Genomic DNA, 56,200 nt, shown 5'->3' with positions numbered 1-56,200 from the left:
GACCCCATGGTGGACAGCTGGGCGAAGAAGCCGGGGTTGCTGTCGGCCCAGGCGCGCAACATGCGGGTGGGCCGTTCCATCACCGCCGCGCTGTAGGCCTTGGCGATCGCGATGCCCGGAGTCAGCGGCCGGGCCCCGTCCGACCGCTTGACCACCAGCACGAAGCCTCCGGCGTCGACCACCGCCACGCTGAACGCCTTGCCGAGGCCCTGTCCGCCGGTCAGCGCGGCGGCGACGATCTCCTCAGCCTCCGCCAGGGTGAGCTTCATGCCAGGTCCTCCCTGATGCGGATGATCGCGTCGTTGAACAGTTCGGGCGCCTCCCAGTACATGGAGTGCGGGGCGCCCGGGACCAGCTCCAGGCGGGAGCCGGGCAACAGCTCGTGCGCGCGCCGCACGGTCGCGGCGCTCAGCACGGCGTCGTTCTCCCCCGCCAGGAAGCACACGGGGACCCCCGAGGAGACGACCTCCTCGATGCCCGGCCCGCCGGTGTTCAGGTTGCGCAGGTCGGCCATCTTGGCCACGTTGAAGGTGCCCATCTGCTGGAACAGGAACGTCAGAGCGGGCTGCTTGTCCTGGAAGTCCTTGCTGAGCAGGCGGTCGAGCACGGGCAGCTTGACGGCCCGCGCCCGGTCCGCGGCCACCAGCCGGGCCAGCTCGGGATGGTCGATGCCGCCCAGCGAGTGGGCCAGCACGACCCCGCCGACCCGCCCGGGGCGCATGAGCGCGGCCCGCAGCGCGGCCACGGCCCCGATGGACTGGCCCACCAGCAGCGCGCCGGTGAGGTCCTCCTGGTTCAGCACGGCGACGACGTCGCCGGGGAAGTCCCGGCCGTCGAACTCACGCATCGAGGAGTCGGAGTTGCCGAAACCGCGCAGGTCCACGGTGACGACGGTGTAGCGGTCGCGCAGCGGCGCGACCTGCTGCCACCAGGCCGCGTGGTGCCCGCCGGAGCCGTGCACGAACACCACGGCGGGGCCCCGGCCGTGACGTTCGTAGTAGATGGAGGTGCCGCTGGAGTCGGCGACGCCCATGTGGTCCTCCTCAGGCGGGGCGCTTGCCGTGGTAGACGAGCTCGATCATGGTGTGGTCGGGGTCGTGGATGTAGCAGAACTTCGACTGGTTCTCGGGCCGCTCGATGGGCCTGGTGTGCCGGATGCCCAGCTCCTTGAGGTGGGCCAGGAAGCCCTCCCAGTCCTCCACCTCGATCGCGAAGTGGTAGGGCGCCATCCGGTCCATCTCCTCGACCGGGGTGAAGTGCAGGTCGAAGTTGCCGCGCGTCATGAGCAGGACCCGGGTGTTGCTCTTGGCCGGGATGTGCTTGAGGCCGAAGACCCTGGCGTACCACTCCTTGGTGCGCTCGACGTCGGTGGTGGGGAAGTTCACGTGGTGGATGTAGCGGGGTTGGTTGCTCACGCCCCCTGCCTTTCTTCTGCGTGTACGGGGTTCGACAGGACGCCGATCCCGCTGATCTCGATGTCGACGACGTCGCCCGGCTCCAGCTGGCAGGTGCCGTCGGCGCCCATCCACAACACGTCGCCGGGGTGCATCGTGATGTGCCTGGTGGTCTCGACGATGAACTCGTACGGATCGAAGATCATCGCGCCGGTCGGGAAGGCGGCGCGCACGTCCCCGTTGACCCGCATGGTGGTGCTCTGGGTCAGCGGATCGACGTCGGTCTCGATCCACGGGCCCATGGGCTTGAAGGTGTCGCTGTTCTTGCTGCGCCAGAACGTGCGGTCCCGGTGTTGCCAGGCGCGGGCGCTGACGTCGTTGCCGATGGTCCAGCCGAAGATCGACTCCTGGGCCTCGGCGTGGCTCGCCCGCCGCAGGGTGCGGCCGATGACGGCGACGACCTCGCCCTCGGCCTCGAAGCGGCCTTTCACCCCGGCGGGCTTGACGATGGCCGCGCCGTGGCCGATGAGGGCGCTGTTGGCGCGGTAGCCGACCTCGGGCCGGTCGGGCACCGCGGCGGCGTTTCCGGCGGCCAGCGCGTGCTCGGCGTGCCGCTTGTAGTTGAGGCCGACGGCGTAGAAGACCGGCGGGATGACGGGCGGCAGGAGCCGGGCCCGCGCCAGGGGGACGGCCCTGCCGGTGTCGGCGGGCCGGCCTTCGAGCGGGGATCCGCGCAGCAGGCGGACGACATCGCCGTCCACGCGGCCCCAGGCCGGGCGGTCGTCGATGGCGAGACGGCAGTACCGCATGGTCACTCTCCGAGCAGGTGGGAGACGCGTTTGGTGACGAGGTAGGCATCCAGCCCTTCCGGGCCGCCCTCGCGCCCGTACCCGCTGGACTTCACGCCGCCCGAGGGCGCCTCGTGCACCGAGCCGCCGCAGTGGTTGATGGACAGGATGCCCGCCTCCAGGCCCCGTACCAGCCGTTCGGCGGTGGCGGCCGACTCGGTGAACGCGTAGGCGGCCAGCCCGTACGGCAGCGCGTTGGCCACCTCCAGCGCCTCGTCCAGGTCGGTGAAGGGCACGATGGGCGCGATCGGGCCGAACGGCTCCTCCCGCATCACCCTCGACTCCGGGGGCACGCCGGTGAGCACGGTGGGCGGGAAGAAGTACCCGGGCCCGTCCAGGCGTTCCCCGCCGCGCAGCACCTTGGCCCCGCGGGCGGCGGCGTCGGCCACGAGTTCCCGCATCGCCGCCAGCCGGCGCTCGTTGGCCAGCGGGCCCATCGTCACCCCCTCGCGCCGCCCGTCGCCGGTCACGACGGCGTCGGCCGCCTCGGTGAAGGCGGTGGTGAAGTCCTCGTACCGGCTCTCGTGCACCAGGAAGCGGCTGGGCGAGGTGCAGACCTGGCCGGCGTTGACGAACTTGGCGGCGGCGGCGCGGCGGGCCGCGGTGACCGGGTCGGCGTCGGCGCAGACGATCACCGGGGCGTGCCCGCCCAGCTCCATCAGGCAGGGCTTCATCTGCGCGCCCGCCGCGGCGGCGAGTTGCCTGCCGACGGGAATCGAGCCGGTGAAGGCGACCAGCCGCGTGTGCGGGGAGGCGATCAGGCGCGCGGAGACCTCGGCGGGCTCGCCGAAGACCAGGTTGAGCACGCCGGCGGGCACCCCGGCCTCCTCGAAGCAGCGCACCAGCTCGCACGCCGTGCCCGGGGTCTCCTCCGATGCCTTGATGACGATCGAGCAACCGGCCGACAGCGCGGCGGCGATCTTGCGCATGGGCGAGCCGGCCGGGAAGTTCCACGGGGTGAAGGCGGCGACGGGGCCGATGGGCTCGCGGCGTACCGACAGCAGGGTGCCGGGGGCGGAGGGGATGACGCGGCCGTAGGCGCGGCGGGCGTCGTCGGCGTCCCAGCGCAGCGCGCCGGCCACGCGCAGCACCTCGCCGTGCGCCTCGGCCAGGGGCTTGCCCTGCTCCAGGGTCATGACGGCGGCGACGCGGTCACTCCTGGCGGTCAGCAGGCCGGCGGCGTCGTGCAGGATCGCGGTGCGGCGCGCGATCGGCACGGCCCGCCACGCCGCGAAGCCGCCGGCGGCGGCCTCGGCGGCGCGGTCGAGGTCGGCCGCGGTGGCCAGCGGCACGTGCCCGATCACCTCCTCGGTGGCCGGGTTCAGCACCGGGGCGGTCCGCCCCGTCTCCGCCGGGCGCCACTCGCCGGCGATGTGCAGCTGGATGAGGGGGTAGTCCGCGTCAGTCATGGTCGCCATCTCGTGAGGTGCGCAGGGTCCAGATGTGGTGCGGCGGGGTGGTCTCGTGGACGCGGGTGCCGTACGAGGCGTCCACGCGGTCCATGTCGGCGGCGTACTCGACGCGCCCGCCGCAGGGCGCGTGCACGAACCGGAAGACGTTGGACCCGACGGTGTGCCGCCCGAGCCGCCTGGCCTCCCGCCAGCCCCGGCCGACCATGTGGTTGCCGCCCTCGATGACGTCGTCGAAGCCGGGCACCTCGAAGGAGACGTGGTTGGCCCCGGCCCGGTCGGGGCGGTGGCACAGCAGCAGGTTGTGCTGGTCGTCGTCGCCTTCGCACTGCATGAAGACGCCCATCGGCTTGACGATGTCGGTCGGGGTGAAGCGCAGGCGGTCGACGTAGAAGGCGACCGCCGCCTCGCGTCCCTCCTTACGGATGTTGAGCGCGACGTGGCACATGCGCAGCGGCCGGACCCGTCCGACGGAGGTCACGCCCCTGTTCCAGCGGGTGACGTGGCCCGTCGTGTTGCCGGCGCGCGGCTCGGGCGGCGGCGGCCCGGCGGGCGCGGCCAGGGTGAGCCCGAGCCCGAAGCCGGACTCGTCCATGGTGTGGTACGTGCCGTCGTCCGTGCGCCGCACGGGCCGGTCGGCCCCCACCCTGGCGACGAGCGCCCGCAGTTCGTCGTCGGTGTCCACGCCCCAGACGACCTCCCGGATGGTCGGCACGGGCTCGACGGGCGGCGGCAGGTCCCGGTCGGACTCCACCTCCAGGCGCAGGGTCTGCCCGGCGAGCGTCTCGAACACGGCTCTGACGTCGTCGCGCGCCACCAGCCTCAGCCCGAGATCGTCGAAGAAGCGGACGCATTCGGGCAGGTCGGTGACGCTGTAGGTCACCGACTCGATGCGCTGAATTCCCATGGCCTCATCCCGTGAACGCCGGAATCGGATTGTCGGAGAACCAGGTCGTCAGAAAGTCCAGGAAGACCTTCACCTTGCGCGGGGTGTTCTGCGCCGGGCCGTAGATCGCGTACAGGGACCTGTCGGGCACGGCCAGTTCGGGCAGCAGGACCCGCAGCGCGCCGCTCACGAGGTCGTCGTACGCGGGGCGGTGCGGGATGAGCGCGATGCCCCGCCCGTGCACGGCCGCCTTCTGCAGCGCGATGTAGGAGTTCGACTGGAACACCACGTTGCGGATCTTGTGCAGCGTGCTCGCGTGGCCGTGGCCGATGCGCCACACCGGGTCGTTCACGTGCACCAGGCAGTCGCGGCCCGCCAGGTCGTTGGGCGAGGCCAGGGCGCCGTGCTCCTTGATGTAGGACTCCGCGGCGCACAACACGAACGGCAGCGAGGCGATCTTCTTCAGCCGTACGCTGGAGTCGCGCAGGTCGCGGGTGTGGAAGGCGACGTCGAAGCCGCTGTCGAGGAAGTCGTACGTGCGGTCCGACATGCCGCCCAGCTCGAACCGCACGGTGATCCTCGGGTGCGCGACGGAGAACGCGGCGATGGCGTCGCCGAGGTCGAGGCTGCCGATCCACTTGGGGCAGATGATCGACAGCGGCCCTTCGGGGCGGTCGTGCAGTTCGGCGATGTTGGCGTCCTCGTGGTCGATCTCGTCGAGGATGCGCTGCGCGAACTGGCTGTAGCGCAGGCCGGGCTCGGTCAGGCTGACCGACCGGGCGGTGCGGTTGACCAGCCGCACGCCGACCTGCTTCTCCAGGTCGGCCACATGGCGGGAGATGAGCGATCCCGAGGTCCCCAGCGCCTTGGCGGCGCCGCTGAAGCTGCCGACCTTGGCGACCGTGACGAAGCTGCGCATGACGAGAAGACGATCCATGGCTCCTCCGGCCCGACAAACCTCAAACCGAATTTGATTCTGTCCGTATGTTCGGCACAGTACCCGGCCAGGCCGCCGAGCAGTAGATCATCTTTTCCGCCCGAAACCGTGGACGTCGGGAAACGGCGGCGTGCGGTCGGCCTGGAGATCCACCTGGAAGGCGTTCAGGCACATGCCGAGCATGCTGAAGTTGCCCAGCGAACCGACCGCGTCCACCAGCCCCTGCGCCCCGAAGTGCTTCTCGGCGGCCCTGAACGTCTCGTCGCCGACGAAGTGCTCTTCGAGCAGTTCGTGGCAGAACCGGTAGAGGGCGGCGTCCTCCTCCCGCTCGAACACCGGCTCGCGGCGCTCGGCGATGGCCCGCACGGCCTCGGCGTCGAGCCCGGCCTCGACGGCCTTGTCCACGTGGGCGTTCCAGGAGTACTGCGCGTCCCAGTGGCGCGCGGCCATCAGCAGCGTCAGCTCGCGCAGCCGCGGCGGCAGGCTCGACTCGAACCGCACGTACGCCCCCAGCGCCTCGACCCGGTCGCACAACTCGGGGCTGTGCAGCCACACCCGGAAGGGCCCGCGCACCGCACCCCGGCGGCCGGCGATGCGCGCGCCGACCTCCGCCTGCCGCTCGTTCATCTCGTCCGGGCCGATGCTGGGAAGTCTCATGAGCAACAAGCCTTTGCCTCGCAGGGGGATTTCGGCTGACGCTACAGCCGTCGCCCCGCGCCTCACAGGCCACCAGGTGCAAGGTAAAGCTGCACGTCCCGTGGCTTCGGCGGGCTTAGCCTCGAACGACCCGGACGAGAGGAACATCCCGTGACCGTGATCATCAAGGCCGCCGAGGTCCCCCCGCTGGACCGTGGCGGCGCGATCACCACGACCCCGCTGGTGACGACGTCCGTGGCGGGCGGCGAGAACCGGATCACCACCGGCATGAGCGTCTATCCCGTGGGCACCGGGGCGCCGATGCACTCGCACAACTGCGACGAGCACGTGACGATCCTGGAGGGCGAGGCCGAGGTCCTGGTGAACGGCGAGGTGACCCGCCTGACGCGGTTCGACACCACCTACATCCCCTCGCCGGTCCCCCACCTGTTCCGCAACGTGGGCACGACGCCGCTGCGGATCCTGTGGGTCTACACCTCGGGGCACGTGACCCGCACCTTCACCGACACGGGCGTGACCGTGGAGCATCTCTCCCCCGCTGACAAGATGAGCTCACAGTAGTTATTTGACTACTCTTTGTGATCTACTTGGTGGTGTCTTTATGAAAGGAGCACCACCGCACATGGCACGTCACGCAATCGCCCTCGCCGGAGCGGCCGCCGCCCTCACCCTGCTGGGCACCACCCTCCCCGCCCAGGCCGCCACCGGCCAGGTCGTCGTCTTCTCCACCGAGTTCGAGCCGCTGACCACCTATGACAACCCCACCGGCTGCACCAAGCTCCCCATCTCCGCGCATGTCGTGAACAATCAGACCGACAGCAAGATCCAGACCTACAGCGACCCACTCTGCATGTTCCCGGCCCTGACCATCCCGCCGAACCACGGCGCGCACATCATGCCGGGCACCGCGAGCTTCAGCGCCTGACCCAGGTGCTCCCCGATGTCCGGGGCATCGGGGAGCATGGGGTGCAACCTTTCGTCCGGCCGATGGCGTTGGGAACGGGCGAGAGGAGATCACATTGGATCGTCACGACGGGTTCCGGGAGTTCGTGCTCGCCCGCCAGCAAGCGCTGATGCGGACCGCGTACCTGCTCACCGGGGACGCCCATCTCGCCGAGGACCTGCTGCAGAGCGTCCTGGCCAAGATCGTGGGGCAGTGGGAGAAGCTGTCCAGGGGCGGCAACCCCGAGGCGTACACGCGCAAGGCGCTGGTCAACCAGTACATCTCGTGGCGGCGCAGGCCGCGTCCCGAGTTGCCGAGCGCCGAGGTGCCCGAGCGGGGCACCTCCTATGACGAGGCCGCGCTGGACCGCATCGTGCTGCGTCAGGCGCTGGCCAAGCTCACCCCGAAGCAGCGCGCGGTGATCGTGCTGCGCTTCTGGGAGGACCTGACCGAGGCGCAGGCGGCCGAGGCGCTGGGCTGCTCGGTCGGCAACGTCAAGAGCCAGACCCACCACGCGCTGACCCGCCTGCGCACGATCGCGCCCGAGCTGGCGCACCTGCTGAACACCCCGGAGATCGAGGAGGTGGCTCGATGACGCGGCTGCGTGAGGCGCTGGGCGACATCGCCGCGGAGGCGCCGCTGGTGAACCTGGCCGAAGCGGCCATCGCCGGGCATCGGCGACGTCGGCGGGCCACGGTGGCGCTCGCCGCCGTCACGACGGCCGTGGTGGTGGGCGTGACCGGCCTGGCGGTGACGCTGCCGGAGCGGTTGCGGGCCGGGCAGGCGACCGTGCCGGCGAGCGGCGCCGAGGTGCCCGACCTGCCCGAGGGAGGTGTGGGGAAGCTCAGCCACGCCTACCAGACTCCGTGCGAGTGGGATCCCGCGACGAAGCAATGCACTGAGGCGGAGTGGCGGGTGGTGACCGCCGCCGGCAGGACGTACCGGCTCCCGCGGGCGACCGTCGCCACCAGAGACCCCAGAGTGCCCGTCGCGATCAGCCGGGACGGGCGCATGCTGGCCTACCACAGCGCCGAGGCGCAGGCGCACATCGTGCGTGACATGGTGACCGGGACCGAGGTGACCTCGCCGGTCACGGTGCGGGAGGAGGACATCCAGGGCGGCTCCATGCTGGTCATCTCCGACGACGGCCGTTACCTGGTCTTCGACCCGAAGGAGGGCAGCAAGTACCCCGGCGTGCTGATCGACACGCGGACCGGCAAGCGGACGACGATCAACGGCAAGTACGAGGCGGTCGCCATCAAGGACGGGATCGTCGAGCTGGTCCGCTACGTCAAGACCGACCTGTGGCTGATGCCGGTCAAGGGCGGCGGCAAGCCGGTGCGCTTCGACGGCACGTTCATCATGTTCAGCGAGGTCGCGCCGGACGGCCGCACGGTGGTCGCGTGGGAGCATCCGGGTCGCAAGAAGGTCAGGAGGCCGGAGCTCACCGTGCTCGACGCCAAGACGGGCAGGACCGTGCGGAAGGTGGCGATCCGCGGCCTGCCCGCCGCACGGCAGTCGCTCGACAACACCGGCGTGTGGCGCAGCGCGAGGGAGGTCACCGTCAAGGTCGGCGGCAAGATGGGCGCTGCGACGTACGGGGTCGACATCGCCACGGGCAAGGCCCGGTTGCTGGCCGAGTACGACGACGACATTGGCCCCATGACCCTGACCCTTCCCGGGAACGCGGGCGGCGTCTACTGAGACGTGCCCCGGCGGCGGACACCGCCGGGGCGCGCGCTCAGGTCGCCTGGTCGCGCAGCAGCTCGGTCACGGTGGTGGCGCGCATCATGTGGGGGTCCAGCAGTTCGGCCCGCCGCTTGGGGATGCCGCCGGCCAGGGCCGCGGCACTGAGTGCGGCCCGCAGCCACTGCACGTCCACCGGGTGGCCGTCGGGCCGCCTGATCAGCGGCTCCCCGGCGGTCCGCGCGGCCGACAACACCCGCAGCAGCGGGCGGGCCGACATCGGCACCGGGAAGGCGACCAGGTCGCCGCGGCCGTCGTGCATGGTCACGATGGCGGGCTCGCCGCCCGTGACGGCCCGCAGATCCTGCACGGTCAGCCCGGCCAGGGCGTCCACGGGCGCGCCGGTGGCCTCCAGCAGCGCGACGGCGGCGGCCTCGGCGGGCCTGCCGTCGGCGGCCAGCTTGGCGATGCCCCTGCGCAGCAGCAGCCGGTCCTCGCGGGTCGGCGTCCAGGTGTCGCGGGCGGCGGGCGGGCGTGAGACGGGGGTGCGGTCGTGCCGTACGACGCCGCTGCTCCAGGCGAAGGTGTAGAACGACGACAACATGGCGCGTTTCCTGGTCACGGTCGCCCTCGCGAGGGGCTTGCCGGGGTTGCGCACGCCGGTGGTGAGCTCACCGGCCAGCGCCGCCTCGCAGTAGGCCTCGAGGTGGGCGCCGGTGACGGCGAGCGGTTCGAGCTCCGGCTCGACGGTGCGCAGCCAGCGCAGGAAGGAGGCCAGGACCTGCAGCCTGGCCTGCCGGGTGGCCGGCGTCTGCTTGTCCAGCAGCCAGGCGGCCACCGTGCGGCGGGTGTGCGGGGCCAGCGCGTCCACCAGGTCAACGTCCTGGCCCGGCACCTCGCCGCCGTCGCCGGGGCGGCGGCGCGGGCGCAATCCGCCGATCCGCCCGACGCTGAGCGCATGTGGCCCTCTGCCTTCGGGCGAGTCCTGGCTCTGCCCCTCCCCGGCCGTCAGCACGGCTGCCCGCAGGCGCGCGGTGGAGGACGGTGCGGGGGCGTCGTCGGTCTCGGGCATGCTCAGCACTCGACCGTCCCCGCCCCCACGGCGGCGGCCGGGCGGCGCGCGGGGCCGGTCAGCCCTCGCCGCGCCATGGACGTCACGGAGGTGTCGGGGGAAGTCGCTCGGGCGGAAGTGCCCTGGCGAACCGAGCCAGGCAGTCCAATCATGAACTCGATCTTCTCACGGCGCGGGCCCCCGCGACATCCCAAGCCGGACCATGACAACCGTTGTCGGCCTTCAGTGGCCACCCAGGTCGGCGACCTCCGGCCGGTCCGGCCGGAGGTCGCCCCGCCCCCTAGCCCAGCGTCTGGAGGATCTTGTACTGGCGGAGTATCTCCGTGAGGCTCGCGTCCGGGTCCTGGCGCACGGCCTCGGCCCGGGCCATGACCGCCGGGTCAGGGTTGATCGAGCCGTGCGCGAAGTCCAGCCAGGCGGCCAGCAGCGGCGCGTCGAGCAGGTGCCTGCCGAGGGTCAGCGTCTCGAACGCCTGCTGCCGGGTCATCGGCCCGTCGAAGACCTCGCTCTTGTGCTGGACGATGTCCAGGTAGCAGGCCAGCGTCTCGGCGGGCAGGTCGAGCGGGGTGCGCGGGCCGGGCCGGTACTGCGTGATCCAGCCGGCGGTGTGCAGCCGGTGCCGGGCGTCGCCGGTGATCAGCACCGTCTCGGTGTCCGCCGCGCTCCCGCCGTCGTCGTCGGTGGCGGTGAGCTTGACGGTGTAGCGGCAGGGCTTGGCCCACGTGTGCCGCCTGGTGTCGGTGACGTCGCGCGGCTGCACGGTCGGGCTGGCCTCCGGGTCCTGGGCCGGCGGGTTGACCAGGTGTGTGGTGCCGGTCGTGGTGCCGTCCGCCCAGTCCCAGGTGAGGGTCAGGTCGTCGCTGCCGGGGTCGGCCGCGCGCCCGCTGAGGTCGAGCGGGACGTTCTTGCGTCCCGTCGTGGCCGCCTGGATGGTCGCCGACGGCGCGACGTTCTCGACCGCGACCTTCGTGGTGGCCGTGGTGCTGAGCCGGCTGGTGTCGGTCACGGTGACGGAGGCGGTGTACTCGCCGTCGTCGCCGTAGGTGTGGGTCCGCGCGGGGTCCCAGGCGTAGGTCAGTTTCGAGGAGTCGCCGTCGGGGTCGGTGGCCGTCGCCTCGAAGGTCACCGCCGTGCCCTCCTTGGTGCCGTACGGCCCGCCGATCGTCACCTGGGGCGCCAGGGCCTCGTCCACGTGCTCGTGCACGGGCTCGGCCAGCTCCGGCGGGGTCGGGTGGTGCATGCCGTCGTCGTACTCGGCGTCGTCGCGGAAGTTGTAGTCCAGGTTCTCCCAGTCGTCGTGCCCGGTGAGCGTCTGCTCAGGCGAGGCGCCGCAGTCGAAGATGCCGAGGTTGTTGATGTCCACCTTGACCTTCTCGGTGTCCTCGGCCTTGTCCTCGTCCCAGTCCAGCCAGCCGTCGCCACGCCCGGTCGCCCACGGGCTGCCGCCGGTGGCGCTCCAGAAGGTGAAGTCGGTGCCGTCCTTGATGCCGTCCTTCTCGACGAGTTCCTTCTCGTGCAGCGGGTCCAGCTTCTCCTTGGAGTAGTCGAGCCGCCTGCCGCCGCCGGCCTCGGGGATCAGCGAGGTCTGCAGGGAGTAGTTCATCACGCTCACGTAGTTGGGCTTGCAGTTGACGTCGGTGTCGCCGCCGTGCAGGAGGCCGAGGTTGTGGCCGAGCTCGTGCATGAGCGTGCCGGCCTGCTCGGACCTGGAGCCCACGTGGTGCGTCCCGGCCGCGTTCTGCGCCCAGACGTTACCGCCCAGCGTGACCAGCACGTCGTTGCCGCCGATCTCGGCGCGGCCGGAGGAGGTGTCGCTGTCACGCTGGTGCGCCATCAGCACGTAGTGGTACACCTGCTTCTTCGCCTGGAGCTTGGCCGGCACGGTCCGCTCGGCTGCGGTGCCGAAGTTCGCCTTCTTGATGGTGTCGTAGCCGGTCCAGGTGGAGATGTCGTCCTGGTGGGTGACCTCCTCGTCCTCCTGGACGTGCAGGGTGATGCCGGTGCTGCCGTCGTTGTTGGCGACGGGGGCCCTGGCGAAGGCGTCGATGACGTCCTGCTTCGCCTCGGGCATCAGCTTGTGGTCCGTCATGTGGTCGACTTCGAGGAAGATGTCTCTGCGGCGGTGGTTGGTCTTGAGCTCCAGGTCGATCTCGCCGTCCTTGTCGACGTCCATGCCCAGGCGTTCCCAGACGTCGAGCAGCGCGTCGCCGTCCTTGTCGGCCAGCGGCGGGATGATGGACAGGGTCGTCGTGCACGAGCCGATGACCGCCGTGCCCGTGGCCGTGCTGGTGATGTCGATGGTCACGTCGACCTCGTCCCAGCCGGTCAGGCCCTGCGTGCCCAGGTGGGAGTGCACGCTCTGCCCGACGCCGCCGGGCAGCGTCCTGGTCAGGTAGGTGTGCTGGGGGCCGTACAGGACGTTCGCCCGCATGGTCGCGGTGAAGGTGACGTCGCCGGCGTCGGTGTTGGTGAAGGTGAAGCTGAGCGGGATCGTGGTGCCGGCCTCGACCACGAACGGGCCGCCGGGGCCGCAGCCGGCGGTGACGGCGGCGGCTGCCGTTCCGGGGAAGACCGCCACTGCTGCGCATAACATGACCACGATCGCGGCGATCCGCGTCCAGGCTGCTCTCATGCCGCACATGGTGCGGCTCCGGGGCGGCCGGCGCCTGAGTACCCCCTACTCACACGCCCATGCGGACGGGTGCGCGCCCACGCGCATGTGGCCAGGCTGGACCGGCATACGGCTCCCATCGTCCGAAGGCAGGGTGAACGATAGGGCGGCGAACTAGGGTGATCAAATGGATTTCGGTCTCATGTGCGTGCACGCCCACCCGGACGACGAGGCGATCTGGACCGGCGGAACCCTGGCCAGGTACGCCGACCAGGGCGCCAGAACGGCGGTGGTGACCTGCACCTGGGCGAAGGGCACGCACCGCGCGGGCGAGCTGGAGCGGTCCCTGGACATCCTCGGCGCGGGCGAGCCGAGGCTGCTCGGTTACGCCGACGGACGCAACCCGGACTCCGCGCCCGGCGCGCCGCGTTTCGTGGACGTGCCGCTGGAGGAGGCGGTGGGACGGCTGGTCGAGCAGATCAGGGACGTCAGGCCGGACGTCGTGCTCACCTACGACGGGTACGGCGGCTACGGCCACCGCGACCACGTGCACGTCGGCAGGGTGACGCTGGCCGCGGTCGAGGCGGCCGGCTACGACCAGCTCTATCCCGAGGCGGGCGACCCGTGGTGGCCGCGTGCCGTCTACCTGGCCACGTTCCCGCGCGAGCTGGTCGCCGAGCAGTGGGAGGCCGTCTTCGGGGCCCCGCCGGAGCCGGGACAGACGCTGATGGGCGTGCCCGGCGACCGGATCGCCGTGCACCTGGACGTGGCGGCGTGGGCGGAACGCAAGTGGGCGGCCATGCACGCGCACGAGTCGGAGGTCGGGCGGGGCGCGTCGATGACGCTGCTGACCTCGTTGCCCGAGCCCGCGCGTACGCGGCTGATGAGCAACGAGTGGTACCGCCGGGTGTCCTTCGCCGACCAGCGGCGGGTCACGGCGCTGGAGGGCTGACCGCCTCGATCTCCGCCACCGGGTAGGGCGTCTTCCTGCTCTCGTTCTGGAACCTGTGGTAGAAGTCCAGCATGACCTCGGCCAGCGGGCTGTAGCGGGTCAGCATCGCGGCGATCCCCTCGGGGACCCCGGCCGGCCGCTCGCCCCCGGCCCAGGACCGGATCAGCCGGACGCGCTCCTCCTGGTTGCGGGCTCCGTACAGGGCCGTGCTCAGCCACATCATCAGGTACGTGAACGCGTGGTCGCGGTCGTAGGTCCGGTGCGGGCGCAGGAAGTCCCGCTCCTCCCTGGACAGGGCGAAGCGGGGCGAGGTGGACAGCCCGAAGTCCGAGAAGTACAGGCGCCGCCCGTCGGTCAGGATATTGCCGAAGTGCACGTCGAAGTGCAGCAGGTCGCGCGAGTTCATGAACGACACCCCGTCGAGCAGGTCCCGCTCCACCATCGCGCAGGCCCGTTCCGCGGTCTCTCCCCCGGCGGCGACCTGCTCGGTCAGCCAGTCGTGCAGGTTGTGCGGGAAGTGCTCCAGGAACAGCGTGACGCTCGCCGAGGCGTCGCGCAGCGCCTCCAGGTACCGCCGGATCTCCACCCCGCCGCCCCAGTAGGCGACCACCTTGTCCACGTCGGCCAGCTCATCGGGCAGGGCGGAGGCCGGCTGCGGGAGCACGCGCCAGTGGTACATGAGCGGGAAGCCCGGATGCCGGCCGGCCAGCGTCCAGTTCGTGGCCATCGTGTGGCCGGCCAGCTCGCGCCAGGCGCCCCAGCCGGGCGAGCCGATCAGGCCGATGCCGTACTGGCAGTAGGGCGGCATGCCGAACAGGTTCGCCGTGGAGTGCGTGTTGCCGGGCAGCCGTTCCAGGTCGGTCAGGGTGAGGTGTTTGACGAAGACCGGCGTGCCCTCGACCTCCAGCCGCGCCGACGTGCCGCCGATGCTCGTGCCGAGCGGCACGGCCGTCTCCAGCAGTCCGGTCAGCTCGCGGTCGCCGAGCAGCGCCAGCGACGTGGAGACGGTCCCGTACGCGGCCAGCCGCGCCTCACGCTCATACACCCTGTTTCCCCCGATTGGTCAGTTGGCCTGCCGGGCCGCGACGCCGTCCAGCACGCACGCCAGCCCGTCCTCGAACTCCTCATCGCGCGCCCGGCCCGCGTCCCGGTCGCGCCGGGCGGCGTACAGGACGCGCAGCCGCGGATGGTCGCGCACCGCCGCCTCCGCGGCGGGCCACAGGGCCCGCGCCCACTCCTGCTCGCCGCGCCCGCTGCGGGCCAGCGTGGTCAGCCAGGCGGCCTCGCTGGTGGAGATCCCGATCACGTACGCCGTCACCGTGTTCAGCGCGCGGTCGGCCGCCTCCAGCTCGAACCCGGCCTCCTCCAGCACCGCCAGCACCCGCTCCCACAGGCGCAGCACGTTGGGCCCCAGGTAGGCCACGCCCACCTCGCCCTGTACCGAGGCGATCCACGGGTGGCGCAGCAGGGTCGCGCGCATGCTCCTGGCGCATCCCGCGACGGCCTCCCGCCAGCCTCCCGCCTCGGCGGCGGAGGGCACCTCGACCTCGCCGTACACCTCGTCCACGACCAGCTCGATCAGCTCGTCCTTGTTGGCCACGTGGGTGTACATCGAGGTGGCGCCCGCGTTCAGCACCGCGCCGAGCCTGCGCATGCTGAGCGCGCCGACGCCCTCCTCGTCCAGCAGCCGCAGCGCCGCCGAGACGATCTGCGCGCGGCTCAGCGCGGGCTGCTCCCTGCGCTCGCGCCGGGGCCGCGCCCACACCGTGGGCAACGGCTGACTGTCGGCCGGCATGCGGACTCCTCGCCTTTCCACCCCTGACCCGAACAGTGTACGGCGCAATCGCACACCGTACGCCCGTCCCGTCAGTGGCAGGTGAGGGCCACCAGCGTCAGGATCGCGCTCATCAGCACCACCATGGCCAGCACGGCGGCCACCTCCCAGCGGCTGACGTGCGCGGCGAAGCGTTGCGGGCCCTCCTGCGCGGCCTTGGCGTTGAACTCCTCGATCCGGCCGGCCAGGCGTGCCGAGTTGTCGCGCAGCTCGACCTCGATCGCCGCCAGGATGAGCCGCTCCTGCGGTGACAGGCCCTCCATGGCTCTCACTCCGTCTCCGTCGAGCGGCCCACATGCGGATAGTGCAGGTCGAAGGCGGGCCGTTCCGAGCGGATGCGGGGCATGAAGGTGAAGTTGTGCCGGGGCGGCGGGCAGGAGGTGGCCCACTCCAGCGAGTTGCCGAATCCCCAGGGGTCGTCCACGGTGACCCTCCTGCCCTTGCGCGCGGTGTACCAGACGTTGAACAGGAACGGCAGCGTCGAGGCGCCCAGCAGGAACGCCCCGATGGAGGAGATCAGGTGCAGGTCGGTGAAGCCGTCGGCGGCGCTGTAGTCGGCGTAGCGGCGCGGCATTCCGGCCACACCGAGCCAGTGCTGGATGAGGAACGTGGTGTGGAAGCCGATGAACAACATCCAGAACTGCACCTTGCCCAGGCCCTCGTGCAACATCCGCCCGGTCATCTTCGGCCACCAGAAGTAGAACCCGGCGAACATGGCGAACACGACGGTGCCGAAGACCACGTAGTGGAAGTGGGCCACGACGAAGTAGGTGTCGGTGATGTGGAAGTCCAGCGGCGGCGAGCCCAGGATGACCCCGGTCAGCCCGCCGAGCAGGAACGTGATGAGGAACCCGATCGAGAACAACATCGGCGTCTCGAAGCTCAGGTGCCCGCGCCAGATCGTGCCGGTCCAGTTGAAGAACTTCACGCCGGTCGGCACGGCGATGAGGAAGGTGAAGAAGGAGAAGAACGGCAGCAGCACCTGCCCGGTCGGGAACATGTGGTGCGCCCAGACGGTCATCGACAGCCCGGCGATGGCGATGGTGGCGGCGACCAGGCCGATGTAGCCGAAGACGGGCTTGCGGCTGAACACGGGCAGGACCTCGGTGATGATGCCGAAGAACGGCAGCGCGATGATGTAGACCTCGGGGTGGCCGAAGAACCAGAACAGGTGCTGCCAGAGCATGGCGCCGCCGTTGGACGGGGCGAACAGCTGGGTGCCGAGCGCGCGGTCGGCCTCGAGGCCGAGCAGGGCGGCGGCCAGCACGGGGAAGGCCATCAGCACGAGCATGCTGGTCAGCAGCACGTTCCAGGTGAAGATCGGCATCCGGAACATGGTCATGCCGGGCGCCCGCATGCAGATGATCGTGGTGATGAAGTTGACCGCGCCGAGAATCGTGCCGACGCCCGCCAGGCTCAGCCCCATGATCCACAGGCTGCCGCCCGGACTGGGCGAGAAGACCGCGTCCGACAGCGGCGTGTAGGCGAACCAGCCGAAGCTGGCCGCGCCCGAGGGGGTCAGGAAGCCGCTGATCGTGATGAGCCCGCCGAACAGGAACAACCAGAAGCTGACCGCGTTCAGCCGGGGAAAGGCCACGTCAGGCGAGCCGATCTGCAGCGGCATGATGACGTTGGCGAACCCGGCGAACAGCGGGGTGGCGAACAGCAGCATCATGACCGTGCCGTGCATGGTGAAGAGCTGGTTGTACTGCTCGTTGGTGACGAGTTGCAGGCCGGGATGCATGAGCTCGCCCCGGATGAGCAGCGCCATGACGCCCGCCAGCGCGAAGAACACGAAGGAGGCGATCAGGTACATGTAGCCGATGACCTTGTGGTCCGTGCTCGACAGCCACTTCGCGATGATGCGGCCCTTGCGCGTGTGCTCCACCGGCGCCACGACGGACGCCAACGGTTCGCCAGTTCTCGGTTCGTCAATGGTCACCGGAGATCCCCCATTTGCCCCGTGGTGCTCGCGGCGCTCTCCATTGACGATGTTTTCGCAGGTCAGCGCCTTACGACCGACTTACCCCCTGTACGGGCTCCTATGCTCTGCGTGATGCCCGGCCGCTCTCCGGGCTCGCCGAGCTCTCGGATACGCTCCTGAACGTCCAGTTTGGGAGGGAATGGGTTGTCGGGGGTTGTCGCGGCTTTCGCCGCTCTGGTGTCGGTCGCCGTGCTCGGCTACGTCATCGGCGTCATCGGGCTGCTGCGGGCCAGCGACGAGCTGGTGCTGTCGCGGCTGGCGTTCTTCGTGGCGACGCCGGCACTGATGTTCGCCACCGTGTCGCGGGCCGACCTGGCGGCGCTGCTCTCGCCGGTGCTACTGACGGAGGTCGTCGCGGTGGCCTTCACCCAGCTCGTGTTCGTGCTGGTGGCGAAGCTGGCCTGGCGACGCGACACGCGGCAGGCCACGATCGGCGTGCTGGCCGCCTCCTACGTCAACGCCGGCAACCTGGGCGTGCCCATATCCCTGTACGTGCTCGGCGACGCCGCCCTCGTCGCGCCCATCCTGCTCTTCCAGCTCCTGGTGCTGACCCCCGTTTCCTTCCTGATCCTCGACAAGGGCTCCCGCTCGCCGAGGGCGGCACTGCTGCTGCCGCTGCGCAACCCGCTCACGGTCATGTCGCTGCTCGGCCTGGCCTTCGCACTGAGCGGGATCTCGCTGCCGGACACGGTCATGCGCCCGATCGATCTGCTGGGCGGCGCGGCCGTGCCGGTCGGGCTGCTGGCCTACGGCCTGAGCCTGTACGGCTCGCGCCAGGCGGCCGCCGCCCCCGCCGAGGAGGGTGTGGGCAAGGACATCTTCCTGGCGGTGACGCTCAAGGCGTTCGTCCAGCCCGCGCTCGCGTACGTGGTCGCCCGCTTCCCCCTGGGCCTGGACGGCACCCAGCTCCTGGCCGCGACCCTCTTCGCGGCCCTGCCCACCGCGCAGAACATCTACGTGTACGCCGTCACCTACGACACCGGCAGGCGCATGGCCAGGACCACGATCCTGGTGACCACGGGCCTGTCCATCCCGATCATGACCGCGATCGGTGCCGTACTCGGCTGAATCTTTTCGTCGTCCTTGTCGATTCGCCCCGAGCCCGTCCGACGCGTTGGTGACACACGACGACGAAGGGACCTGTCATGCGGAAGATCACCACGTTCCTGTGGTTCGACGACCGGGCCGAAGAGGCCGCCGGCTTCTACACCTCGCTCTTCGCCGACTCCCGGATCATCGACGTCCAGCGCCAGGGCGAGGGCGGGGCGGTCATGACGGTGGAGTTCGAGCTGGCCGGCCAGCGGCTCGTGGCCTTCAACGGCGGCCCGCAGTTCAAGCTCAACGAGGCCACCTCCCTCTACGTGAGCTGCGAGTCGCAGGAGGAGGTGGACGAGCTGTGGGCCAAGCTGACCGAGGGCGGCGAGGAGTCGCAGTGCGGCTGGCTCAAGGACCGGTACGGCCTGTCCTGGCAGATCATCCCCACGGAGTTGCCCGAACTCCTCTCCCACCCCGACCCCGCCACGGCGCAGCAGGCGGCGAAGGCCATGCTGACCATGCAGAAGATCGACATCGCCGAGTTGCGGGCCGCCGTCGGCCGCTGACGCGCTTCGCACGGTGGACGCTCTTCGCATAATGTCCACCGTGTGAGTCAAGATCGGGCCTCGGTGGCCCACGCCGCCGGGGCCGCGACGAACGTCTGGACCCGCCCCCAGTTATGGTGGCGGGTCGCGCTGGTCACCGCGGGCGTGGCGGGCATGCTCACCGGCAACCACCGCATCCACTTCTTCACCACCCAGAGCAACCTCATCCTGCTGGGCTACTACGCCGGTGTCCTGTACTGGATGGTGCGCCGCCGTACCACGGACCCGGCCGCGCCCCGCCTGCGCGGCGCGGTCACGTTGTGGGTCATGATCACCTGCCTGGTCTCGCACTTCGTGACCAACCACGGCGAGAACCCGCTGCCCGGCCTGGTGGACGGCGACGCGGCCACGCTGCTGGCCAACCGGTCGATCTTCCTGCTGCACTATGTCGTGCCGCTGATGGCGCTGGCCGACTGGCTGCTCTTCGGCCCGCACCGCGTCGTGCCGTGGCGGGACCTGCCGCTGTGGCTGCTGTTCCCCCTCGGTTACGCGGTGACGTCGGTGTTGCGGGCGGTGTTGTTCCCGACGGCGCCCAACCGGTATCCGTACTTCTTCCTTGACCCGTCCGAGAACGGGTACGGCTGGGTCCTGCTCTGGCAGGTCATGCTGGGGGTGGGCATCGCCGGGCTCGGGGCGGTGCTCCTGGCGCTGGACCGGCTGGCGTCCCGGCCCGCCGCCGCCGTGCCGGTCGCGGAGCCGGAGAAGGTGGTCACCTGACGGCGGCCTTCCTGAACGCGTCCAGGGTACGCTCCACCATCTCCGCGACGCCCCGCGAGCCGAGCATTTGGAGCGGGGCCACCTTCGCCGGGCCGAGCCCCTTCCACCTGACCCGGGGCAGTACGCGAGGACGACTTGATCTCAACATTGGTTGAGGTTCTACCGTGGTGCATCACACCTACGGAGGAGAACCACGATGCTTCTGAGCACCGGCCTGCCCACCGACGACAGGGGCGTGCCCGACGTGACCAGGGCCCGCCACCTTGAGCAACTCGGCTACGACGCCGTCGGCATGGCGGATGTGATCATCGGGGACGGCAGCCCCGGCCCGGACCCCGCCCTCGTCCTGGCCGCCGCCGCGACCGCCACCGAACGGATCGGGCTGGAGTTCGGCGTGCTCAGCCTGCCGCTGCGGCCGGTGGCCTGGGTGGCGGCGCAGGTGCAGACGCTGCAGCACCTGTCGGGCGGCCGGGTGCGGCTCGGTGTGGGGATCGGCGGCTTCCCCGGCTCGCCGTTCTGGCGCGCGGTCGGCGCGCCGACCGTCGGCCGTGGCGCGTGGACCGACGCCGCGCTGCGCGTGCTGCCGGACCTCATCGGCGGCCAACCCGCCAGGGTGGGTGAGGACGAACTCACCCTCGGCCCGGCCGCCGCCGTGCCGCCGATCCTGGTCGGCGGCAACTCGGAGGCGGCCATGCGCCGCGCGATCCGGTACGGCAACGGCTGGGCCCCCTCCCTCATCACCCCGGCCGGCCTGGCGGCCAAGATGACGCGGCTGCGGGAACTGGCCGACGAGCTGGGCCGGCCGGTGCCGTCGGTGTCGGTGGGCGGTCACGCCATGCTGAGCGGCGACCGGGCCGCCCTGGACTCCTTCATCGGCTCCCTGACCGGGGTGCACGGCATGCCGGAGGAGGAGGCGCGGCAACTCCCGGTCACCGGTGGCGTGGCGGAGGTCGCCGAGCGGCTGGCGGCGTACGCGGAGGCGGGGGCCGACGGGGTCGGGCTGGGGCTGGACGGCGGGGACTGGATGCGGCAGGCCGAGACCCTCGCGCAGGCGCGGGAGCTCGTGGCCGGTCAGGGGCGGTGAGGCGGCTCGGTCGCGCGCAGGGCCTCCTCGTACTGACGGCGGGCGAAGACGAACGGCCCGAGGGCGGACAAGCCCCAGTCCCTGTGGTTGTTACGGAATCCCGACCAGCGGACCTCCGTCTCCGTGATCTCGATCCTGGCCAGCAGCGCCCAGCACTCCGCGATGCCGCATGTGCATCCGAGCAGCCGGCGACCGATCAGGTGTCAGTCGCAGACGCGCAGGCCACCACCCGCCGGTTCCCTGAAGGACCTCCTGGTGATCTGGCCCGCCGAGTTGATCCACGCGTACTCGACCTGGTAGGTGACCCACATCCCGCCCACCACGGGGCACTCGACGAACGGTCCGTGGCCCTCGTCTGTTTCCGGCCAGAATCCGCCCCAGCCGTCGGCGTCGAGCCGGCCATCGACGGACACGATGGACACCGAGTAATCCGCCCCACCGGCGGTGTCCCTGACCGTTGCCCAGGCGCGGAGCCGCCTGTTGCCGGCGTCGTAGTTCAACCACATGTGGAGCCTGACCGCCGACCCATGCCAAGCTTCGTGCACGGTGACGGCGGCGTCGGCTCGGCCCGCGTTCACGGCCAGCATGGAGATGATGAGCACGCCGAGCATGAGAACTCGCTGAAGGACGAGAGCCGATTTACTCGGAAGCTGCCAGATCGTCTGGTATCTCACGACCCCTCCTCGGTGAGGTCCTGATCTTTGATGGCTGCGCTCTTCTGCGACCAGTTGAACACCGGGCAAGCGGCCCGTACAGAGCGCTAGGTGAGCGTGCTCAGGAATTCCTGTACGGCGGCGGCGAAGGCCGGCGGGTCGTCGTCGTGCGCCCAGTGGCCGCAGCCCGGCAACTCCCGCAGCACGGTGCCGGGTCTCTCCGAGGCCATCCGCCTGGCCATGCTCGTGGGCAGGATGAAGCTGTCCAGCCCGTGCACGAGCAGGGCCGGGCAGTCGGAGCCGAGCCAGTCCGCCCACCAGTCGCCGACGAGTGCCCGCTGCGAGGCCACCATGTCGTCGTAGTCGAACAACAGCTCCCAGCCGCCGGCACGCTCGACGGCGCTCTCCAGGAAGTAGGTAGCGTCGGGGATGCCCTGCGCCTCGATGGCCCGGCGCAACCCGTCCAGCGTGGCGGAGCGGCGGGGCCAGCCGCGTACGTCGAGGACGGGGTGCTCGATCTCGGGCGGCCGGTTGAGCGCGCCGCCCTCCTCGACGATCAGCGCGCTTACCAGGTCGGGGTGGCGTGCGGCGAGGCGGAAGGCGACCACGCCGCCCATCGAATGCCCCAGCACGACGACCGGCCCCAGGCCGAGCCCGCGCAGGAACGCGGCGGCGTCGGCCACGTAGGCGTCGGGGCCGAAGTCACCGTCGCCGCGCTCGCTGCGGCCGTGACCGCGCTGCTCCAGGGCGATCACGCGGTGGCGGGGGGCAAGGGCGCGGGCCAGCGGCGCAAAGGCACTGGCCCGGCCGAAGTGACCATGCAACGCCAACACCGTCACCCCTTCGCCACCTCCCTCCGCCGGCTCGCCATCGGCCCCCACCCTCTGGCCGCTTCGCTCCGAGTCCTCTCGCCCCAGCCGGTCGCCGAGTGCCTCTGCTCGCCCGGCGGGCCAGGAGTCGAGCCATGCCAGCCGCAGACCTCGCACGGTCGCGTATTTCTCCGTCATCATCGGTCAATCCGTCCTTTCGGAATCGTCAGGTTCATGCAGGAGAAGGGCGGTCAGCACCGCGCTGCCGGCCGCCAGGCACGCAGTGACGAGGGCGGCCGTACCGAAAGCGTCGGTGAAGGCGGTGGTGGCCACGGCGGCCAGCCGGTCGCCCTCCGGCCCGCCCAGGTTCCGGGCCGCGTCCAGCACTCCGGAGATGGAGCGCGGGACGGCGGTTCCGGGATCGAGGAGGGTGGCGAGCCGGCCGCCGGCCAGGCCGCCGAGCACGGCCACGCCGAGACTGCCGCCGAGTTTGAACGCGGTCTCGTTTACCCCGCCCGCCGATCCCGACCGGGCCGCAGGGGCCGAGGCCATCATGGCAGTGCCGGCCGCGTTCACCGCGACGGCGTTGCCCGCCGCCAGCACGGCCAGCCCGCCGATCAGCAGGACGAGCTCACCGGTACGGATCCCGCCCGCCATCGACGCCGCCCCCGCCGCCAGCACCGCCAGCCCGGCCGCCGCCGTGCGCCGCGTGCCGTACCGGGCGATCGCCCTGACCACCAGCGGCGCCATGCCGAGCTGGGCGGCGGCCACCGGCAGCAGGAGCAGGGCCGCCTCGGACGGGGAGTGGCCGCGCACGTCCTGGAGGTACTGGGTGAGCAGGAACAGCACGCCCATCAGCGCGAAGAATCCGGTCCCTGCGGCGAGCGCGGCGGGCCAGAAGGACCGCCTGGCGACCATGCGCAGGTCAAGCAGAGGAACAACACCCCGCCGCCCGCCCTCATCGGCATCGCGCCGGCGGTCCTCGGCAGCGCCCCGGGCGGTGGCTTCTGTTTGCGCGACCCGCCACTGCCGCACGGCGAACCCCGCCAGCAGTAGTGCCGCCACCCCCGCCTCTCCCAGAGTGACAGGGCTGGCCCACCCCCGGTACGGGCCCTCGATCACCGCGTGCACCATCGCCACGAAGCCCCCCGACACCAGCAGCACCCCGAGCACGTCGAACCGCCCCTCCACACGGCCGCCGGCCGGTACCCCCGGCGGACCAGGCGCAGCGGGCGAGCCGGGAGCAGCAGGCGGACCAGGGGCGGCTGGTACGACCCGGACGATGGCCACCCAGGCGCCCGCCAGCACGACCACGTTGGCCACGAACAACGATCGCCAGCCGAAGTGCTCCACGAGCAGCCCGCCCGACAGCGGCCCGAGCACCACGCCCAGGCTCGCCACGACACCCCACGCCGCCAGCGCTTTGGGCAGTTCGGAGCGGGGGAAGACCGTTCGCAGGATCGCCAGCGTGGCCGGCGTGATCATCGCGTTCCCCGCCCCCTGCACGACCCGGGCGGCGATGAGCTGCTCAGGCGTACGCGAGAGCACCGCCAGGATCGAGGCCAGCGCGAACACGCCGAGCCCGGCCATGAGCACGCGCCGCCCGCCGGCCCGGTCGGTCAGCGCCCCCATCGCGATCAGCAGGGACGCCAGGGCCAGCACGGCGGCCTCGGTGATCCATTGAAGCTGTGCGGTGGTGGCGCGCAGGTCCAGGGCGATCGACGGCAGCGCGATCGTCACCGCCATCACGCTCACGCTCATGACGAGCAGCGCGGCGCACAACGCGGCCAGGATCGCGCGCCGCCGGGGATGACCTTCCCCGGGAAACCGGGCGGTGGCCACGTGCGGGCTCATGAGAAACAACCTCCAGGGCGACGGGTCCGCAAGCATAACGACCGTCATGTTAATTATGCAAAACACTCGTCATGCAAATAGGCTGGACGTTCCCAGGAGGACGGCCCGGCGCACGGGACGTCCCACTTGGAGCCGTCGTCCCACCTGGAAAGGAAGCACCGTGGCCAGGCCCCGCGATCCGCAGCGCCGTACCGAGCTTCTCGACGCGATCGTCGACTACCTGGCCGAGAACGGCATCTCCCACCTCTCCCTGCGCCCGCTGGCCAAGGCGCTGGGCCACAGCACGTACGTGCTGACCCACCACTTCTCCGGCAAGGACGAGCTCATCAGCGCGGTGCTCGCCCACCTCTTCCAGCGCCAGCAGGGCCGGCTGGCCGCACTCCCCGGCCCAGCCGAGGACGGCGGCAGCCTCGGCGACGTCGTACGGGCCTCGTGGGCCTGGCACATGAGCGAGGACCTGCCCATGGTCCGGCTGCTGCTCGAGATCGAGGGCCTGTCCGCCGCGGGCCGCCTCACCGGTCCGTACGTGCCCAGGATGCTCGGCGACCGGGCCGGATTCGTGGCCGACGTGCTGCGCGCCCACGGCGTGCCCGAGGAGGCGGCGCTGCGCAACGCCACCCTGCTCAACGCCGCGTACGCGGGGTTGCAGGTCGACTACCTGACCACCGGCGACAAGGACCGCGTCGAAGCGGCACTGAACGAACTCGCCGACACCGCCGACACGTGGACCCGCTTGTAGGGTGCGACGTATGAGCCAGCGGCACTGGATGAACGCCGGCCACGCAGACTCCACCACGCGGGACGGCGAGCACACGGTCTCCAGCACATGGGATGTCGGCCGCAAGAACCCCACCACGTGGGACGCCGGTCACGCTGACTCTCTCAGGTGGGATGCCGCCGCCGCGGTGCTGTGTGTGCTGGTGTTCTGGCTGCCGACGCTTCCCCACCGCTCCCCCTGGCCGGCGGCGGGCCTGATCGCGCTGCTGGTCGCGGGTCTGCTGGTGCGGTCGCGGTGGCCGGCGGCCGCGTTCGCCGCCGTCACCGCCGCGACCCTGGCGGGTGCCGCGCTGGGCATGACGCATGATCCGTTCGTCGCCTCGGCTTGGGTCCTCTATCGCCTGGCGCTCACCCACGGCAGCGACCGCTCGCTCAAGGCCGTCGCGGGAACGGGCGGAGTGACGATCGCGACCGTCGTGTTCCTCGGCACCGCCGACGCCGAAGGCACCGTTCGCTACACGCTCCTGAGCCTGCTCGCCCTGGCGGGCGCGTGGGTGCTCGGCAGCACGACGCGCCGTGCCGCGCTCCAGGCCGAGCAGGCGATGCTCGCGGAACGGCAGGCGGCGGTGACGGCCGAACGGCTGCGCGTCGCACGCGAGGTCCACGACATCGTCTCCCACTCGCTCGGCACCATCGCCGTCACGTCAGGCGTCGCCGCCCGTACGGACGACCCCGGCCGCATGCGTGACCGGCTCGGCCGGATCGAGACGGTCAGCAGGCAGGCCCTGGACGACTTACGCACCACGCTCGGCGCGGTCCGCGACAGCGGCGAAGGCGCCGAACGCCACCCTCAGCCGGGCATCCCGGACCTGTCCGCCCTGGTGGACCGCGTGCGGGACAGCGGCGTCGCGGCCACGCTGACGGTGCGGGACCTCGGAGTGGTTCCCGCCGCCATCGGACTGGCCGTCTACCGCGTCGCACAGGAAGGACTGACGAACGCCGCCCGCCACGCCCCCGGCACCCGCTGCACGGTGACCTTGCACGGTACGCCCGGCGCCCTGCACATATCGATCACCGACGACGGCCCGGCCTCTGCACCCTCACACCCCACCACCAGCCCGGCGTCCGCGCCCCCTCGTTCCGCTGTCGGCCCGGGTTACGGGCTCGTCGGGTTGCGGGAGCGGGTCGAGTTGCTCGGTGGCCGTCTCACCGCGAGTCCCCGTCCCGGGCGAGGGTTCGAGCTGCACGCGGTCATCCCCCTTCCGGAGGCAGGACGTGCCTGATCAGAACGGCGACGGCAACAAGATCTCGGTTCTGGTGGCCGAGGACCAGGACCTGCTGCGTTCCTCACTGCTGGAGCTCATCGCCACCGACCCCCGCCTGGACCCCACCGGCGAGGCCCGCGACGGCCGGGAGGCGGTCGCGGCGGCCTCCCGCCTGCGCCCCGACGTGGTCCTGATGGACATCCGCATGCCGATCATGGACGGGCTCGACGCGACACATGCCATCTGCGCCGCCCTCCCCCGCACCAAGGTCGTCATCCTGACCACGTTCGACCTCGACGAGTACGTCTACGAGGCGTTGCGGGCCGGCGCCACCGGCTTCCTGCTGAAGAACGCCGGAACCGAGGAGATCCTGCGCGCCGTGCACATCGCCCACGAGGGCAACGCCATGCTCGCCCCCGAGGTGACCAGGCGCATGATCGCCGGCCTGGCCGCAGGAAAGGCGCGTCCCCGGCCGGAGCGCCTGGCAGGGCTGAGTGAGCGGGAGCGGGACGTGGTGGCGGCGATCGTACGGGGCCTGTCCAACGACGAGATCGCCGCCGCGCTCTTCCTCAGCCGCGCCACTGTCAAGACCTATCTGAGCAGGCTGTTCCTCAAGCTCGGCGTACGCGACCGCACCCAGCTCGTCATCCTCGCCTACGAGTCCGGCTTCGTCGACGCCCAGCGGAAGGCGAACAATGCGCCAGTCGCCCAGCAGCGGGCGAACGATGCGCCACCCGCCCAGCGGCCGAACGGCCGATGAGCCACTCGCCGATCGGCCGAACGACCAATGGGCCGATTGCCCACCGCCCGGGCGACCTGATGGCCGGTCAGGTGCTGAGGGGTGATCCCACGCGGTGCAGGGTGCCTTCGGGGTCGACGTAGGCGAACTCGCGCAGGCCGTAGTCGGTGTCGGTGGGTTCCCCGAGCCGGCCTTCGACGCCGGCCGCCACCCACTGGGCGTGCAGGGCGTCCGCGTCCGAGACGTACAGGTAGACGGCCCCGCCGGTCCGGAGCGGATCGTGCTCGTCCCATTCGGTCAGGTGCAGCGACACGCTTCCCCGCTCGGCGAAGGCGTAACGATCGCCGCCTTCGTAGGCCCGGACGCTGAAGCCGAGCCGGCGATACCGCTCCATCGAGGCATCCAGGTCCCGCACCGGCAGCACCGGGGCCACTTCCTCGAAGTCCACCTCATCGGTCATCGGGAACCCCCCTCGTCGTGGTGTCCGTTCCGATCATATGGGTGCGCCGGGAACGTTCGGCCGGGAGCGCGCCGGTAGGTGTCAACCTTTGGCCGACGCGCCGGTACGGCCCTGCCTGACACGCTGAAAACCATGATCGAAATCGTCGGCCTCACCAAATACCACGGCGGGAAAGCCGCCATCCAGGACGTCTCCTTCGCCGTCCGCCCCGGCCGCGTCACCGGCTTCCTCGGCCCGAACGGCGCGGGCAAATCCTCCACGTTGCGCATCCTGCTCGGGCTCGACCGCGCCGACGCGGGCAGCGCGCTCATCGGCGGCCGGCCGTACCGCAAGCTGCGCAATCCGCTGCGCACGGTCGGTTCGCTGCTCGAAGGCAGCGGCGCGCACCGCTCCCGCACCGCCCGCGCGCACCTGACCTGGGTGGCCCGCACGAACGGCATCCCCACCGATCGGGTGGAGGAGGTCATCGAACAGGTCGGGCTGGCGCACGCGGCGCGCAAGCGGGTCGGCGCGTACTCCCTCGGCATGGGGCAGCGCCTGGGCATGGCGGCCGCGCTGCTCGGCGAGCCGGACGTGCTCGTGCTCGACGAACCCGTCAACGAAGCCTTTGAGCCACGTGCTCCTTCGCCGGGCGAAACCTCTGAGCTACGTGCTCCTTCGCCGGGCAGGCGGAAGGTCCGAGTCGCCCCTCTCCTCCGTCCGGCCAGGTGCCTGGGGGTCTGCTCACCGTCCCGGGCCCGGGGAGCCGATGAGGTGGGCCAGGCGTCGGGCCTCCAGGACCAGGCGGCTCGATCCCTTGCGGGCGGCGACCGCCGCCACCTGCGGCAGGTGCGCGCGTACGCCGGCGATCCTGGCCGCCCGCGCCCCCGCCGCCAGCAGGTCCGCCACCCCGGCGCGCGGCCGCTCGCCCTCCTTCGGCAGCAGCCCTTCCAGCACGTGCGCGATCACCGCCCACACCGCCTCGTACGCCCCGGCCTGGGTGGCGTCGTCGAGGGCCGACACCACGCGGTTCAGCTTGACGAGGTCGGCCGTGACCAGGGCCGTGATCGCCTCCGCCAGCTCGCGCGCCGGCACCTCACCCCGCGCCGCCAGGGTGAGCAGGGCGTCGGTGGCGGCGGCCCGTTCCGCGGCTCTGGCTCGGCCCATGCCGCTGACCAGGGCGTGGGCCATGGCGGGGCCGGGCGGGCCGTCGCCGTGGGCCAGGACCGCCAGCACCTGCGTCTGCTGGTCGCTCGCTTCCATGGAGGTCACCAGGTGGCCGATCAGGTGGGCGGCGGCGAACTCGCGGTTGGCGGGCAGGACGAGTGACCACCAGGTCAGCGCGTAGGTGTGGCCGTCCCGCAGCTCGAACAGGTCACGTACCTGCTCGGGCAGGCCGGGGGCGGGCGGGGTGAGTTCGACTGATAAGTCCTGCCACTGCCAGCTGTGCACGGCAGGGCGTACGGACACGCTGACCCCAGGGTCGGCCAGCCCGCCGTCCCGCATCCACGCCGCGCACCTGCGGCCCGCCTCCGACGTCAGCCGGGCCGCGCGCTCCACGTCGGACGGCGAGCAGCGGCGCGGCAGCCGCAGCAGGGCCTGGGCCAGGTCGGCGGGCAGGGCCCGCACTCCTTCAGCCTCCAGCAGTTCGAGTCGGTCGAGCAGCGCGGAAGGGTCGAGGCCGCCGGTGCCGGCCGTGGGCGTGGCCAGCAGGACCGGGTAGCCGGTGCCCTCCTCGAAGGGGGTCACCAGCTCCAGGGCGCGGCGATGGTAGAGCCGCTCGGGCGCGCCGGGCATCCACGGGTTCCGCCGCCTGGGCGCCGCACCCGTCAACTCCTTGCTGTCCTGCGGGGAGGCGAAAGCGAGGAATGCCCGGTACACCGCGTGCCGGACATTGTCGTAGACCTCGTCGGCGTAGTAGCCGTACGCGGACGGCTCGAACGGCTGGCACCAAGGTCGCAGGGCCGCGCGCAGCCGTTCGGGGTCCCGGTGCGACCATTCGGCCAGGCCCGCGAGGAGGCGTTCGTAGCAGTACGCGTCGGCCCGCCAGGAGTAGGCGGCCAGCTCACGGGCCAGCTCTTCCGGCGAGGCGATGGGCGGCGGCATCGCCGGGCCCCGGCCCGCAGTCAGCACGGGCGTGTCGGGCAGGTCGGGCGCGGCGATGCCGCCCCCGTACGCCGCCGAGATCTTCTCCCGCAGCTCTTCCGGCAGCTCCGCCGCCGCCTGCCTGATCGCCTCGCGGCCCTCGGGCCCCGCCTTCGGCGCGAGCTTGACGGCCAGCCGCACGGCCCGCTCCTGCAGCGCCAGCGTGTCCTGGATGAGGATCTGCGACAGCGCCGCCAGCACGGTGTCGGCCCGCCCCGCGTCGCGCAGCACCGCGTCGCCCGCCCACGACAGCGCCGCGCGCAGCAGCTTCTTCTCCGGCCGGAACGTCAGCGACTCCAGCGCCTCGGCGAACAGTTCCTCCTCCAGCCGTCCCGCCTCCTCCAGACGGCGTAGCTGCGCCAGCGCCACGTCGGCCACCGCGACGGGACCGGCGGGCAGCAGGGCGGTGTAGTCCCTGGCGTGGCGGGCCGATTCGTCGATGTCGAGGTCGAGCCGGTCGTGCAGGCCCGCGAGCTCGACCGGCGCGCCCGGGCCGTCGCGCAGCAGCCTTCGCAGGACTCCTTCGATGACGGACGTACGGTCCAGCGCGCCTTGGCCGAGGAGCGTCATGACCGTCTCCACGACGCGCCACAGGCCGATCCCGGCCAGGCCGTCGATCTCGAAGATGCGCGGGCCGTAGGCGGCGAACAGCGGGTCGGCCGGGTCCGCGCGGGGGCTCAGCGTACGCAGCCAGCCAAGCTTGAACGCGTCGTCGTCCGGCGGATCGATGCCGTGCTCGCGTACCAGCTTGGCCACCACCTCCCAGTACAGCAGGTCCGGCAGCCGGGTCCTGGCGGCGATGCGGCGGGCCACGTCGGCCTGCCACTCCACCGGCCGCAGGCGCAGCAGCTCGACGACGCGCCCCGGGTCCACTGAGTAGGCGCTGCGCCAGTTGAACTCGCGCCTGAACATCCACGCCGTCACGGCCGCCGCGCCGCCCAGGCAGGCCACTCCGGCCAGCAGCGGTGGCCGTACCTGCCCCGACCAGTCGCCCCAGCCGGGCGTGCGGGACTCCCTGGCCAGGTAGGCGGGCAACTGGGCGGCGACCTCCTTGCGGCCGCCGGCGTCCAGTTCGGTGACGTGGCGGAGCACGCCGCTCTCGTCCCACTCCTTGAACAGCTTGAGCAGATCCTCCCACGCGTTCACGCGCGCCCCTCCCCGCTGCCAACGGCGCGCCCTCGCTGCGCCTGCCATTGCGGGGACACTAGCGGCCGGCCACGACAATTCCCGGATCACTGAAACAATGAAAACCGTTGTCAGGGACGTGTCATACTAAGTCCCCTTCGTAATCAGGGGGGACCGGATGACGCAGAGGGCGACCCCGGCGGACCAGGCCGGCGACGTCTCTGCCACCGCGCCCGAATCCGAATCCGGTGCCGGTGCCGGTGCCGGTGCCGGTGCCGGTGCCGGTGCCGGTGCCGGTGCCGGTGCCGGTGCCGATGGCGGGCGCGATGCCGACGCCGGGTCCAGTGCCAGCGCTGCAGCCGGGCCCGGAAGCGAAGCCGGACTCGGGGGCGGCAGTGAAGCCGGACTCGGGGGCGAACGCGGGGGCCAGGGATGCGAACGCGGGGGCTGGGGAGGGTTGCCGTGGGCGTTCGTGGTGCTGGCCGGGCTGTTGGTGGTCGGCAGGTTCGTGTTGGCGCCGCACCTGACGGACCCGGCGCTGCGGACCTGGGCCACGGTGTTCGTGGCCGTGTGTGTGCAGGCGCTGCCGTTCCTGGTGTTCGGGGTGATGTTGTCGGCGGCGATCACGGCGTTCGTGCCGCCGTCGTTCTGGACGCGGGCGCTGCCCCGGCGGCCCTACGCGGCGGTGCCGGTCGCGGGGGTGGCGGGGGCGGTGATGCCGGGTTGCGAGTGCGCGTCCGTACCGGTCGCCGCGGGGCTGATGGCGCGCGGGGTGGCGCCACCCGCGGCGCTGGCGTTCCTGCTCGCCTCCCCGGCGATCAACCCGGTGGTACTGGTGGCCACCGCGGTCGCCTTTCCCGGGGAGCCGTCGATGGTGGTGGCGCGGTTCTGCGCCTCGCTCGCGGTGGCCGTGCTGGCGGGCTGGATCTGGGCGCGGTTCGGGAGCACGAGGTGGCTGCCCGTGCCGCGCCGCCCGGCCGGGCACGGGCAGGGCGGCCGATGGGGCTCGTTCGTGGACTCGATGTGCCACGATCTCATGCACGCCGGCGGGTTCCTGGTGGTGGGCGCGCTGGCCGCGGCCACGCTGAACGTAGTGATCCCGCGCGAGTGGCTGACCGCCGTGGCCGGGATTCCGGTGGTGTCGGTGCTGGTGCTGGCGCTGCTGGCGGTGCTGCTGTCGATCTGCTCGGAGGCCGACGCGTTCGTGGCTGCTTCGCTCACGGCGTTCTCGCCCACGGCGAAGCTGGCGTTCCTGGTGGTGGGGCCGATGGTGGACCTGAAGCTGATCGCACTGCAGACCGGAACCTTCGGCGGAGCCTTCGTACGGCGATTCGTGCCGCTCACGCTGGTCCTGGCGATCGGCGTAAGCTTCGCGGCCGGATGGGCGCTGCTGTGAGCGGGCGATCCCAGGCGAGTCTGCTGCTGGTGCTGGGGGCGACGGTGCTGGCGGTGTCGGCGTTCTCGGGGATGTACGCCAACTACGTCAGGCCCGGTTTCCGGCCGGCGCTGGTGGCGGCCGGTGCCGTGCTGGTGCTGGTGGCCGTGTTGTCGTTCCGGCGCGAGCAGCGTGCGCCCAGGGTGGCCTGGCTGCTGGCGGTTCCGGTGTTCGCGATCGTGCTGGTGGCGCCGCCGGCGCTCGGCTCGTACGCGGCCCGCCGTGGCGACGCCGCTCCCCCGCCGGCCGCCGATCACCGGGCGCTGGGCGCGGGGGTGACGGACCTGACGCTGGGCGACTTCATCGGGCGCGCCACCGCGGGCGGCTCACTGGCGGGCCGCCGGGTCGGCCTGACCGGTTTCGTGGTGCGCGCGCGAGAGGGCTGGTACGTCGCCAGGATGCGGATGGCCTGCTGTGCCGCCGACGCGTTCGTACTGGAGGTGGCCGTCGAAGGGGCGTCGGCGCCGCCTGAGGACACCTGGGTCCGGGTCACCGGCACCTGGGCGCCCGGCAGACAACCCGCCATCAGGGCCTCCGAGGTGCGGCCGGTCGAGCGGCCGGAGGAGCCGTACGAACTGCTGTGAGACCTCAGCGCTTGCGCCAGTACCCGCAGAACATGATCTGCTCCTTCGGCACCCCGCTGCGCACCCAGTGCCGCCGCAACCCCGTGGCCAGCGCGGACTCCCCCACCACCCAGCCGAAGAACGGCTCCTGCGGCACCGGCAGGGCGCACGCCGCCGCCAGCGCCCGGGCTCCGGGGGCGGCCGTGTGGTCCTCGCGTACCAGCCAGGTCACCTCGACCCCCTCCGGCGCCCGCAGCACCTGCCGGTCCTCCGCCGAGGGGATCTCGATCAGCGCGTGCCCCAGCGTGTCGCCGGGCAGCGAGGCGAGGATGCCCGCGAGCGCCGGCAGCCCGCTCTCCTCGCTGACCAGCACCACTCGCCGCGTCCCTGAAGGCGGGTTGAAGCCGATGCCCTCGTCGATGATGGCGGCGCTGTCGCCGGGCTCGCAGGTCTCGGCCCACGTCGCGGCGGGCCCGGCCGTGCCGTCGGCGGCCGTGCCGTGCAGGACGAAGTCGACGTCGATCTCCGGGCCCTCGGGGCCGTCGGCGCGGTAGGCGCGTACCGAGTAGTTGCGCAGCACGGGGCGGGAGGTCTTGGAGATCGTCAGGTACTTGGCGAAGCCGAGGGCGGTGAGCCGGTCGGGCAGGCGGGTCAGTGAGTCGGCCGCGATGGGCAGGAAGAGGCGGAACCACTGGTCGAAGCCCATGGGGACGAAGTTCTTGATGTCGCCGCCGCCGAAGGTGACCCGGGCGAAGTGCGGGGAGAGGCGTTCGCGGCGCAGGACGCGCAGGGTGATCAGTTCGGAGGTCTGGGGCTTGATCCTGGTGCTGTTGAGGTTGTTGCCGGGCAATGCGGGCTCCTGGTCGTCAGAGGGTTGGGGGCGCGGATCAGCCTTGGGAGAACCCCGGGTGGCGAGCCGCCTCCGCGCACACGGACTGCTCGCCACCCGGGGTCGATCATGGGAGCGGGTCGCTCCGGGCCGCGGCGACGTAGGCCAGGCAGGCGGCGCGGACGTCCGGACCGAAACGCACCGCCCAGCCGTCGGGTACGGCGGCGTAGGACGGCCAGATGGAGTGCCGCTCCTCGTCGTTGGCCACGACGAGGAACTCGCCGCCCTGGTCGTCGAAGGGGTTCACCGGTCAAGCTCCCGCAGTCGGGCCGCGACGATCGCGCCGATGCCGGCGATCGGTCCCGGCCGGGTCATGTCCTTGTGGCCGCAGACGACCTCGTGCGTCTCGATCTCGCCGGAGATGTACGGGCGCCAGGCGTCCCCGGTCGGAGTGTCGTCGATGGTGGAGCGGAAGAACAGCAGGTCGCCGTCGTACTCGCGGGTGTCGAGTCCTCGCATGAGACGGTTGGTGTTGAGGTGGACGTCCGTCAGCTCGGTGAGCGTCCTGGCCGGCAACCCGGCCAGCGGACTGGCCTCGCGGCGCAGGATCTCCACCACGCACTCCAGCGTAAGCGCGGTGCCAGACGCGGTGCTGGGCGCGGTGCCGGACGCGGCGTCGGACGCGGCGTCGGACGCGGCGTCGGACGCGGCGTCGGACGCAGTGCGGCCCATCGTGAGTAGCGCCTCCAGTGCGTCCGTCTCGTCTGGTGGTGGCAGGTCGCGTAGGGCCTCGGCGGGGCGGGCGTCCAGGATCGCCAGCAACGCCACCGCCTGGCCGGCCAGGCGCAGTTGCACGGCCATCTCCTGGGCGATCACGCCGCCGGTGGACCAGCCGAGCAGATGGTACGGGCCGCGCGGCCGTACCAGCCGGAGCTGGGCCACGTAGTCGGCGGCCAGCTTGCGCAGCGAGGTGGGCAGCCGGTCGCGGCGGGCCTGCAGGCCGTAGATCGGCCGGTCCGGCACGTGCCTGAGCAGGCCGCCGTAGCACCAGCTCAGCCCGCCCGCGGGATGCACGCAGAACAGCGGCGCCTTCGAGCCCTGCTCGCGCAGCGGCAACAGCACCTTCAGCGGGTCCCTGCGGGCGCCGCCCTCCACCAGCGCGGCCAGCCCGGCGGCGGTCGGCGTCTCGAACAGCGCGCCGACCGGCACCTCGGCCCCGAACACCTCCCTGACCCTGGCGACCAGCCGCACTGCCGCCAGCGAGTGGCCGCCGAGATCGAAGAAGCCGTCGTCCACGCCCACCCGCCGCACGCCGAGCACCTCGGCAAACAACGCACACATCGTCTCCTCACGCGGCCCATCCGGCAGCCGACCCGTGCCTGTGCCCGTGTCCATGCCCGTGCCCGCAGCCGCCTGGGGTGCGGGAAGGTCGGCGCGGCGGACGTCGCGTACCTTGAGGTGCTGGTCGGCGCGGCCGAAGTCGTGCGTCTTGGCCTGCGGGCCGGAGCGGCCCAGGTGGTCGAGTGTGCCGTCGGGCCGCCACCTGGCCAGGTCGCCGGAGCGGTACATGCGCGCGCCCGGCCAGCCGAACGGGTCGGCGACGAACCGCTCGGCGGTCGCCCCCGGACGACCGAGGTAGCCGCGCGCCAGGCCGTCGCCCGCAACGTACATCTCGCCGACAACCCCGGTGGGGACCGGCCGCAGGGCATCGTCCAGCACGTAGACGCGCAGGTCGGGGAGGCCGCTGCCGATGGGGTTGCCGTGCCGGTCGCCGGGCTGCGGCAGGTGGCGGGTGACGTGCACGGTCGTCTCGGTGAGGCCGTACATGTGGATCAGGTCGGGCGTGTGCGGCCGGCGGTCCCACCAGCCTGCCAGCCGGGCGGGCTCCAGCGCCTCCCCACTGAGAATCACATACCGCAGGGCCAGGTCGCGGCCGTCGTCGGCGTCCGCGAGCTGGTGGAAGGCCGGCGAGGGCTGGTTGAGCACGGTGACGCGCTCACTTTCCAGCAGGTTCAGGAGGTCCGATGGGGAGGAGCTCATCTCGTACGGAACCACGACCAGCCGGCCGCCGTACAGCAGCGCCCCCCACAGTTCCCACACCGACAGGTCGGAGGCGCAGGAGTGGAACAGCGTCCACACGTCATCGGGCCCGAAGCCGAACCAGTGGTCGGTGGCCGACAGCAGCCGCGCCACATTGTGGTGGGTGACCAGCACACCCTTGGATTCGGAGATGTAGAAGACGTACGCGGCGTCGTCCGGCCGCAGGTCCCGCTCGGGGTCGTGGTCGAGCCAGTCGTCCAGGTCGGCGAGCCAGTTCTCGTCCACCACGCACACCGGCCCGGCGTCGGCGACCATGTGGCCGAGGCGGTCGGCCGGGTACGACGGGTCCAGCGGCAGGCAGGCCGCGCCCGTCTTGAGCACCGCGAGCAGGGCGGTCACCAGGTCGGGCGAGCGGGGCAGCGACACGGCCACGATGGCGCCCGGGCGGGCGCCGTACGCGATGAGCTTGTGCGCCAGCCGGTTGGCCCGCGCGTTCAGCCCGGCGTAGGTGAGATCGCCGATCGCGACGGCCTCGGGAGTGCGGCGGGCCTGCTCCTCGAACAGGTCGGGCAGTGTCGGGCCCGGCTCGCTGACCAGGTCGCCGTTCCACTTCTCGACGATCGTACGGCGCTCGCCGGCCGCCAGCAGGTCGAGCCGGCCGATCGGCGCCGACGGGTCGGCCAGCGCATGTTCGAGCAGCCGGGTCAGCCTGCCGGCCAGGGCGGCGGCGGTGGTCCGGTCGAACAGGTCCCGGCTGTATTCGAGGTATCCCGAGCCGGTCGGGCCGAGGTTGAACGTGAGGTCGAACTTGGCGGTCCCGGTGTGCACGACGCTCACGCCGGCGGGGTCCGGGTTGTCCTCGTGGACCAGCATCACCTGGAACAGCGGGTGCCGGTTGCGTGATCTGAGTGGGTTCAGCGCTTCCACGAGGCGGTCGAACGGCAGCCCACCGCGCTCGAACGTGGCCAGGTCGGCTGCCTTGACCCGCTCCAGCAGCTCGGCGAAGGACGGGTCGCCCGAGGTGTCGGCGCGCAGCACGAGTGTGTTGGCGAAGAAGCCGATGGCGTCGTCCAGCGCGCCGTCGTCCCGGCCCGTGACCGTGGTGCCGATCGGGAGGTCGGTGCCCGCGCCGAGCCTGGTCAGCAGGGCGGCCAGCGCGGCGTGCAGCACCATGAACACGCTGGCCCCGGACTCGCGGGCGAACCGCCGCGCGGCCCGCATAAGGGCGGGCGGCAGAGTGACGGGCACTGTGCCACCCGGTACGCCCGACACGCCCGCGCCATCCGACACGCCCGCGGCACCCGGCACGGCCGCGCGTGGCCGGTCGAAGGGCAGGTCAAGCCGGTCGGGCAGCCCCGCGAGGGCTTCGCGCCAGTGCTCAAGATCGGTGTCGGGGGGAAGGTCACGCTGCCAGAGCGTGTAGTCGGCGTACTGGAAGGGCAGCGGCTCGTACGCGGGCTCCGCACCCTTCTTCCTGGCCTCGTACGCGGTCAGCACGTCCTTCATCAGCGGCCCCGCCGACCGGCTGTCGGCGGCGATGTGGTGCAGGACCAGCATCAGCACGTGCTCCTCCGGGCCGAGCCGCAGCAGGTGGGCGCGGAACGGCGGCTCGGCGACCAGGTCGAAGCCGCGGCGCGCGATCACCCGCATGGCCGAGGCCGGGTCGTCGGGCTGCCAGACGGGCAGCGACAGGCGCGGGCGGTCCAGGATCTGCTGGCGGGGCACGCCTGCGCGTTCGGGGAAGATCGTGCGCAGGATCTCGTGCCTGGCCACGACGTCGTCGAGCGCTTCACGCAGCGCTGCGCGGTCCACCTCGCCGCGCAGGCGCAGGGCGAGCGGGAGGTTGTACGTCGGGTTGGGGCCCTCGATCCGGTACTGGAACCAGAGCCTGGCCTGCGCGGGCGACAGCGGGATGTTCTCGGGGCGGGTACGGGGTGCCGGCGGCGGGGGTTCGACGGTGGTCGTACCCAGTTTCCTGACCAGTTCGGCGGGGGTGGGAGTGGCGAAGATGTCCTTGATGGGCAGGTCCTTGCCGAACATCTCCCGTACCCTGACCGCCAGCCGCGCCGCCGCCAGAGAGTGGCCGCCGAGATCGAAGAACTCGTCGTCCCTGCACACCATCCGCAGGCCGAGTATTTCGGCGAACAGGCCGCACATCGCCCGCTCGGCCGCGTTGCGCGCCGGCCCGCTCTGGCCCTGGCCGGGGTGGGGGGCGGGCAGGGCGGTGCGGTCGAGCTTGCCGTCAAGGGTGCGGGGCAGGGAATCCAAGGCGACGATCGCGGCGGGGGCCATGCCGGCGGGAAGCCGGGCGGCGACGTAGGCAGCCAGCCCTTCGACAACTTCCCCGACCGCACCCGCAGAAACCGACCTGTCTGCGGCCCTGACCCCGCCCGCGGGACCCGACCCGTCTGTGGCCCTGGCCGTGCCTGCGGGAACCGGCCCGTCTGGGGCCGTTTCGGTGGGGCGCGCGGGGACGACGTAGGCGATCAGGCGGTTCCCGTGCGCCGCGACGGCCGCCGCCGTCACGCCGTCGTGGCCTTCGAGTACGGCCTCGATCTCGGCGGGATCGATCCGTACGCCGCCTACCTTCACCTGGTCGTCGGCCCGGCCCAGCAGCTCCAGGCGGCCAGGCGCGGCCCAGCGGGCGCGGTCGCCCGTGCGGTACATGCGGGTGCCGCCGGGCGCGGCCACGAACCGCTCGGCGGTCAGGTCCGGGCGTCCGAGGTAGCCGCGCGCCAGACCGTCCCCGGCCAGGTACAGCTCGCCCGCGACGCCGGGCGGCGCCGGATGCAGGGCGTCGTCGAGCACGTGTACGGAAGTGCCGTCGGTGGGGCTTTCCGAACCGTCGCCGAGCCAGGTGTAGGCGTCCGCCGCGGATTCGGCGGGGCCGTAATGGCTGACGGCCGGGGCCCGCTCGCGCAGCGCCCGCCACATCGGTCCGGACACCGTCTCGCCGCCCACCACCACGATGCGCGGGCCAGCCGGCAGGGCGGGCAGTTCCCTCAGTTGTGTGGGGGTCAGGCCGAGGCAGTCGATGCCGTGTTCGCGCATGTACGCGGTCAGCGCGTCGGGGTCGCGGTAGGCGTCGTCGCCGAGCAGGTGCAGCTCATGGCCGCCGATCAGCCACAGCAGCGGGTCCAGGCAGGCGTCGGAGGAGAAGGATGCGGTGTGCGCGACCCGCAGCCGCTCGCCGTCCGGGTACAGCCGCTCACGGTGCCCGTCCAGCAACGCCGCCAGCCCTCGATGCGTACCCACCACACCCTTGGGACGGCCGGTGGAGCCCGAGGTGTAGATCACGTAGGCGGGATGGCCGGGGTCCGGCGTGGCGAGCGCGGCACCGCACTCAAGCGCGGCGCCCTCCTCAGGGGCGGCACCCTCCTCGGTAGCGGTGTCCGTCTCGGGGGCGGCTCCCTCCTCGGGGGCGGTGTTCGCTTGGGTGGTCAGCCATTCGTGGGTGAGCACGATCGATGGGTCGGCGTCGGCGAGTATCAGCTCTCGCCGGTCCGCCGGATGGGCCGGGTTGACCGGCAGGAAGGCCGCGCCACTGCGCAGTACCGCCAGGAGCGCCACCACCAGTTCGGCCGAGCGGGGCAGCGTCACGGCGACCACCCGCTCGGGCCCGGCGCCGTGCGCGGCCAGGCGGCGGGCCAGCCGGTCCACCCGCGTGCCCAGCTCGGCGAGGGTCAGCGTCTTACCGTCGCAGGTCAGCGCCGTTCGTTCGGGCGTGTCCCGCACCTGCGCGAGGAAGGCGTCCACCACAGTAGTAAGGCGCGGCCCGGCAGCACCGGCGGGCGGGGCGTCGTCAGCGGGCTGCCGGGCCGCGGGCACAGTAAGCCTGGAGGGCAGATTCAGGGTGGTGCGGTCCTCGTCGGACAGCAGGGACAGGCGGCCGATGGGCGTGTCGGGCGGGCAGGAGCCGAGCGCCGCGAGCAGGCAGGCCAGGCGGCGGGCGTGGGCGGCCAGCGCGTCCTCCGTGTAGAGGGCGGCGTTCCCGTCGAGCTCCAGGGTGCGGCGGTCGCCGTCCAGCAGCAGCGCCACGGCCAGGTCGTCCACGGGCCCTGAGGCGAGGGTGGTGATGCCGGCCCGCGCGGCGGAGAACTTCACCTCCGACGGGAACGGCTTGACGCTGAGCAGCGGCCCGAACAGTGCCCGCGACGTGCCCGCCAGCCCCAGGTCGCGGCGCAGGTCCTCGATCCGGTAGCGGCCGTGACGGCGGGCCTCGACGATGCGGCGGGCGGCGTCGCCCACGAGTTCGGCCACTGTACGGCCGGGCCGCACGTCGAGCCGGACGGGCAGCACGTTGGCGGTCAGGCAGGGCACGCGCAGGGCGGCGCCGGTACGGTTCGGCAGCGGTAGCCCGAGCAGCACGTCGGTGCTGCCGGTGAGCCGGCCGAAGTAGCAGGCCAGCCCGGCGGCGGCGACATCGGCCCAGGTGGCGCGGGCCTGACGGGCGAGCTCGTCCCAGTGCCCGGCGGGCGGGAGGGGCACGCGGCACCGTACGGTCTCACGGGCCGACACGGCCGACACGGCCGACACGGCCGACGGCCCCGCAAGCCCGCCCGACCGGGCCGACGGCCCCGCAAGCCCAGCCGACATAGCCGACCGACCCGCAAGCCGGGCCGACGTGGCCGACCGACCCGCGAGCCCGGCCAACATGCCCGACCGCCCCGCGAGCCCGGTCGGCTCGGGAGACCCGTGGAGCCGGTCCAGCCAGTACGCCCGGTCGCGCCCGTACCGCTCAGAGCCCCGGTAAGCCTCCTCCTCCGCCAGCACCGCCGCCATCGACCCGAACGGCCCCGCACCCGGCGTAAGCCCGTCGGCCAGCGCCGTGTAGATCTCGCCCATCCGGGAGACGATCATGGACAGCGCGTGGACATCCACGAGGATGTGATGCGCCCGCACGTACCAGACGTGGTGGTCGTCGGCCAGTCGCAGCAGCGCGTGCCGCGACAGCCGGCCGGTCACGACGTCCACGGGCGTTCCCAGGTCGGCGGCCATCCAGTCCCGCGCGGCGGCCTCGGGCTCGGCCTGGCCGCGCAGGTCGAGCACGGTGAGGCAGCCGCGCAGGGAGTCGTAGTCGGGCAGGTACTGCGCGGGTTCCTCGGTGAAGCGCAGCCGCAGCGGCTCCGCCTCGGCCAGGCAGCGTTCCAGCGCCCGCTCGAACACCTCGGGCAGCAGCGGCCCGTGCAGGTCCACCCGGCCGGCGGTGTTGTAGACGGGGCTGGCTGGATCGAGCCGCTGGGCGAACCAGATCCCGGCCTGTGCCCCGGAGAGCGGCATCGAGGGTGGCGTCGGAAGTGACAGGGTCGGGGAGGTCAAGCCAGCAGCTCCGCCCACGCCGAGATCGTCGGCTTCTCCACCAGGTCGGGGAAGCCGATCTTGTGGCCGTCCTGCTGCCAGCGTTCGATGAGGGTCATGACGCGGATGGAGTCGAGTCCCGCTTCGACGAGGTCCTCGTCGAAGCCGAGTTCGTCCGGTTCGACGAACAGCAGTTCGGCGATCTGCTCGCGCAGCCGCACGGCGGTCTCAGACACCGGCCACCGCCCGTGTCAGGGCTTGGCTGATCCGGCTGGTCGTGGTGGTGACGGCGCACCTGTCGGCGGCGTAGGTGAGGGCCATGTCGTGGTGCTGGCGGGAGAAGTCGGCGACCGCGTCGGCGACCACGAACGCCTGGGTGTCGCGCATGAACGCCTCGGCGGCCGTCATCAGGACGCCGATGTGGGCGTAGATGCCGCAGATGATGATCTGGTCGCGGCCCTGGTCGGACATCAGCTCGGCCAGCCCGGTGCGCTGGTAGGCGCTGTAGCGCCACTTGGTGAGCAGCACGTCGCCCTCGGCGGGCGCGAGTTCGCCGGTGATCTCGGCCTCGTGGGGGTCGGCGCCGATGCCGTCGCCCCAGAAGTCGAGCAGCAGGCCGCGCTGCTCGGTGCTCTGGGCGCCGGGCTGGGCGGAGAACACGACCGGGATGTCCAGCTCGGAGCAGCGTTCGCGCAGGGCACGCACGTTGGTCACCAGCTCGACCAGCGGTGAGTGGTCAGGGGTGTAGGCGCTGAGGAAGTAGTTCTGCATGTCGTGGATGAGCAGGACCGCGCGGCGCGGGTCGGGCCGCCAGTCCACCCGGTTGGCAGGCGTCTCGACCGGCATCGGGTACGGCTTGATCGGGGGGATCGGCATGTCATGTCCTTTCGCGGAGGTGACGCTTGCTGACCTTGCCGACCGCGGTCTGCGGGAAGGCGTCGACGAACTCGAAGCGGTCAGGGATCTTGAAGGCGGCGATGCCGCGTTCCCGCAGGAAGGCGCGGAGTTCGGCCTTGCCGGGCCGCTCGCCGCGGCAGATGAGGTAGGCGCAGGAGCGCTCGCCCAGGTAGGGGTCGGGCACGGCGACGACGCTGGCGTCGTGCACGGCGGGGTGGGCCAGCAGGTGGTTCTCGACCTCCTCGCCGGCGATCTTCTCGCCGCCGCGGTTGATCTGGTCCTTGGCGCGGCCCTCGACAACCAGGTGGCCGGTCGGGGTGCGCCGCACGATGTCGCCGGTGCGGTAGAAGCCGTCCTCGGTGAAGGCGGTCCTGTTGTGCTCGTCGGCGCGCCAGTAGCCGCGGATGGTGTACGGGCCGCGGGTCAGCAGGTGGCCCTCGTCGCTCTCGCGGCCGTCGTCGTCGAGGATGCGGATCTCGTCGTCGGGTGAGATGGGGCGGCCCTGGGTGGAGACGATGATCTCCTCGTCGTCGTCCAGGCGGGTGTAGTTGACCAGCCCCTCGGCCATGCCGAAGACCTGCTGCAGTTGGCAGCCCAGTTCGGGACCCACCCGTTTGGCGGCCTCGGCGCTGAACTTGGCGCCGCCGACCTGCAGCACCTCCAGGCTGGACAGGTCGTTCCCGGTGCTCTTGGCGGCCTCCAGCCAGACCAGGGCCAGCGGCGGGACGAGGGCGGCGATGGTGACCCGTTCGCGTTCGATGAGCGGGAAGCAGGTGCCGGGGCTGGGGTCGGGGGCCAGCACGGAGGCGGCGCCCGCGCTGAGCGCGCCGAACACGCCGGGCGAGCTCATCGGGAAGTTGTGCGCGGCGGGCAGCGCGCACAGGTACACGCTGTCAGGCCGCAGCGCGCAGATCTCGGCGCTGGCACGGAAGCTGTAGAGGTAGTCGTCGTGGGTGCGCGGGATCAGCTTGGGCAGGCCGGTGCTGCCGCCGGAGAGCTGCAGGAACGCGATGTCGCCCGGGTCGGGGTCGGGGAGGTCCACGGGGCCGGCTTCCGGCAGGTCACCCAGCACGTACGCGGGCGTCCCCGGGGCCAGGGCGCGGTGCTCGTCGTCGGGGCAGATGTAGGCGGCGGCCTCGGTGAACTCGCAGAAGTAGGAGATCTCGGCCGAGCGGTGGGCGGGCAGCGCGAACACCGGCCAGGCGCCGATCCGGAACAACGCGAAGCACACCTGGTGGAACTCGGGCACGTTGGGCAGTTGCACCACGACCCGGTCACCGGCCCTGATACCGCGGTCGAACAGTCCCGCGGCCAGGCGGTCGGCCCGTTCGTCCAGGTCGGAGAAGGTCCAGCGGGCGTCAGGCGAGATGAGGGCGGGGCGGGAGGCGTGGGTCTTGGCCAGTTCGCGCAACATCCGCCCGAACGTCTCGCCGCGCCAGTAGCCGGCCGCCCGGTAGCGTCCGGCCTCCTGCTCAGACCAGTGCATCGGACACTCCCAGCGCGCGCAGCATGGTACGGAACTTGGCGGAGGTCTCGGCGAGCTCCTGGTCGGGGTCGGAGCCGTCGACGATGCCGGCGCCCGCGTACAAGCGGACCGTGTGCTCGGCGACCTCGGCGCAGCGGATCGCGACCGCCCACTCGCCGTCGCCGGCGGCGTCGGTCCAGCCGACCAGCCCGGCGTAGAAGCCGCGGTCGAACGGTTCCAGCCGCTCGATCATCCGGCGCGCCTCGGCCTCCGGCGTGCCGCAGACCGCGGGCGTCGGGTGCAGCGCGGCGGCCAGCGTCAGCGCGGAGGTGCCGGGGTCGCGCAGCGTGCCGGTGACGCGGGTGGACAGGTGCCACATGGTCTCGGTGGACGTCAGTTCGGGGGTGACGGGAACGTGCAGGTCCTTGCAGTACGGCGCCAGCGCGTCGGCCACGGCCTCGACCACGAGCCGGTGCTCGTGCAGATCCTTGGCCGATTCGGTCAGGGAGGCGGCCCTGCGGCGGTCCTCGGCGCGGTCGCCGGCGCGGGCCGCCGAGCCGGCCAGCGGGTTGCTCACCACGTCGTGGCCGCGGCGGGAGACCAGCAGTTCGGGGCTGGCGCCGGTGAGCGTGCGCCCGCCGGGCAGCGGGGCGGCGAAGGAGTAGCCGTGCCCGAGCAGCGGGCGCAGCAGGCCGGGCAGGTTGACCGGTTCGTCGGAGCGCAGTTCCACGGTCCTGGCCAGGACGACCTTGTCCACCGCTCCCGCGCCGAGTTCGGCCAGGACCTGCCGGACCGCGGCGGCGTACTCGGCCGGGGACGGCACCCGCCTGCTCCACCAGCCGCCGCTGCGCAGCGGTGAGCCGCCCGGCTGGATGGGCGCCGACCAGGTCTCGGCCTCCGGCTGGATCAGGTGCGCCGTCCCGTCGAACCCGATGGCCCCGGCGACCGGCCCGTCCACCTGCCCGGCCAGTGTGGCCAGGTCACCGCCGGCGATCCCGCGCACCCCCTGGGTGAGCAGCGTGCCGCTGGAGGAGCCGAACAGCACCGACTTCGCGCGGTCGTACCCCGCCAGCGGATCCGCCGCGGTTGTCAGCAGATGCATGAACTTCCAATCTCGTCAGGCACGAAGGGTCGCGCCGCCGTCCACAAGGAGGTCGTGCATGGTGATGTGCCGGGCCCGGTCCGAGCACAGGAACAGGACCGCGTCGGCGATGTCGGACGGCTCGGCCACCCGGCCGAGCGGGATGCCGACCCGGAAGCTGCCGGGGTCGCCGGCGAGCGTGGCCGACAGCGCCTCGTCGGGATCCTCGCCGGCCCACAGGGCGCGCAGCATGGCCGTGTCGGTCGAGCCGGGTGAGACGACGTTGCACCTGATGCCGTGCCCTGCCACCTCCAGGCCGAGGCAGCGGGTGAACATGCGGGCCGCCGCCTTGGAGGCGGCGTAGGCGGCCATGCCGACGCGCGGCACGGAGGCGGCGTTGGAGCCGACGGTGACGATCACCCCCGCGCGGCGGGGCGTCATCCGGCGGGCGACGGCTCGGGAGACGTGGAAGACACCGTCGGCGTTGACGGCGAAGCTCTGGCGCCAGTGGTCGTCGCCGGTGTCGTCCACCGCGCCGGGCAGGAGCACGCCGGCGATGTTGACCAGGATGCCGATCGGGCCGAGTTCCCGTTCGACGGCCGTGACGACCTCCTCGACGTCGCGGGCGTCACGTACGTCCATCTGGTACGGCACCACGTCGCCGCCCGTACCGGCGTGCAGGTCGGCGGCGGCGACCTTGGCGCCCGCCTCGGCCAGCGCGGCGCACACCGCTGCCCCGATCCCGCGGGCCGCGCCGGTCACCAAGGCGATACTGCCCTCGATCCCGTCCATTTGCGGCAAGCCCTCCCCGAATGCTCTAGTTAGGTAAGCCTTGCCTAATTTGATCGGAAAGTCAGCATCTGTCAAGAGAGTGTTTCGGTGCCTCCGCCGCCGCCCGCCACGCCCGGCGCGCCTCCGGATGATCTACGGCCGGCGGCGTTCACCGCTGCTCGGCGCGTCCTTCCGGGGGCGCGGGAAGAACCGTGTGAGCCGCGCCACGCGCCGGTTCCGGGAAAAAGGGGGGAGGATGGTTACCTGAGAGTTGCGTCCCCTGCTCGTGGCGACCTGACCTGCGGTGGGATAGTGGTGTCGGCGAGCGGAGGAGGTACGCCATGGTCTCGGTAACGGGCCTGCCCGAACCCGCCGCGCCGGGTCCGGAAACCTGCCCGGTCATCGCGCTCGTGTCCTCGGCCGGCGGGCTCACCGCAACCGCCCTGGTCCTGGAGGCGCTGCCGCCGGACCTGGCCGCCGCGGTCCTCGTGCTGCAGCACATCGCGCCCGACTACAAGAGTGTCCTGCCGGAGATCCTCGGCAAGCGGACCGGGCTGACGGTGGAGCCCGCGTACGACGGGCAGCGGCTCGCCCTGGGCCGGGTGGCGGTCGCACCGCCGGGGCGGCACCTGCTGGTGACCAAGGACCGGCTGCTGGCGCTGATCCCCTCCGGCCCGTACCCGCCCTCCCGCCCGTCGGCCGACCTGCTGCTGGTCACCCTGGCGGTGGCGGCGGGACCCGACGTGGTCGCCGTCATCCTGTCCGGACGCGGCAACGACGGCGCGACGGGGGCCACGGCCGTGCACCGGTTCGGCGGAACCGTCGTCACCACCGACGCCGACACCAGCAACCATTTCGACATGCCGGGCGCCGTCATCGCGCGGGACGCCATCGTCGATCACATCGTGCCGCTGAACCAGGTGGCCCCACTGCTGCTCGACCTGGTGGGACCGCAGCAACGGCGGGATCAGCAACACGGCGGGCAGGCGCTCCAGGGCCGGCCGTCCTGACTCACCACCTTGACAACGAACCTCGGCCGTGCGCCCCGAGCGTCGCGGGTCCCTGAGCCCGGCTACCGCGAGCCGGGCGGCGGAGCGCCGTGGCGGAGGAGCCCGATCGTCTGCATGGCGAGGACGAGCACCCGGCTGACGATCAGCGCCGTCCACAGGCCGGTCAGTCCCCAGGTGGCCGTCACCGGGGTCACGGCCACGGCGAGCGCGCCGTGTCCCACGGACGCCGACAGCAGGATCCAGCCCGATCGCTTGAGGCCCATCAGGCAGGCGGACATCACGATCACGCAGTTTTCGGTCAGTGCATAAATCGCCAGCAGCGGCAACAGGCCGAGGGTCAGGGCGAGCACCCGGGCGTCGGTGGTGAACAACCTCAGCACCGCCTCCCCCAGCAGGAGCAGCAAGAGCGCGCCGGCCGACACCCCCGTGGCCGCGACCGTCAGAGCCGCCCCGATGAAGCGCCGGGCCTCGCCCCGGGTGGCCGACCTGGCGATCTCCGGCGTCGCGGCCTGACCGGTCGCGAAGGCGATCAGCCCGATGGGCCCTTCCACCGAGAGCAGGATCGCGTGCGCCGCGGCGGCGTGCGCCCCGCCCCCCGCGGCGGCGTAGGTCACGGTCCCCATCACGGCGGACTTGATGATGAGCGTGCCCGACATCGGCAGGCCAACCCTGGCCATGCGCGCGATCTCCCGGAACCGGGGGCGCCCCGGCCACAGGGATCGGCCCGCCAGTTCCGGCAGGCGCCGCAGCAGCAGGTTGGACAGGGCGACGGAGACGGCGGTGGAGATCAGCCCGGCGATGCCCGTGCCCTGGACGCCGAGCCTGGGCACCAGGAGGACGAGCAGGAGCACGTGCAGGGCCGTGCCGGTCAGGCCCGGCCAGAGCACCCTGCGACTGTGCCCCAGGGCGATCAGCATCCCGCCGGCGCCCCCGCCCGCTGCGGCCAGCAGCACCTGAAGGGCGAAGAGCTGGGGCAACACGCCGAACTCGGCCGCCACCCGGCCGCTCACCCCGCCGGCGCGCGCGATCAGCGGAACGCCCAGCATCACCCCCGCGCCGACCGCCCCGGCCGCCAGTGACAGCCAGCGCGCGTCCTTCAGCAGGGGTAACGCCTCGGCGGGACGGTCGCGGCAGGTCGCGACGAACGGCGCCATGCCCCGTACCGCGCCGGCGACGGCCGCGTTGACCGGGACCATCACCGCGGCGAGCAGGGCGAAGGCGGCCAGATCCGCCGTCGCGTGACGGCCGAGCAGGGAGGTGCCGGTGACCTGGGCGATGATCCCCGCGCTGAGGGACAACATGAGCGGAACTGCCGCGCTCAGGATGACGCGGTGCGGAGAAGGCATAAAAAGCAAGATCCCGGACGGTCGGACCGCACGGGATACATGATCATTCTACCATCCCGGCCGTCCGTACCCCGTCAGCCCGGTCGGGGTGCCTTCGGTGGGCGCGGTAGGGTGCCCGAGCCCCATTTCGGTCGGACTGCAACATGCGGCGAGGTGCCGGACACAAACCAGGGTGTTCGGCACTTATCGCAAGGAGACCCTGTGACAGACCGAGATCGCTTCGAAGCGGTCTATGACGCGTACTACCCGGCGATATCCCAGTACGCCGCCCGCCGTACGAGCTCACCCGACGACACCGCCGACGTCATCTCCGAGACGTTCCTCATCGCCTGGCGGCGCGTCGCGGAGGTGCCCGAGGGCGAGCGGGCGCTGCTGTGGCTGTACGGCGTGGCGCGCCGCGTCCTGGCCAACCACAAGCGCGGCGACTCCCGCAGGGCCATGCTCACCGACCGGCTGCGGGACGAGCTGGCCGCCCATCGGCCGCCCACGTCCACCGACCTGGAGCACGTGCGCGCCGCCTTCGACGCGCTGCCGGAACGCGACCGTGAGGTCCTGGCGCTGGCCTGCTGGGAAGGGCTGAGCGGCGACCAGATCGCCAAGGTCGTGGGCTGTACGTCCATCGCCGCCAGGACCCGCCTGCACCGGGCCCGCAAACGACTGGCGGCGGCGCTGGAGCGCAGGCCGTCCTCGACGATCGTGATGGGGGAAGCATGACCGACATCGACCACCTGATCAGGGCCATCGACCCGGCGCCGCACGCACCCGAACAGGGGCCGGGCGCGCGCGAACTGCGGGCCGCGATCCTGGCCGCAGAACCTGAACCCCACCGCCCGTCCCGGCTGCCCGGCCTCTTCGGGCGTTTTGGGCGGGCGCGCGGGACCGTGCTGCTCGCGGCGGCCACCGCCGTGGCCGCGGCCGTGGCGATCGGCGTCGGCCTGCCCGCCGCCGGGCCCGCCACCGAGTACGCCAACGCGGCGGTCTCCATCAAGAAGGCCCCCGACCACTTCAGCGTCACCATCACCGACCCCGCGGCCGACCGCCGGAGCTTCGAGGAGGCCTTCCGCGAGGTCGGGCTGAACGTCACCGTGAAGGTCGTCCCGGTGGCGCCGCAAGATGTGGGCAAGCTGCTCGGTCCGGTCGTGCCCGAGGGTTTCCGCTGGCACGGCAGCATAGGCGTGCAGTATGTGGCCCCCTGCGCTTCGGCGTTCTGCGGCAAGGTCTGGATGCCCGCCGACTTCCCCGGCCGGGTCGTGCTCGGCGTCGGCCGCCCCGCCAAGCCCGGAGAGCCCTACGCCGATGACACCCTGTACGACAAGTCCGGCGAGGAATGCCTGAACGGTTACCAGGCCCGCGGCAAGACGGTCGGAGCCGTCCGCGCCGAGGTGCGGCGGCACGGGCTGAAGAGCGCGCACCGCCTGCTGTGGACCCTGCCCGACGACAGCTTCTTCGATGCGGCCGTCCCCGCGGACCGCGTCAAGGACGACTGGACCGTCAACGGCTGCCGCGCGATCAGCTCCGACACGATCGACATCTACGTCAATCCCGGACCGGGTGCCGGCCCGGCCCCGGACCCGCTCACGGTCCGCCGGCCCGAGTGGTACGACGACACCACCAGCTGAAGCTTAACGGGACAATAATTCCATTAGCGTGCTACTCTCCTTAACGGGACGACAAACCCGTTAAGGAGAGTCAGATCATGGAATATCGGCAGTTGGGCGCGTCCGGGCTCCGGGTTCCCGCGCTGAGCTTCGGCGCCGGCACGTTCGGGGGCAGGGGAGAGTTGTTCGGCGCCTGGGGCAACACCGACGTGGCGGAGGCCAGGCGGCTCGTGGACGTGGCGCTGGAGGCGGGGGTGACCATGTTCGACACCGCCGACGTCTACTCCGACGGCGCTTCGGAGGAGGTGCTCGGGCAGGCGTTGAAGGGCAGGCGCGACAGGGTGCTCATCTCGACCAAGGCCGGGCTGCCCGTGGACGAGGGACCCAACGGGGCCGGCACCTCACGGCCCCGGTTGATCAAGGCGGTGGACGACGCGCTGCGCCGCCTGGGCACCGATCACATCGACCTGTTCCAGTTGCACGCCTTCGACGCGGCCACGCCGATCGAGGAGGTGCTGTCCACGCTCGGTGACCTGGTCGGGGCGGGCAAGCTGCGCTACGTCGGCGTGTCCAACTTCTCCGGCTGGCAGCTCATGAAGTCACTCGCCACCGCCGACCGGTACGGCCACCCGCGCTACGTGGCCCACCAGGTCTACTACTCGCTGGTCGGCCGCGACTACGAGTGGGAGCTGATGCCCCTCGGCCTCGACCAGGGCGTCGGCGCGCTGGTGTGGAGCCCGCTCGGCTGGGGCCGCCTGACCGGCAGGATCCGGCGCGGCCGGCCGCTTCCCGAGGGCAGCAGGCTGCACCGCACCGCCGCGTACGGCCCGCCGGTGGACGACGGGCGCCTGTACGCGGTGGTGGACGTGCTGGACGAGATCGCCGGGGAGACCGGCAGGAGCGTGCCGCAGATCGCGCTCAACTGGCTGCTCGGGCGGCCCACCGTGGCCTCGGTCATCGTCGGCGCGCGCAACGAGGAGCAACTGCGCGAGAACCTGGGCGCGGTGGGCTGGCGCCTCACCGGCGAGCAGGTGGCCAGGCTGGACGCCGCGAGCACGGTCACGGCGGCCTACCCGTACTACCCGTACCGGAGCCAGGAGGGGTTCGCCCGGGTGAACCCGCCGATCGAGCGCCTGATCCCCCAGCCGACCTGAAGGTCAGTCCTGTACGAGCCGGTCCCGTTCCACCTTGCCGGTCGGGTTGCGTGGCACGGATGCCACGAACTCCACCTCGCGCGGCACCTTGAACCCGGCCAGTTCCTCCTTGACCACCCGCCGCAACTCCTCCGCCGACACCGTGGCCCCGTCCGCCGCGACCACGTACGCCACCAGGCGCTGCCCGAACTCCTCGTCGGGCACCCCCAGCACCGCCACGTCGGCCACCCCCGGCTGGCGGGCCAGGAGGTTCTCCACCTCCTGCGGGAAGACGTTCTCACCACCGGAGACGATCATGTCGTCGTCGCGCCCGTCGATGAACAGCCGGCCGTGCTCGTCACGATGACCCAGATCACCGGTGGCCAGCAGCCCGTCGCTGACCCGGGCCCCGAACGTCAGCCCGCCCCCGACCATCACCCGCCCCACCTGCCCGGCAGGCTGCTCTCCCCCGCCGGGGTCCTCGATCAGCACCGTTGCCCCGCGCGGCGGGCGGCCCACGGTGCCGGGCGCGGTACGCAGGTCGGCGGGGGTGGCCAGGGCGGCCCAGCCGGCCTCGGTGGAGCCGTAGAGGTTGTACAGGACGTCGCCGTGGGCGTCCATCCAGGCGGTGGCCAGATCGGGCGGCAGCGCGGAGCCGCCGGAGACCACCACGCGCAGGCGCGGCAGCCGCCGCTGCTCGCGGGCGAGCAGGCGTCTCAGCATCGCCGGCACGGCCACCAGCGTCCCGGCCCCGGTCCGGTCGAGGGTGTCGAGCACGGCCTGCGCGTCGAAGCGGCGCATCAGCACGACGGGACAGCCGAGGACGAGCGCGACGGCGTACCAGAGCATTCCGAGCCCGTGGAACAGCGGCGGCGCGATGAGCATCGGCTCGCCGCCGCGCACAGGCACGGTCGCCAGCATCGACACGAACGGCTCCGTCACCGCCGCCGGCGACAACAGCCGCGGCGCGCCCTTGGGCGTGCCAGTCGTCCCGGAGGTGAGCAGCACCAGCCGCCCCGGCCGCCGCGGCACCGGCGCCTGACCCTGCCCGGCCCCTCGCACGAGCTCCGTCAGATCCCCGGCCCGGGGGCCGTCGAAGTCCACGGACGCCAGGCCGGGAGCGGCGATGAGGGCGTGCACGCGCTCGCGCCGCAACACCTCCTGCAGCCGCGGCCCGGCCAGCCCGGTGTTGAGCAGCAGCAGGTCGGCCCCGAGCCGGGACACGGCCGCGACCGCCAGCGCGAACCCCCGGTCGTTGGGCCACATGACCGCGACCGTCCGGCCGGGCCCGACGCCGAGCCGGTCGTACAGGGCCGCCGCCAGCGCGGCGGCCTGCCCGTCGAGCTCGGCGAAGGTCAGCGAGCCCTCCTCATCCACCACGGCCGTCCGATCGGGCCAGCGGGCGGCGGCGACGGCCAGGCCGGTGGCGGGCGTGAGGTGGAAGTGCCGGTACGCCTCCACCATGCGGGCCAGCGCGGACGGATGCACCGGCCCGAGCAGCCCGTTGCGTACGAGCGCGGCGGCGGCCCCGGCCCCGAAGCCACCCCAGTCGATCAGCCGTCCGATCATCGGCGTACCCGGCCTTCCTTGCGGCAGGAGGTACGCGTACCCGCTGACGCCTTACCGGAACCCGCCCGTCACTGCTGTCCGGGCCTGCGCGCGGGGACGGGCGCGGGACCCGCGGTGCCGTCGGCGAAGCGGGTGGGCCTGAAGGCCGCGAGCAGCGCCGACTCCTCACCGAACACCTCCCCCGCGACCTCCTCCATCAGCAGCGGCGCCAGCGTGACCCCGCTGTGCGTGGCCACCGTGTACACCCGCCGCTCCGCGTCGGCGAACCCGGCCACGGTGAGCCCGTCGCCGGGCATCGCCCGCTGCCCCACCACGGCCCGCTCCACGCTCGCCCCCTCCGTGGCGCGCAACACGCCGGGCAGCAGCGCCATGATCTCGGTGAGCACCGCCTCGGGCACGGGGGCCGACGGGTCGGCCAGCCGGTCCAGGGGCAGGGACTGCAGCAGTATCCGCCCGCCGCCGTCGGGGCGCAGGTTGAGCGCGGCGGTGGTCAGGACACGCGACAGCCGGGCGGGCACCGGCGTCGTGGTGACCAGGATGCCGTTGGTGACCGTGCCGGACACGGCCGGGTCCAGCATCGGGACGGTCGCGCCGGCCAGCCCCGCCACCTCCTCGGTCCAGCGGCCGGTGCAGGTGACGACCGTGTCGCCGGCGAACGTGCGCCCGTCGGCCACCGTGACCTTCACCCCCGACGCCGACGACTCGATCCCGGTGACCGGCGCGCCGCACTCAAGGGTGGCGCCGCCGTCGCGGGCCTCGCCGAGCAGGCGGCCGAGCAGGCGCAGCGGCTGCACGTACGCCTCGGTGGGGAAGTAGACGTACTCGGTGCCGGGCGGCGGGGGCACCAGGTCGGGCTCCAGGGCCAGGGCGCGCCTTGCGGTGACCCGCTCGACCGCGTAACCCATGCCGATCAGCCGCGCCACGCGGGCTTCGAGCAGTTTCTTGTGCTCGTCGGTGACGGCGCATTCGAGGTTGCCCGTGGGGTGGAACCAGTCGCCGGGCAACTGGTGGTGGGCCCAGACGGCGGCCTGGTTGAGCTCGAAGTACGGCTGTGGGGTCTTGTTGTTGGCGTTGACCCAGGCCACCGAGGTGGAGGTGGTGCCGGATCCCGGGGCACGCGCCTCCAGCACGGTGACCTGCGCCCCGCGCCGGGTCAGGCCGGCCGCGACCGCGGCTCCGATCACCCCTGCGCCGATGACGACGACTCGCACGTTAGTTCCTTTCCTCGCTGTCGGCGCCGAACAGCTTGGCCACGCCGACGAAACGTTCGATGACGACGACCGAGATCACGGCGAACAGCACCATGAGCGTGCCGATGGCGGTGACCGTGGGGTCGTAGTCGTACTGCATGTAGTTGAAGATCCGCACCGGCAGCGTCTGCAGGTCGGTGGTGACCACGAACAGCGCCACCGTCAGGTCGTCGAAGGAGGTGATGAAGGCGAAGAACCCGCCCCCGATCAGCCCGCCGCGCACGGCCGGCAGCGTGACGTGCCAGAACACCAGGAACGGCGCCGCGCCCAGCCCGGCCGCCGCCTTCTCGGCCGAGCGGTCCAGGCCCGCCAGACCGGCCAGGACGAGGCGGACCGCGTACGGGACGGTCAGCACCAGGTGGGCCAGCAGCAGCGTGAACGGGCTGGAGGCCAGCCCCATCTGCGCGAACCACTGCAGCAGCCCGATGCCCAGCACGATCGTGGGCACCGCGAACGCGCTGGACAGCACCGCCTCCAGCGCGCCCCGGCCGGGGAAGCGGTAGCGGTGGATGGCCAGCCCGCCGGCCAGCCCCACGACCGCGGAGATGGCCGCCGCCGCCAGCGCCACCCCTGCGCTCAGCGCGAACGACGACAGGAACTCCGGTTTCTGGAACACCTCCGCGTACCAGCGCAGCGTGATGCCCTGCGGCGGGAACGTCACGTAGGAGGTGGTGGTCAGCGAGGAGGCGACGGTGACGGCGACGGGCGCGATCAGGAACACCCCGACGAGGGTGGCGAACGCGGCGCCGAGCACACGGGTCAGCCGGGTCATGCGAACACCACCTCGCCCTTGCCGCGGCGCAGCAGCCGCGAGTAGCCGAGCAGCAGCCCGGTCGTGACGACCACCAGCACGAACCCGATCGCCGCCGCGTACGGCCAGTCGAGCGTGGTGGTGGCCTGGGTGTAGACGAAGTACGGCATGAGCTTCACCTTCGGCCCGCCGAGGATCGCCGGGGTGACGAAGCTGGAGGCGGTCAGGCTGAACACGATCATCGCGCCGGCGAGCATGCCGGGCGCCGACAGCGGCAGCGTGATCCGCCAGAAGCAGGTCCAGCCGGGCGCGCCGAGCCCCTTGGCGGCGGGCACGAGGGTCGGGTCGATGCGGTCCAGGCTGCCCATGAGCGGCAGCACCATGTAGGCCAGCATCACGTGCACCATGCCGATGAGCACGGCGGTGTCGTTGTAGAGGAGTTGCGGCGGGGTGAGCCCGAGCCAGGAGATGAAGGAGGCCACGGGCCCGTTCGGGCCGAGCACCACCAGCCAGCCGTACGCCCTGATGACCATGCTGATCAGCAGCGGCGACAGCAGCAGCAGCGCCAGCCAGTTGCGCACGCGGGCGGAGCGGCCCCGCATGTACAGGGCGAACGGGTAGCCGATGAGCAGGCAGCCGATCGTGGTCAGGGCGGCGACCTTGAGGGTGTTCCACAACACGTCCCGGTAGAAGGGGTCGCCGAGGAAACGCTCGTAGTTGCCGAGGGTGAAGGCGCCGGTCTGGGTCCTGAAGCTGTTGGCCACCAGGGTGAACAGCGGCGCCACGAACAGCAGCGCGAAGATGGCGATGGCCGGCAGCGCGAGCAGCAGGCCGGTACGCCGGCTCACCCGGCCCTTCGCCTTCACCGGGCTGCCAGCGACGCGTCCGACGGTCGCCATGAGCAGGTCACCTCCTCGCCCTGCGCGGGGACCCGGGCGTCGTAGGGCAGCGCCGCCGTGACCTCGCCCGCCGGGGTGGCGACGATGCAGCGAATGCGCGAGCCCAGGAACCGGGTTTCCCGTACGGTCCCGCGCAACCCCTCTCCGTCGGAGGAGACGCGGACCACCTCGGGCCGCACGTACACGCGCACGGCGGCGCCCTGGGCAACCGGCTCGCCGACCGGCGTCGCGGCCACCCGCTGGCCGGCCACCTCGCAGACCTCACCGTCCACGGCGGTGCCGTCGAAGGCGTTGACCTCGCCGATGAACTGGGCCACGAAGTCGGTGGCGGGCCGCAGGTAGATCTCGTGCGGCCGGTCGAGCTGGTGGATGACGCCGTCGGCCATGACCGCGATCCGGTCGGAGACCGCGAGGGCCTCCTCCTGGTCGTGGGTGACCAGGATGGCGGTGGTGCCGATGCGCCGCTGCAGGGACGCGACCTCGTCGCGCAGCCGTACCCGCAGCTGGGCGTCGAGGTTGGAGAACGGCTCGTCCAGCAGCAGCAGGTCGGGCTGGATGACCAGGGCCCTGGCCAGCGCGGCGCGCTGCTGCTGGCCGCCGGAGAGCTGGCGCGGATGGCGGCCGGCCATGCCGTCCAGGCCCACCATCTCCAGCACCTCCGACACCCGCCGCTTGCGCTCGGCGCCGCCGACCTTGCGCATGCGCAGCCCGAACGCCACGTTGTCGGCCACCGTCAGGTGCGGGAACAGGGCGTAGGACTGGAAGACCATGCCCATGGAACGGCGATGCGGCGGCACGGCGGTGATGTCGCGGCCGTCCACCTCGATCAGGCCGCCGTCGGCCGCCAGGTGCCCGGCGACCATGTTCAGGGTGGTCGTCTTGCCGCAGCCGGACGGGCCGAGCAGGGTGAGGAACTCGCCCGGCTCGGTCTCCAGGTCCACGGCGGAGACGACCTCCTTGCCGCCCAGCACCTTGCGCACGCCGTCCAGGCGTAGCCGCCCGCGCCGCACCGCGGTCTCCGGGGCGGCTTCGGTGGTGGTGCTCGTCATTGCTCGACCTCCTTGGTCCAGCGGTCGGTCCAGGTGGCGCGGTTGCCGTTGACGTCCTTCCAGTCCAGCGGCGTCATCTCGGCCGCCCGGTCGGAGCCGACCACGCGCTTGGCCAGCGCGGCGTCGAGGGTGGCGTCGGTGACGGTGGGGCCGTCGTAGCCCTCGGCGGCCAGCTTCCGCTGGATGGCCGGCTCCAGCAGGGCGTTGACGAACTTCTGCGCCAGGTCGGCGTGCGGCGCCTTGTTGACGACGTTCGCGGTGGCCAGCAGCGGGATGGCCCCGTCGGCCGGATAGGCGAACTTGATCGGGAAGTCCTTGTCGGCGAGCGTCTCCACCCGCGAGCCACCCCACACGCTGGCCACGGCCTGGCCCTGCAGGAAGTAGTTGGACACGTCCGCGGTGGTGTCGAAGGTGAAGGCGTTGGCCGCGACCTTCTTGATGCCGGCGAAGCCCGACTCGACCGAGCCGTCGCCTTCGCGGGCGGCCAGCATGAGGGCGCCCACGCCGTAGGTGTTGCTGATCGACGGCAGCACGACCTTGCCCTTGAGCTTGGGGTCGGCCAGGTCGGACAGCTTGGTGGGGGCGGGCAGGCCGTTGTCGGCGTACCACTTGCTGTTGTACGCCAGGCCGGTCGCGGTCAGCGCGAACCCGACGCCGACATCCCCGGGCAGGCGCGCCACCTTCTCCACCTTCGGCAGGCGGGTCACGGCGGCCGGGTCCAGCTTGGCCAGCAGCCCGGCCTCGGCCGCCTGCGCCTGCGGGCCGTCGTCGATGAGCGCGACGTCGATCTGCGGGGCGTCCTGCTGCGCCTTCAGC

General features: G+C 72.1%; 52 protein-coding genes and 1 pseudogene (2 of these 53 only partly in view). 19 read left to right on the top strand and 34 right to left on the bottom strand.

Annotation, left to right across the window (positions count from 1 at the left end; all coding sequences use genetic code 11):
• From AB0I81_RS23930 to AB0I81_RS23895, 8 genes are all read right to left on the bottom strand, one after another.
• A protein-coding gene (locus AB0I81_RS23930) for a heme-binding protein (protein WP_360660091.1) crosses the window boundary here: on the bottom strand, window positions 1-269 show its 5' portion. The gene continues 181 nt to the left of window position 1, outside the view; only the first 269 of its 450 coding nucleotides appear in the window; the start codon lies at window positions 267-269; its stop codon lies beyond the left edge, outside the window.
• Window positions 266-1,033 carry an alpha/beta hydrolase gene (locus AB0I81_RS23925; protein ID WP_360660089.1) on the bottom strand — a complete coding sequence of 256 codons (768 nt, stop codon included), beginning with the start codon at window positions 1,031-1,033 and terminating at the stop codon, window positions 266-268. The genes AB0I81_RS23930 and AB0I81_RS23925 overlap by 4 nt, the downstream gene beginning before the upstream one ends.
• 10 nt (window positions 1,034-1,043) lie before the next feature.
• Window positions 1,044-1,415 carry a VOC family protein gene (locus AB0I81_RS23920; RefSeq protein WP_360660087.1) on the bottom strand — a complete coding sequence of 124 codons (372 nt, stop codon included), beginning with the start codon at window positions 1,413-1,415 and terminating at the stop codon, window positions 1,044-1,046.
• On the bottom strand, window positions 1,412-2,203 hold the full coding sequence (locus tag AB0I81_RS23915; protein ID WP_360660085.1) for a fumarylacetoacetate hydrolase family protein: 792 nt from the start codon (window positions 2,201-2,203) through the stop codon (window positions 1,412-1,414). Before AB0I81_RS23915 ends, AB0I81_RS23920 begins: the two co-directional genes overlap by 4 nt.
• Before the next feature lie 2 nt (window positions 2,204-2,205).
• Window positions 2,206-3,651, bottom strand: coding sequence for an NAD-dependent succinate-semialdehyde dehydrogenase (locus AB0I81_RS23910; RefSeq protein ID WP_360660083.1), 1,446 nt, complete (start codon window positions 3,649-3,651; stop codon window positions 2,206-2,208).
• Entirely contained in the window at window positions 3,644-4,558 is a 915-nt protein-coding gene (locus AB0I81_RS23905; RefSeq protein WP_360660082.1) for a VOC family protein, read from the bottom strand. The genes AB0I81_RS23910 and AB0I81_RS23905 overlap by 8 nt, the downstream gene beginning before the upstream one ends.
• Before the next feature lie 4 nt (window positions 4,559-4,562).
• Entirely contained in the window at window positions 4,563-5,474 is a 912-nt protein-coding gene (locus tag AB0I81_RS23900) for a LysR family transcriptional regulator (protein WP_360660080.1), read from the bottom strand.
• Between the two features lie 87 nt (window positions 5,475-5,561).
• Window positions 5,562-6,131 (bottom strand): carboxymuconolactone decarboxylase family protein, encoded by a 570-nt coding sequence (locus tag AB0I81_RS23895; RefSeq protein WP_360660078.1) that lies wholly within the window; start codon window positions 6,129-6,131, stop codon window positions 5,562-5,564.
• 150 nt (window positions 6,132-6,281) lie between these two features.
• Between AB0I81_RS23895 and AB0I81_RS23890 the strand changes: the two genes are divergently transcribed.
• The 4 genes from AB0I81_RS23890 (at window position 6,282) to AB0I81_RS23875 (ending at window position 8,778) form a co-directional block, all read left to right on the top strand.
• Window positions 6,282-6,692 carry a cupin domain-containing protein gene (locus tag AB0I81_RS23890; protein WP_360660076.1) on the top strand — a complete coding sequence of 137 codons (411 nt, stop codon included), beginning with the start codon at window positions 6,282-6,284 and terminating at the stop codon, window positions 6,690-6,692.
• A 61-nt stretch (window positions 6,693-6,753) separates the two neighbouring features.
• Window positions 6,754-7,056, top strand: coding sequence for a hypothetical protein (locus tag AB0I81_RS23885; RefSeq protein WP_360660074.1), 303 nt, complete (start codon window positions 6,754-6,756; stop codon window positions 7,054-7,056).
• 94 nt (window positions 7,057-7,150) lie between these two features.
• Window positions 7,151-7,669 (top strand): SigE family RNA polymerase sigma factor, encoded by a 519-nt coding sequence (locus AB0I81_RS23880; RefSeq protein WP_360660072.1) that lies wholly within the window; start codon window positions 7,151-7,153, stop codon window positions 7,667-7,669.
• On the top strand, window positions 7,666-8,778 hold the full coding sequence (locus AB0I81_RS23875) for a hypothetical protein (RefSeq protein WP_360660070.1): 1,113 nt from the start codon (window positions 7,666-7,668) through the stop codon (window positions 8,776-8,778). Before AB0I81_RS23880 ends, AB0I81_RS23875 begins: the two co-directional genes overlap by 4 nt.
• A gap of 37 nt (window positions 8,779-8,815) precedes the next feature.
• On the opposite strand, the gene AB0I81_RS23870 is transcribed toward AB0I81_RS23875, so the two are convergent.
• Both AB0I81_RS23870 and AB0I81_RS23865 read right to left on the bottom strand, forming a co-directional pair.
• The gene (locus AB0I81_RS23870) at window positions 8,816-9,832 is read right to left on the bottom strand and encodes a hypothetical protein (protein ID WP_360660068.1); all 1,017 of its coding nucleotides are present in this window, start codon (window positions 9,830-9,832) and stop codon (window positions 8,816-8,818) included.
• A 280-nt stretch (window positions 9,833-10,112) separates the two neighbouring features.
• Window positions 10,113-12,464 (bottom strand): M12 family metallo-peptidase, encoded by a 2,352-nt coding sequence (locus tag AB0I81_RS23865; RefSeq protein WP_360660066.1) that lies wholly within the window; start codon window positions 12,462-12,464, stop codon window positions 10,113-10,115.
• Between the two features lie 166 nt (window positions 12,465-12,630).
• On the opposite strand from AB0I81_RS23865, the gene AB0I81_RS23860 reads away from it, so the two are divergent.
• Window positions 12,631-13,395, top strand: coding sequence for a PIG-L family deacetylase (locus AB0I81_RS23860; protein WP_360660064.1), 765 nt, complete (start codon window positions 12,631-12,633; stop codon window positions 13,393-13,395).
• On the opposite strand, the gene AB0I81_RS23855 is transcribed toward AB0I81_RS23860, so the two are convergent.
• The 4 genes from AB0I81_RS23855 to ctaD form a co-directional block, all read right to left on the bottom strand.
• Window positions 13,376-14,440, bottom strand: a complete 1,065-nt coding sequence (locus tag AB0I81_RS23855) for a protein kinase family protein (RefSeq protein WP_360660062.1) — start codon at window positions 14,438-14,440, stop codon at window positions 13,376-13,378. The genes AB0I81_RS23860 and AB0I81_RS23855 overlap by 20 nt on opposite strands.
• An 18-nt stretch (window positions 14,441-14,458) precedes the next feature.
• Complete coding sequence (locus AB0I81_RS23850) at window positions 14,459-15,190, bottom strand: TetR/AcrR family transcriptional regulator (RefSeq protein WP_360660060.1); 732 nt, start codon at window positions 15,188-15,190, stop codon at window positions 14,459-14,461.
• Window positions 15,191-15,261: 71 nt separating this feature from the next.
• Window positions 15,262-15,501: a hypothetical protein gene (locus tag AB0I81_RS23845; protein ID WP_360660058.1), complete on the bottom strand. Its 240-nt coding sequence runs from the start codon at window positions 15,499-15,501 to the stop codon at window positions 15,262-15,264.
• A complete protein-coding gene (ctaD, locus tag AB0I81_RS23840) occupies window positions 15,498-17,126 on the bottom strand; it encodes a cytochrome c oxidase subunit I (RefSeq protein WP_360660716.1) in 1,629 nt (542 codons plus the stop codon). The genes AB0I81_RS23845 and ctaD overlap by 4 nt, the downstream gene beginning before the upstream one ends.
• 231 nt (window positions 17,127-17,357) lie before the next feature.
• Here ctaD and AB0I81_RS23835 point away from each other — a divergent pair, with 231 nt between their 5' ends.
• The 4 genes from AB0I81_RS23835 (at window position 17,358) to AB0I81_RS23820 (ending at window position 20,654) form a co-directional block, all read left to right on the top strand.
• On the top strand, window positions 17,358-18,281 hold the full coding sequence (locus AB0I81_RS23835; RefSeq protein ID WP_360660055.1) for an AEC family transporter: 924 nt from the start codon (window positions 17,358-17,360) through the stop codon (window positions 18,279-18,281).
• 77 nt (window positions 18,282-18,358) lie between these two features.
• On the top strand, window positions 18,359-18,814 hold the full coding sequence (locus AB0I81_RS23830; protein ID WP_360660053.1) for a VOC family protein: 456 nt from the start codon (window positions 18,359-18,361) through the stop codon (window positions 18,812-18,814).
• A gap of 42 nt (window positions 18,815-18,856) precedes the next feature.
• On the top strand, window positions 18,857-19,570 hold the full coding sequence (locus AB0I81_RS23825; protein ID WP_360660051.1) for a Pr6Pr family membrane protein: 714 nt from the start codon (window positions 18,857-18,859) through the stop codon (window positions 19,568-19,570).
• Between the two features lie 196 nt (window positions 19,571-19,766).
• Complete coding sequence (locus AB0I81_RS23820; RefSeq protein WP_360660049.1) at window positions 19,767-20,654, top strand: LLM class flavin-dependent oxidoreductase; 888 nt, start codon at window positions 19,767-19,769, stop codon at window positions 20,652-20,654.
• Between the two features lie 203 nt (window positions 20,655-20,857).
• Here AB0I81_RS23820 and AB0I81_RS23815 read toward each other — a convergent pair whose 3' ends face one another.
• The 3 genes from AB0I81_RS23815 to AB0I81_RS23805 form a co-directional block, all read right to left on the bottom strand.
• A complete protein-coding gene (locus AB0I81_RS23815) occupies window positions 20,858-21,328 on the bottom strand; it encodes a hypothetical protein (RefSeq protein ID WP_360660047.1) in 471 nt (156 codons plus the stop codon).
• Between the two features lie 86 nt (window positions 21,329-21,414).
• Window positions 21,415-22,317: an alpha/beta hydrolase gene (locus AB0I81_RS23810; protein WP_360660045.1), complete on the bottom strand. Its 903-nt coding sequence runs from the start codon at window positions 22,315-22,317 to the stop codon at window positions 21,415-21,417.
• Between the two features lie 3 nt (window positions 22,318-22,320).
• Complete coding sequence (locus AB0I81_RS23805) at window positions 22,321-23,970, bottom strand: MFS transporter (protein ID WP_360660043.1); 1,650 nt, start codon at window positions 23,968-23,970, stop codon at window positions 22,321-22,323.
• A gap of 160 nt (window positions 23,971-24,130) precedes the next feature.
• On the opposite strand from AB0I81_RS23805, the gene AB0I81_RS23800 reads away from it, so the two are divergent.
• The 3 genes from AB0I81_RS23800 to AB0I81_RS23790 are packed head-to-tail and all read left to right on the top strand — an operon-like array spanning window position 24,131 to window position 26,712.
• A complete protein-coding gene (locus tag AB0I81_RS23800) occupies window positions 24,131-24,709 on the top strand; it encodes a TetR/AcrR family transcriptional regulator (protein WP_360660041.1) in 579 nt (192 codons plus the stop codon).
• 10 nt (window positions 24,710-24,719) lie between these two features.
• On the top strand, window positions 24,720-25,970 hold the full coding sequence (locus tag AB0I81_RS23795) for a sensor histidine kinase (RefSeq protein WP_360660039.1): 1,251 nt from the start codon (window positions 24,720-24,722) through the stop codon (window positions 25,968-25,970).
• Window positions 25,963-26,712 (top strand): response regulator transcription factor, encoded by a 750-nt coding sequence (locus tag AB0I81_RS23790; protein WP_360660037.1) that lies wholly within the window; start codon window positions 25,963-25,965, stop codon window positions 26,710-26,712. Before AB0I81_RS23795 ends, AB0I81_RS23790 begins: the two co-directional genes overlap by 8 nt.
• A gap of 67 nt (window positions 26,713-26,779) precedes the next feature.
• Here AB0I81_RS23790 and AB0I81_RS23785 read toward each other — a convergent pair whose 3' ends face one another.
• Window positions 26,780-27,151 carry a VOC family protein gene (locus AB0I81_RS23785; RefSeq protein WP_360660035.1) on the bottom strand — a complete coding sequence of 124 codons (372 nt, stop codon included), beginning with the start codon at window positions 27,149-27,151 and terminating at the stop codon, window positions 26,780-26,782.
• Window positions 27,152-27,283: 132 nt separating this feature from the next.
• Here AB0I81_RS23785 and AB0I81_RS23780 point away from each other — a divergent pair.
• A pseudogene (locus AB0I81_RS23780) lies at window positions 27,284-27,751 on the top strand (ATP-binding cassette domain-containing protein); the annotation flags it as partial.
• Between the two features lie 123 nt (window positions 27,752-27,874).
• Here AB0I81_RS23780 and AB0I81_RS23775 read toward each other — a convergent pair.
• Complete coding sequence (locus AB0I81_RS23775) at window positions 27,875-30,421, bottom strand: DUF6493 family protein (RefSeq protein WP_360660033.1); 2,547 nt, start codon at window positions 30,419-30,421, stop codon at window positions 27,875-27,877.
• Between the two features lie 466 nt (window positions 30,422-30,887).
• Between AB0I81_RS23775 and AB0I81_RS23770 the strand changes: the two genes are divergently transcribed.
• Both AB0I81_RS23770 and AB0I81_RS23765 read left to right on the top strand, forming a co-directional pair.
• Window positions 30,888-31,796: a permease gene (locus AB0I81_RS23770; RefSeq protein WP_360660713.1), complete on the top strand. Its 909-nt coding sequence runs from the start codon at window positions 30,888-30,890 to the stop codon at window positions 31,794-31,796.
• A complete protein-coding gene (locus AB0I81_RS23765; RefSeq protein WP_360660031.1) occupies window positions 31,793-32,419 on the top strand; it encodes a TIGR03943 family protein in 627 nt (208 codons plus the stop codon). Before AB0I81_RS23770 ends, AB0I81_RS23765 begins: the two co-directional genes overlap by 4 nt.
• Before the next feature lie 4 nt (window positions 32,420-32,423).
• Here AB0I81_RS23765 and AB0I81_RS23760 read toward each other — a convergent pair whose 3' ends face one another.
• From AB0I81_RS23760 to AB0I81_RS23725, 8 genes are all read right to left on the bottom strand, one after another.
• Window positions 32,424-33,248, bottom strand: a complete 825-nt coding sequence (locus AB0I81_RS23760) for a siderophore-interacting protein (protein ID WP_360660029.1) — start codon at window positions 33,246-33,248, stop codon at window positions 32,424-32,426.
• Window positions 33,249-33,354: 106 nt separating this feature from the next.
• Entirely contained in the window at window positions 33,355-33,534 is a 180-nt protein-coding gene (locus AB0I81_RS23755; RefSeq protein ID WP_360660027.1) for an MbtH family protein, read from the bottom strand.
• Entirely contained in the window at window positions 33,531-40,586 is a 7,056-nt protein-coding gene (locus AB0I81_RS23750) for an amino acid adenylation domain-containing protein (protein WP_360660025.1), read from the bottom strand. The genes AB0I81_RS23755 and AB0I81_RS23750 overlap by 4 nt, the downstream gene beginning before the upstream one ends.
• Complete coding sequence (locus tag AB0I81_RS23745) at window positions 40,583-40,801, bottom strand: phosphopantetheine-binding protein (protein WP_360660023.1); 219 nt, start codon at window positions 40,799-40,801, stop codon at window positions 40,583-40,585. Before AB0I81_RS23745 ends, AB0I81_RS23750 begins: the two co-directional genes overlap by 4 nt.
• The gene (locus tag AB0I81_RS23740) at window positions 40,794-41,441 is read right to left on the bottom strand and encodes an isochorismatase family protein (RefSeq protein ID WP_360660021.1); all 648 of its coding nucleotides are present in this window, start codon (window positions 41,439-41,441) and stop codon (window positions 40,794-40,796) included. Before AB0I81_RS23740 ends, AB0I81_RS23745 begins: the two co-directional genes overlap by 8 nt.
• Window position 41,442: 1 nt before the next feature.
• Window positions 41,443-42,948, bottom strand: coding sequence for a (2,3-dihydroxybenzoyl)adenylate synthase (locus AB0I81_RS23735; protein ID WP_360660019.1), 1,506 nt, complete (start codon window positions 42,946-42,948; stop codon window positions 41,443-41,445).
• Window positions 42,935-44,029 carry an isochorismate synthase gene (locus AB0I81_RS23730; RefSeq protein WP_360660017.1) on the bottom strand — a complete coding sequence of 365 codons (1,095 nt, stop codon included), beginning with the start codon at window positions 44,027-44,029 and terminating at the stop codon, window positions 42,935-42,937. Before AB0I81_RS23730 ends, AB0I81_RS23735 begins: the two co-directional genes overlap by 14 nt.
• A 15-nt stretch (window positions 44,030-44,044) precedes the next feature.
• Window positions 44,045-44,800 (bottom strand): 2,3-dihydro-2,3-dihydroxybenzoate dehydrogenase, encoded by a 756-nt coding sequence (locus tag AB0I81_RS23725; protein WP_360660015.1) that lies wholly within the window; start codon window positions 44,798-44,800, stop codon window positions 44,045-44,047.
• Window positions 44,801-45,120: 320 nt separating this feature from the next.
• On the opposite strand from AB0I81_RS23725, the gene AB0I81_RS23720 reads away from it, so the two are divergent.
• On the top strand, window positions 45,121-45,789 hold the full coding sequence (locus AB0I81_RS23720) for a chemotaxis protein CheB (protein ID WP_360660013.1): 669 nt from the start codon (window positions 45,121-45,123) through the stop codon (window positions 45,787-45,789).
• A 62-nt stretch (window positions 45,790-45,851) separates the two neighbouring features.
• Here AB0I81_RS23720 and AB0I81_RS23715 read toward each other — a convergent pair whose 3' ends face one another.
• Window positions 45,852-47,135 carry an MATE family efflux transporter gene (locus tag AB0I81_RS23715; protein ID WP_360660011.1) on the bottom strand — a complete coding sequence of 428 codons (1,284 nt, stop codon included), beginning with the start codon at window positions 47,133-47,135 and terminating at the stop codon, window positions 45,852-45,854.
• A gap of 201 nt (window positions 47,136-47,336) precedes the next feature.
• Here AB0I81_RS23715 and AB0I81_RS23710 point away from each other — a divergent pair, with 201 nt between their 5' ends.
• The 3 genes from AB0I81_RS23710 (at window position 47,337) to AB0I81_RS23700 (ending at window position 49,887) form a co-directional block, all read left to right on the top strand.
• Window positions 47,337-47,849 (top strand): RNA polymerase sigma factor, encoded by a 513-nt coding sequence (locus AB0I81_RS23710; protein ID WP_360660010.1) that lies wholly within the window; start codon window positions 47,337-47,339, stop codon window positions 47,847-47,849.
• Entirely contained in the window at window positions 47,846-48,754 is a 909-nt protein-coding gene (locus AB0I81_RS23705) for a hypothetical protein (protein ID WP_360660008.1), read from the top strand. The genes AB0I81_RS23710 and AB0I81_RS23705 overlap by 4 nt, the downstream gene beginning before the upstream one ends.
• Before the next feature lie 77 nt (window positions 48,755-48,831).
• The gene (locus tag AB0I81_RS23700; RefSeq protein WP_360660006.1) at window positions 48,832-49,887 is read left to right on the top strand and encodes an aldo/keto reductase; all 1,056 of its coding nucleotides are present in this window, start codon (window positions 48,832-48,834) and stop codon (window positions 49,885-49,887) included.
• A 3-nt stretch (window positions 49,888-49,890) separates the two neighbouring features.
• On the opposite strand, the gene AB0I81_RS23695 is transcribed toward AB0I81_RS23700, so the two are convergent.
• The 6 genes from AB0I81_RS23695 to AB0I81_RS23670 all read right to left on the bottom strand — a co-directional run.
• Entirely contained in the window at window positions 49,891-51,435 is a 1,545-nt protein-coding gene (locus AB0I81_RS23695) for an AMP-binding protein (protein WP_360660004.1), read from the bottom strand.
• Between the two features lie 68 nt (window positions 51,436-51,503).
• Window positions 51,504-52,646 (bottom strand): FAD-binding oxidoreductase, encoded by a 1,143-nt coding sequence (locus tag AB0I81_RS23690; RefSeq protein ID WP_360660002.1) that lies wholly within the window; start codon window positions 52,644-52,646, stop codon window positions 51,504-51,506.
• Between the two features lies 1 nt (window position 52,647).
• Window positions 52,648-53,457, bottom strand: coding sequence for an ABC transporter permease (locus AB0I81_RS23685; RefSeq protein ID WP_360660000.1), 810 nt, complete (start codon window positions 53,455-53,457; stop codon window positions 52,648-52,650).
• Complete coding sequence (locus AB0I81_RS23680) at window positions 53,454-54,335, bottom strand: ABC transporter permease (protein ID WP_360659998.1); 882 nt, start codon at window positions 54,333-54,335, stop codon at window positions 53,454-53,456. Before AB0I81_RS23680 ends, AB0I81_RS23685 begins: the two co-directional genes overlap by 4 nt.
• Window positions 54,299-55,384: an ABC transporter ATP-binding protein gene (locus AB0I81_RS23675; RefSeq protein ID WP_360659996.1), complete on the bottom strand. Its 1,086-nt coding sequence runs from the start codon at window positions 55,382-55,384 to the stop codon at window positions 54,299-54,301. The genes AB0I81_RS23680 and AB0I81_RS23675 overlap by 37 nt, the downstream gene beginning before the upstream one ends.
• Window positions 55,381-56,200 carry the 3' portion of an ABC transporter substrate-binding protein gene (locus AB0I81_RS23670; RefSeq protein ID WP_360659993.1) on the bottom strand. 212 nt of this gene lie beyond the right edge of the window, so 820 of the gene's 1,032 nt are visible here — the last part of the coding sequence; the start codon falls outside the window, past its right edge — the gene reads right to left on this strand; its stop codon occupies window positions 55,381-55,383. The genes AB0I81_RS23675 and AB0I81_RS23670 overlap by 4 nt, the downstream gene beginning before the upstream one ends.

This window comes from Nonomuraea sp. NPDC050404 (assembly GCF_040655495.1).
Taxonomy (GTDB): domain Bacteria; phylum Actinomycetota; class Actinomycetes; order Streptosporangiales; family Streptosporangiaceae; genus Nonomuraea.
This window is presented reverse-complemented; position numbering and strand designations above follow the sequence as displayed.

Excerpts from the sequence above, each read along its gene's own strand:
- AB0I81_RS23785 (WP_360660035.1), bottom strand. The coding sequence starts at position 27,151 with ATGACCGATGAGGTGGACTTCGAGGAAGTGGCCCCGGTGCTGCCGGTG.
- AB0I81_RS23680 (WP_360659998.1), bottom strand. The coding sequence starts at position 54,335 with ATGGCGACCGTCGGACGCGTCGCTGGCAGCCCGGTGAAGGCGAAGGGC.
- AB0I81_RS23860 (WP_360660064.1), top strand. The coding sequence starts at position 12,631 with ATGGATTTCGGTCTCATGTGCGTGCACGCCCACCCGGACGACGAGGCG.
- AB0I81_RS23705 (WP_360660008.1), top strand. The coding sequence starts at position 47,846 with ATGACCGACATCGACCACCTGATCAGGGCCATCGACCCGGCGCCGCAC.
- AB0I81_RS23905 (WP_360660082.1), bottom strand. The coding sequence starts at position 4,558 with ATGGGAATTCAGCGCATCGAGTCGGTGACCTACAGCGTCACCGACCTG.
- AB0I81_RS23795 (WP_360660039.1), top strand. The coding sequence starts at position 24,720 with ATGAGCCAGCGGCACTGGATGAACGCCGGCCACGCAGACTCCACCACG.
- AB0I81_RS23675 (WP_360659996.1), bottom strand. The coding sequence starts at position 55,384 with ATGACGAGCACCACCACCGAAGCCGCCCCGGAGACCGCGGTGCGGCGC.
- AB0I81_RS23730 (WP_360660017.1), bottom strand. The coding sequence starts at position 44,029 with ATGCATCTGCTGACAACCGCGGCGGATCCGCTGGCGGGGTACGACCGC.
- AB0I81_RS23850 (WP_360660060.1), bottom strand. The coding sequence starts at position 15,190 with ATGCCGGCCGACAGTCAGCCGTTGCCCACGGTGTGGGCGCGGCCCCGG.
- AB0I81_RS23830 (WP_360660053.1), top strand. The coding sequence starts at position 18,359 with ATGCGGAAGATCACCACGTTCCTGTGGTTCGACGACCGGGCCGAAGAG.
- AB0I81_RS23870 (WP_360660068.1), bottom strand. The coding sequence starts at position 9,832 with ATGCCCGAGACCGACGACGCCCCCGCACCGTCCTCCACCGCGCGCCTG.
- AB0I81_RS23740 (WP_360660021.1), bottom strand. The coding sequence starts at position 41,441 with ATGCCGATCCCCCCGATCAAGCCGTACCCGATGCCGGTCGAGACGCCT.
- AB0I81_RS23720 (WP_360660013.1), top strand. The coding sequence starts at position 45,121 with ATGGTCTCGGTAACGGGCCTGCCCGAACCCGCCGCGCCGGGTCCGGAA.
- AB0I81_RS23715 (WP_360660011.1), bottom strand. The coding sequence starts at position 47,135 with ATGCCTTCTCCGCACCGCGTCATCCTGAGCGCGGCAGTTCCGCTCATG.
- AB0I81_RS23700 (WP_360660006.1), top strand. The coding sequence starts at position 48,832 with ATGGAATATCGGCAGTTGGGCGCGTCCGGGCTCCGGGTTCCCGCGCTG.
- AB0I81_RS23910 (WP_360660083.1), bottom strand. The coding sequence starts at position 3,651 with ATGACTGACGCGGACTACCCCCTCATCCAGCTGCACATCGCCGGCGAG.
- AB0I81_RS23895 (WP_360660078.1), bottom strand. The coding sequence starts at position 6,131 with ATGAGACTTCCCAGCATCGGCCCGGACGAGATGAACGAGCGGCAGGCG.
- AB0I81_RS23805 (WP_360660043.1), bottom strand. The coding sequence starts at position 23,970 with ATGAGCCCGCACGTGGCCACCGCCCGGTTTCCCGGGGAAGGTCATCCC.
- AB0I81_RS23925 (WP_360660089.1), bottom strand. The coding sequence starts at position 1,033 with ATGGGCGTCGCCGACTCCAGCGGCACCTCCATCTACTACGAACGTCAC.
- AB0I81_RS23915 (WP_360660085.1), bottom strand. The coding sequence starts at position 2,203 with ATGCGGTACTGCCGTCTCGCCATCGACGACCGCCCGGCCTGGGGCCGC.
- AB0I81_RS23885 (WP_360660074.1), top strand. The coding sequence starts at position 6,754 with ATGGCACGTCACGCAATCGCCCTCGCCGGAGCGGCCGCCGCCCTCACC.
- AB0I81_RS23875 (WP_360660070.1), top strand. The coding sequence starts at position 7,666 with ATGACGCGGCTGCGTGAGGCGCTGGGCGACATCGCCGCGGAGGCGCCG.
- AB0I81_RS23820 (WP_360660049.1), top strand. The coding sequence starts at position 19,767 with ATGCTTCTGAGCACCGGCCTGCCCACCGACGACAGGGGCGTGCCCGAC.
- AB0I81_RS23725 (WP_360660015.1), bottom strand. The coding sequence starts at position 44,800 with ATGGACGGGATCGAGGGCAGTATCGCCTTGGTGACCGGCGCGGCCCGC.
- AB0I81_RS23865 (WP_360660066.1), bottom strand. The coding sequence starts at position 12,464 with ATGAGAGCAGCCTGGACGCGGATCGCCGCGATCGTGGTCATGTTATGC.
- AB0I81_RS23695 (WP_360660004.1), bottom strand. The coding sequence starts at position 51,435 with ATGATCGGACGGCTGATCGACTGGGGTGGCTTCGGGGCCGGGGCCGCC.
- AB0I81_RS23900 (WP_360660080.1), bottom strand. The coding sequence starts at position 5,474 with ATGGATCGTCTTCTCGTCATGCGCAGCTTCGTCACGGTCGCCAAGGTC.
- AB0I81_RS23810 (WP_360660045.1), bottom strand. The coding sequence starts at position 22,317 with ATGATGACGGAGAAATACGCGACCGTGCGAGGTCTGCGGCTGGCATGG.
- AB0I81_RS23685 (WP_360660000.1), bottom strand. The coding sequence starts at position 53,457 with ATGACCCGGCTGACCCGTGTGCTCGGCGCCGCGTTCGCCACCCTCGTC.
- AB0I81_RS23735 (WP_360660019.1), bottom strand. The coding sequence starts at position 42,948 with ATGCACTGGTCTGAGCAGGAGGCCGGACGCTACCGGGCGGCCGGCTAC.